Annotated in this window: 59 protein-coding genes (2 of these 59 running past the window's edge); 22 read left to right on the top strand and 37 right to left on the bottom strand. The window is 61.7% G+C overall.

Annotated elements, in window-relative coordinates; all coding sequences use genetic code 11:
* Both L4X63_RS00480 and L4X63_RS00485 read right to left on the bottom strand, forming a co-directional pair.
* Positions 1-1,483 carry the 5' portion of a hybrid sensor histidine kinase/response regulator gene (locus L4X63_RS00480; RefSeq protein WP_250676627.1) on the bottom strand. It extends 869 nt beyond the left edge of the window, so only the first 1,483 of its 2,352 coding nucleotides appear in the window; the start codon lies at positions 1,481-1,483; the stop codon falls past the left edge of the window.
* A 234-nt stretch (positions 1,484-1,717) separates the two neighbouring features.
* On the bottom strand, positions 1,718-3,130 hold the full coding sequence (locus L4X63_RS00485) for a sigma-54-dependent transcriptional regulator (RefSeq protein WP_250676628.1): 1,413 nt from the start codon (positions 3,128-3,130) through the stop codon (positions 1,718-1,720).
* 545 nt (positions 3,131-3,675) lie between these two features.
* Here L4X63_RS00485 and L4X63_RS00490 point away from each other — a divergent pair.
* From L4X63_RS00490 to L4X63_RS00530, 9 genes are all read left to right on the top strand, one after another.
* Positions 3,676-3,906, top strand: coding sequence for a hypothetical protein (locus tag L4X63_RS00490; RefSeq protein WP_250676629.1), 231 nt, complete (start codon positions 3,676-3,678; stop codon positions 3,904-3,906).
* 58 nt (positions 3,907-3,964) lie between these two features.
* On the top strand, positions 3,965-4,351 hold the full coding sequence (locus L4X63_RS00495; protein ID WP_250676630.1) for a response regulator: 387 nt from the start codon (positions 3,965-3,967) through the stop codon (positions 4,349-4,351).
* A 75-nt stretch (positions 4,352-4,426) separates the two neighbouring features.
* Positions 4,427-4,675 (top strand): hypothetical protein, encoded by a 249-nt coding sequence (locus L4X63_RS00500; RefSeq protein WP_250676631.1) that lies wholly within the window; start codon positions 4,427-4,429, stop codon positions 4,673-4,675.
* Positions 4,676-4,711: 36 nt separating this feature from the next.
* A complete protein-coding gene (locus L4X63_RS00505; protein ID WP_250676632.1) occupies positions 4,712-4,885 on the top strand; it encodes a hypothetical protein in 174 nt (57 codons plus the stop codon).
* 83 nt (positions 4,886-4,968) lie between these two features.
* Positions 4,969-5,487 (top strand): cytochrome c3 family protein, encoded by a 519-nt coding sequence (locus L4X63_RS00510; RefSeq protein WP_250676633.1) that lies wholly within the window; start codon positions 4,969-4,971, stop codon positions 5,485-5,487.
* Positions 5,488-5,535: 48 nt separating this feature from the next.
* Positions 5,536-6,444, top strand: a complete 909-nt coding sequence (locus L4X63_RS00515; RefSeq protein ID WP_250676634.1) for a 4Fe-4S dicluster domain-containing protein — start codon at positions 5,536-5,538, stop codon at positions 6,442-6,444.
* Between the two features lie 3 nt (positions 6,445-6,447).
* Complete coding sequence (locus L4X63_RS00520; protein ID WP_250676635.1) at positions 6,448-7,806, top strand: polysulfide reductase NrfD family protein; 1,359 nt, start codon at positions 6,448-6,450, stop codon at positions 7,804-7,806.
* A gap of 161 nt (positions 7,807-7,967) precedes the next feature.
* On the top strand, positions 7,968-8,774 hold the full coding sequence (locus L4X63_RS00525) for a cytochrome C (protein WP_250676636.1): 807 nt from the start codon (positions 7,968-7,970) through the stop codon (positions 8,772-8,774).
* A 61-nt stretch (positions 8,775-8,835) separates the two neighbouring features.
* Positions 8,836-9,402 (top strand): menaquinol oxidoreductase, encoded by a 567-nt coding sequence (locus L4X63_RS00530; RefSeq protein WP_250676637.1) that lies wholly within the window; start codon positions 8,836-8,838, stop codon positions 9,400-9,402.
* Positions 9,403-9,405: 3 nt separating this feature from the next.
* On the opposite strand, the gene L4X63_RS00535 is transcribed toward L4X63_RS00530, so the two are convergent.
* Positions 9,406-9,645, bottom strand: coding sequence for a hypothetical protein (locus L4X63_RS00535; RefSeq protein WP_250676638.1), 240 nt, complete (start codon positions 9,643-9,645; stop codon positions 9,406-9,408).
* Between the two features lie 343 nt (positions 9,646-9,988).
* Between L4X63_RS00535 and L4X63_RS00540 the strand changes: the two genes are divergently transcribed.
* Positions 9,989-10,183, top strand: coding sequence for a hypothetical protein (locus L4X63_RS00540; RefSeq protein WP_250676639.1), 195 nt, complete (start codon positions 9,989-9,991; stop codon positions 10,181-10,183).
* Between the two features lie 82 nt (positions 10,184-10,265).
* On the opposite strand, the gene nuoG is transcribed toward L4X63_RS00540, so the two are convergent.
* Positions 10,266-12,722, bottom strand: a complete 2,457-nt coding sequence (gene nuoG, locus L4X63_RS00545; RefSeq protein ID WP_250676640.1) for an NADH-quinone oxidoreductase subunit NuoG — start codon at positions 12,720-12,722, stop codon at positions 10,266-10,268.
* 58 nt (positions 12,723-12,780) lie between these two features.
* Entirely contained in the window at positions 12,781-14,793 is a 2,013-nt protein-coding gene (locus L4X63_RS00550; protein ID WP_250676641.1) for an FAD-dependent oxidoreductase, read from the bottom strand.
* A 366-nt stretch (positions 14,794-15,159) separates the two neighbouring features.
* Between L4X63_RS00550 and coaE the strand changes: the two genes are divergently transcribed.
* The gene (gene coaE, locus L4X63_RS00555; protein ID WP_250676642.1) at positions 15,160-15,783 is read left to right on the top strand and encodes a dephospho-CoA kinase; all 624 of its coding nucleotides are present in this window, start codon (positions 15,160-15,162) and stop codon (positions 15,781-15,783) included.
* Positions 15,784-15,839: 56 nt separating this feature from the next.
* On the opposite strand, the gene L4X63_RS00560 is transcribed toward coaE, so the two are convergent.
* Positions 15,840-16,622, bottom strand: coding sequence for an IclR family transcriptional regulator (locus L4X63_RS00560; protein WP_250676643.1), 783 nt, complete (start codon positions 16,620-16,622; stop codon positions 15,840-15,842).
* Between the two features lie 306 nt (positions 16,623-16,928).
* On the opposite strand from L4X63_RS00560, the gene L4X63_RS00565 reads away from it, so the two are divergent.
* The 6 genes from L4X63_RS00565 (at position 16,929) to L4X63_RS00590 (ending at position 22,187) form a co-directional block, all read left to right on the top strand.
* Positions 16,929-18,557, top strand: a complete 1,629-nt coding sequence (locus tag L4X63_RS00565; RefSeq protein WP_250676644.1) for a sensor histidine kinase — start codon at positions 16,929-16,931, stop codon at positions 18,555-18,557.
* A 176-nt stretch (positions 18,558-18,733) separates the two neighbouring features.
* Positions 18,734-18,961, top strand: coding sequence for a sulfur carrier protein ThiS (thiS, locus tag L4X63_RS00570; RefSeq protein ID WP_250676645.1), 228 nt, complete (start codon positions 18,734-18,736; stop codon positions 18,959-18,961).
* A 120-nt stretch (positions 18,962-19,081) separates the two neighbouring features.
* The gene (locus tag L4X63_RS00575) at positions 19,082-19,864 is read left to right on the top strand and encodes a thiazole synthase (protein ID WP_250676646.1); all 783 of its coding nucleotides are present in this window, start codon (positions 19,082-19,084) and stop codon (positions 19,862-19,864) included.
* Complete coding sequence (thiE, locus tag L4X63_RS00580) at positions 19,861-20,517, top strand: thiamine phosphate synthase (RefSeq protein ID WP_250676647.1); 657 nt, start codon at positions 19,861-19,863, stop codon at positions 20,515-20,517. Before L4X63_RS00575 ends, thiE begins: the two co-directional genes overlap by 4 nt.
* Before the next feature lie 12 nt (positions 20,518-20,529).
* Complete coding sequence (gene mnmL / locus L4X63_RS00585) at positions 20,530-21,492, top strand: tRNA modification radical SAM protein MnmL/YtqA (protein WP_250676648.1); 963 nt, start codon at positions 20,530-20,532, stop codon at positions 21,490-21,492.
* Between the two features lie 38 nt (positions 21,493-21,530).
* Entirely contained in the window at positions 21,531-22,187 is a 657-nt protein-coding gene (locus L4X63_RS00590) for a fumarylacetoacetate hydrolase family protein (protein ID WP_250676649.1), read from the top strand.
* A gap of 246 nt (positions 22,188-22,433) precedes the next feature.
* Here L4X63_RS00590 and L4X63_RS00595 read toward each other — a convergent pair whose 3' ends face one another.
* The 6 genes from L4X63_RS00595 to glyQ form a co-directional block, all read right to left on the bottom strand.
* Entirely contained in the window at positions 22,434-23,027 is a 594-nt protein-coding gene (locus L4X63_RS00595) for a hypothetical protein (RefSeq protein WP_250676650.1), read from the bottom strand.
* 422 nt (positions 23,028-23,449) lie between these two features.
* A complete protein-coding gene (locus tag L4X63_RS00600) occupies positions 23,450-23,899 on the bottom strand; it encodes a YaaR family protein (protein ID WP_250676651.1) in 450 nt (149 codons plus the stop codon).
* A 60-nt stretch (positions 23,900-23,959) separates the two neighbouring features.
* Positions 23,960-24,160, bottom strand: coding sequence for a cold-shock protein (locus L4X63_RS00605; protein WP_250676652.1), 201 nt, complete (start codon positions 24,158-24,160; stop codon positions 23,960-23,962).
* Positions 24,161-24,383: 223 nt separating this feature from the next.
* Positions 24,384-27,047 (bottom strand): pyruvate, phosphate dikinase, encoded by a 2,664-nt coding sequence (gene ppdK, locus L4X63_RS00610; protein WP_250676653.1) that lies wholly within the window; start codon positions 27,045-27,047, stop codon positions 24,384-24,386.
* A 218-nt stretch (positions 27,048-27,265) separates the two neighbouring features.
* Positions 27,266-29,329: a glycine--tRNA ligase subunit beta gene (gene glyS, locus L4X63_RS00615; RefSeq protein WP_250676654.1), complete on the bottom strand. Its 2,064-nt coding sequence runs from the start codon at positions 29,327-29,329 to the stop codon at positions 27,266-27,268.
* On the bottom strand, positions 29,329-30,207 hold the full coding sequence (gene glyQ / locus L4X63_RS00620) for a glycine--tRNA ligase subunit alpha (RefSeq protein ID WP_250676655.1): 879 nt from the start codon (positions 30,205-30,207) through the stop codon (positions 29,329-29,331). The genes glyS and glyQ overlap by 1 nt, the downstream gene beginning before the upstream one ends.
* A gap of 203 nt (positions 30,208-30,410) precedes the next feature.
* On the opposite strand from glyQ, the gene merA reads away from it, so the two are divergent.
* The 3 genes from merA (at position 30,411) to L4X63_RS00635 (ending at position 33,944) form a co-directional block, all read left to right on the top strand.
* Positions 30,411-31,814 (top strand): mercury(II) reductase, encoded by a 1,404-nt coding sequence (merA, locus tag L4X63_RS00625; RefSeq protein WP_250676656.1) that lies wholly within the window; start codon positions 30,411-30,413, stop codon positions 31,812-31,814.
* Between the two features lie 135 nt (positions 31,815-31,949).
* Complete coding sequence (locus tag L4X63_RS00630; protein WP_250676657.1) at positions 31,950-32,801, top strand: hypothetical protein; 852 nt, start codon at positions 31,950-31,952, stop codon at positions 32,799-32,801.
* A 96-nt stretch (positions 32,802-32,897) separates the two neighbouring features.
* Positions 32,898-33,944, top strand: coding sequence for an HD domain-containing phosphohydrolase (locus tag L4X63_RS00635; protein ID WP_284694432.1), 1,047 nt, complete (start codon positions 32,898-32,900; stop codon positions 33,942-33,944).
* On the opposite strand, the gene L4X63_RS00640 is transcribed toward L4X63_RS00635, so the two are convergent.
* From L4X63_RS00640 to L4X63_RS00680, 9 genes are all read right to left on the bottom strand, one after another.
* Positions 33,934-34,812 carry a C40 family peptidase gene (locus L4X63_RS00640; RefSeq protein ID WP_250676658.1) on the bottom strand — a complete coding sequence of 293 codons (879 nt, stop codon included), beginning with the start codon at positions 34,810-34,812 and terminating at the stop codon, positions 33,934-33,936. The genes L4X63_RS00635 and L4X63_RS00640 overlap by 11 nt on opposite strands.
* A gap of 2 nt (positions 34,813-34,814) precedes the next feature.
* The gene (locus L4X63_RS00645; protein WP_250676659.1) at positions 34,815-35,756 is read right to left on the bottom strand and encodes a polysaccharide deacetylase family protein; all 942 of its coding nucleotides are present in this window, start codon (positions 35,754-35,756) and stop codon (positions 34,815-34,817) included.
* Positions 35,757-35,758: 2 nt separating this feature from the next.
* On the bottom strand, positions 35,759-36,472 hold the full coding sequence (locus tag L4X63_RS00650; protein ID WP_250677860.1) for a DUF116 domain-containing protein: 714 nt from the start codon (positions 36,470-36,472) through the stop codon (positions 35,759-35,761).
* 62 nt (positions 36,473-36,534) lie between these two features.
* The gene (gene fmt / locus L4X63_RS00655; RefSeq protein ID WP_250676660.1) at positions 36,535-37,476 is read right to left on the bottom strand and encodes a methionyl-tRNA formyltransferase; all 942 of its coding nucleotides are present in this window, start codon (positions 37,474-37,476) and stop codon (positions 36,535-36,537) included.
* On the bottom strand, positions 37,473-37,988 hold the full coding sequence (gene def / locus L4X63_RS00660; RefSeq protein ID WP_250676661.1) for a peptide deformylase: 516 nt from the start codon (positions 37,986-37,988) through the stop codon (positions 37,473-37,475). The genes fmt and def overlap by 4 nt, the downstream gene beginning before the upstream one ends.
* Positions 37,989-38,317: 329 nt before the next feature.
* A complete protein-coding gene (locus tag L4X63_RS00665) occupies positions 38,318-38,560 on the bottom strand; it encodes a type II toxin-antitoxin system ParD family antitoxin (protein WP_250676662.1) in 243 nt (80 codons plus the stop codon).
* A gap of 260 nt (positions 38,561-38,820) precedes the next feature.
* Positions 38,821-39,021: a hypothetical protein gene (locus L4X63_RS00670; RefSeq protein WP_250676663.1), complete on the bottom strand. Its 201-nt coding sequence runs from the start codon at positions 39,019-39,021 to the stop codon at positions 38,821-38,823.
* Positions 39,022-39,454: 433 nt separating this feature from the next.
* Positions 39,455-40,273: a nitroreductase family protein gene (locus L4X63_RS00675; protein WP_250676664.1), complete on the bottom strand. Its 819-nt coding sequence runs from the start codon at positions 40,271-40,273 to the stop codon at positions 39,455-39,457.
* A 314-nt stretch (positions 40,274-40,587) separates the two neighbouring features.
* Complete coding sequence (locus tag L4X63_RS00680; RefSeq protein WP_250676665.1) at positions 40,588-41,661, bottom strand: branched-chain amino acid aminotransferase; 1,074 nt, start codon at positions 41,659-41,661, stop codon at positions 40,588-40,590.
* 234 nt (positions 41,662-41,895) lie between these two features.
* Here L4X63_RS00680 and rpoH point away from each other — a divergent pair, with 234 nt between their 5' ends.
* Entirely contained in the window at positions 41,896-42,750 is an 855-nt protein-coding gene (gene rpoH / locus L4X63_RS00685; RefSeq protein WP_250676666.1) for an RNA polymerase sigma factor RpoH, read from the top strand.
* Positions 42,751-42,845: 95 nt separating this feature from the next.
* Here rpoH and L4X63_RS00690 read toward each other — a convergent pair whose 3' ends face one another.
* From L4X63_RS00690 to L4X63_RS00735, 10 genes are all read right to left on the bottom strand, one after another.
* A complete protein-coding gene (locus L4X63_RS00690) occupies positions 42,846-43,211 on the bottom strand; it encodes a hypothetical protein (RefSeq protein WP_250676667.1) in 366 nt (121 codons plus the stop codon).
* 28 nt (positions 43,212-43,239) lie between these two features.
* A complete protein-coding gene (locus L4X63_RS00695; protein ID WP_250676668.1) occupies positions 43,240-43,839 on the bottom strand; it encodes a transglutaminase-like domain-containing protein in 600 nt (199 codons plus the stop codon).
* Between the two features lie 44 nt (positions 43,840-43,883).
* Positions 43,884-44,960, bottom strand: a complete 1,077-nt coding sequence (gene rsgA, locus L4X63_RS00700) for a ribosome small subunit-dependent GTPase A (RefSeq protein WP_250676669.1) — start codon at positions 44,958-44,960, stop codon at positions 43,884-43,886.
* A 94-nt stretch (positions 44,961-45,054) separates the two neighbouring features.
* Positions 45,055-45,654: a flavodoxin family protein gene (locus L4X63_RS00705; protein WP_250676670.1), complete on the bottom strand. Its 600-nt coding sequence runs from the start codon at positions 45,652-45,654 to the stop codon at positions 45,055-45,057.
* Positions 45,655-45,709: 55 nt separating this feature from the next.
* A complete protein-coding gene (locus L4X63_RS00710) occupies positions 45,710-46,348 on the bottom strand; it encodes a hypothetical protein (protein ID WP_250676671.1) in 639 nt (212 codons plus the stop codon).
* A 527-nt stretch (positions 46,349-46,875) separates the two neighbouring features.
* Entirely contained in the window at positions 46,876-47,457 is a 582-nt protein-coding gene (gene plsY / locus L4X63_RS00715) for a glycerol-3-phosphate 1-O-acyltransferase PlsY (protein WP_250676672.1), read from the bottom strand.
* 79 nt (positions 47,458-47,536) lie between these two features.
* Positions 47,537-47,995 carry a MauE/DoxX family redox-associated membrane protein gene (locus tag L4X63_RS00720; RefSeq protein ID WP_250676673.1) on the bottom strand — a complete coding sequence of 153 codons (459 nt, stop codon included), beginning with the start codon at positions 47,993-47,995 and terminating at the stop codon, positions 47,537-47,539.
* Positions 47,992-48,507, bottom strand: a complete 516-nt coding sequence (locus L4X63_RS00725) for a rhodanese-like domain-containing protein (RefSeq protein WP_250676674.1) — start codon at positions 48,505-48,507, stop codon at positions 47,992-47,994. Before L4X63_RS00725 ends, L4X63_RS00720 begins: the two co-directional genes overlap by 4 nt.
* A 231-nt stretch (positions 48,508-48,738) precedes the next feature.
* Positions 48,739-49,815 (bottom strand): AI-2E family transporter, encoded by a 1,077-nt coding sequence (locus L4X63_RS00730; protein ID WP_250676675.1) that lies wholly within the window; start codon positions 49,813-49,815, stop codon positions 48,739-48,741.
* 147 nt (positions 49,816-49,962) lie between these two features.
* Entirely contained in the window at positions 49,963-50,391 is a 429-nt protein-coding gene (locus L4X63_RS00735; RefSeq protein ID WP_250676676.1) for a UPF0158 family protein, read from the bottom strand.
* 120 nt (positions 50,392-50,511) lie between these two features.
* Between L4X63_RS00735 and L4X63_RS00740 the strand changes: the two genes are divergently transcribed.
* Positions 50,512-51,231 carry a UDP-2,3-diacylglucosamine diphosphatase gene (locus tag L4X63_RS00740; RefSeq protein WP_250676677.1) on the top strand — a complete coding sequence of 240 codons (720 nt, stop codon included), beginning with the start codon at positions 50,512-50,514 and terminating at the stop codon, positions 51,229-51,231.
* Between the two features lie 29 nt (positions 51,232-51,260).
* Here L4X63_RS00740 and L4X63_RS00745 read toward each other — a convergent pair whose 3' ends face one another.
* The 6 genes from L4X63_RS00745 to L4X63_RS00770 all read right to left on the bottom strand — a co-directional run.
* Positions 51,261-51,494, bottom strand: a complete 234-nt coding sequence (locus L4X63_RS00745) for a YkgJ family cysteine cluster protein (protein ID WP_250676678.1) — start codon at positions 51,492-51,494, stop codon at positions 51,261-51,263.
* 8 nt (positions 51,495-51,502) lie between these two features.
* A complete protein-coding gene (locus tag L4X63_RS00750) occupies positions 51,503-52,840 on the bottom strand; it encodes a penicillin-binding transpeptidase domain-containing protein (RefSeq protein WP_250676679.1) in 1,338 nt (445 codons plus the stop codon).
* Positions 52,841-52,872: 32 nt separating this feature from the next.
* Entirely contained in the window at positions 52,873-54,183 is a 1,311-nt protein-coding gene (locus L4X63_RS00755; RefSeq protein WP_250676680.1) for a YhjD/YihY/BrkB family envelope integrity protein, read from the bottom strand.
* A gap of 105 nt (positions 54,184-54,288) precedes the next feature.
* Complete coding sequence (locus L4X63_RS00760; RefSeq protein ID WP_250676681.1) at positions 54,289-54,603, bottom strand: YtxH domain-containing protein; 315 nt, start codon at positions 54,601-54,603, stop codon at positions 54,289-54,291.
* A 12-nt stretch (positions 54,604-54,615) separates the two neighbouring features.
* On the bottom strand, positions 54,616-55,002 hold the full coding sequence (locus tag L4X63_RS00765; RefSeq protein ID WP_250676682.1) for a DUF948 domain-containing protein: 387 nt from the start codon (positions 55,000-55,002) through the stop codon (positions 54,616-54,618).
* Positions 55,003-55,078: 76 nt separating this feature from the next.
* Positions 55,079-55,419: the 3' portion of a cytochrome C gene (locus L4X63_RS00770; protein ID WP_250676683.1), read on the bottom strand. The gene runs 550 nt beyond the window's last position; only the last 341 of its 891 coding nucleotides appear in the window; its start codon lies beyond the right edge, outside the window — the gene reads right to left on this strand; it ends in the stop codon at positions 55,079-55,081.

Genomic DNA, 55,419 nt, shown 5'->3' on the forward strand with positions numbered 1-55,419 from the left:
GGTCGGCGATCTTGGTGCGGACCGAGATGGAGCTGGAAAACGATCCTCTCAGGAGGTTCAGGCACTCGTTGAGGATGGGGGCAACCTCCACCGGCTGGCGCTCCTGCTCGCCTTGGCAGCAGAAGGTGAGTATCTGCCGGACGAGCTTTCTCCCCCGGTGGCTCGACTTCAGCACCACCTCCATAAGTTCCTTAAGCGAGCTCTCCTCCGGAATATCGTCCAGGGCGAGCTCGGTGCAGGTGATGATCGAGGCCAGGTGATTGTTGAAGTCGTGGGCGATCCCGCCGGCCAGGGTGGCGATGGCTTCCATCCGCTGGGCCTGCCGGAGTTGGCGCTCCAGGTGTACCTCGTGGGTGACGTCCCGGATCAGCACGGCATGGTTCGACACCGCGCCGCTGGCGTCCAGGATGGACCAGAGCCGGGCGTCGATCTCGTAGAGGTCCCCACCCTCACCCTTCTGGATGAAGTTTCCGGTCCGCTGGTAGCCGTTGCAGAGTGCCGTCCAGATGGCGCTGAAAAACGCCCCCGTCTGCCGCTCCTCTCCGAGAGTATTGATCTTCTTTCCCACCATCTCGTCCGGGATAGGCCCGGTGATGCTCCGGATGGCGGGGTTCACGTACTTGATGGTGCCGTCCGGGTCGAGCAGGATGATCCCTTCCATCGACTGCTCGACCACCGAGGCGAGCATCTTTTTCTCCTTCTCCACGACGCGCCGCTCGGCGTTCATCCTGAGGGTGGAGATCCCGAAGGAGAGATCCTGGGCCAGTTCCTCCAGGAGCTTGACCTCCTCCTTGCCGAAGGCCCGTTTCTCGGCGGCGAAGATCACCAGTGCGCCCAGCGGGTGGCCGTCGCTGGTCAGCGGAAGCGAGATAGAAGAGGCGAAGCCGTGCTTGATCCCCTCCTCGCGCCACAGTGCCCAGGAAGGGTCGTAGAGGATGTTCTGGACGATGCGGGTGGTGCCGGTCCGGATGGCGGTCCCGGTCGGGCCCCGCCCCCGGTCGATATCGGCCCAGCTCATGTCGAGGCTCGTGAGGTAGGCATCCTGATCCCCCCACTGGGCCACCGGCCGGACCTTCTTCCAGCTGTCGTGCTCCGCCATCCCCACCCAGGCGACCTTGTAACCGCCGATCTCGACGATGGTTCTGCAGATCTCCTTCATAAGCTGCAGCTCGTCGGTGGCGCGCACCATGGCCTGGTTGCAGCCGCTGAAGGTCTTCAGGGCCCGGTTGACCCGCGAGAGCGATTCCCTGCCGCGGGAGGTCTCGCTATCCGAGCGCCTGATGAGGAAAAAGAGGAGAGCGGCGGTGGCGAAGATGAACAGGGTATGGCTGGCGGTCTCGGCAGTTACCTTGGCGAGATCGCCGGGATTGGCGATGGCGACCGGGAAGAGACAGAAGACCGCCCCCCAGGCGACCCCGATCACCGCATAGATGATGCTGATATTGAGAGGGGTGAGCCTTCTGTTCAACTGCCTGGCATTCATGATTCCCTCCTCTCGCCACGGCATGGCAACCGGCTGACAACGAAGAGAAAAGCTCTGACAGCCCCGCCGGGTACGGGACGCACAGGCACCCTTGGAACGCTCCCTGGGGGGGCTCCTTCGCTGGCAGGTGCCTCCCCCCTCGCCTTACGGAGATGCCTCTTCGCGCCGGAGATGAAGCCGCCGCGGAGAGAAGGGGTGAAGCATACCCGTGAGGGGCTAGATCGGATGAGGAGGTCAGTTGACCCCTTTCTCGAAGTAATCCTTCACCGAGATCCCGAGCCGTTTGAGCATGGTTTGGAAATTGGGACGGAGCATACCGGTCTCCTCGGCGGCCCGGGAGATGTTCCAGTTGCTTCGTTTGAGCGCGTTCATGACGAAGGCCTTCTCCACGCTTTCGACCGAGCGGTCGCGTATCTGGCGTTTCATCTCCTTCAAGTCCTCGGCGGTGGTGGGGACATAACCGTCGAAACCGGGGGCGCCTTCCGCCGCCTCGGCCAGCTCCAGGTTCTCTTTCTGGACAACGCTCCCTTCGGCGAGCACCACGGCCCGCTCGATGGTGTTGACCAGCTCCCGCACGTTGCCGGGGTAGGCGTAATTCTCGAGGAACTCCATGGCGTCGGGGGCGAACCCTTTGAGGTCTTTGCCGACCTCCTGGACGAACTTGTTGAAGAAATGGCGGATGAGAAGCGGGAGATCACCCTTGCGCTCGCGCAGGGGGGGAAGGTCGAGGGGGATGATGTTGAGGCGGAAGTAGAGGTCCTCGCGGAATTTGCCGTCCGCGATCATCGGCTTGAGATTTTTGTTGGTGGCGGCGACCAGGCGGATGTTGAACGCCACCGGCTGGGTCCCGCCGATCGGGGTCACCTGGCGCTCCTGGAGTACCCGCAGGAGCTTCGCCTGGGTGGAGAGGCTGATGTTGGACACCTCGTCCAGGAAGAGGGTGCCGCCGTCGGCGACCATGAGAAGTCCCATCTTGGTCTGTACGGCGCCGGTGAAGGAGCCCTTCACGTGTCCAAAGAGCTCGCTCTCCAGGAGGTTCTCGGCCAGGGCGGTGCAATCCACCGCCACAAACGGCTGATCGCGGCGGGAGCTGTTCTTGTGGATGGCACGGGCGGCGAGCTCCTTGCCGGTCCCGCTCTCCCCGGTGATCAAGACCGTGCTGTCAGTGGCCGCGACCTGGATGATGCGATGGTAGACCTTCTGCATCTCGCGGCTTTCTCCCACGAACTGGTCGAAGCCGTGGTGGCAGTCGATCTCCTTGCGTATGTAGATGTCGTCGGGGGAGTTCTTCTTCTGTTCCAGGGCCCGGTGCACCTTCTCCAGGATCTGGTCGGGGGCGAACGGTTTCACGATGTAGTCGACGGCGCCGTTTTTCATGGCGTCGACCGCGGTCTCCACGGTGGCGAAGCCGGTGATCATGATGACCGGTTTGTCCGGCTGCAGGATCTTGACCGCATTCAGTACCTCGAATCCGCTCATACCCGGCATCTTCAAGTCAGTGATGATAAGGTCGAACTCTCTTTGCTGCAAAATCTCTATGGCGGTGTGCCCGTTCTTGGCCACTTCGACGGCAAAGGAATCGCCTTCCAGGATGCGTGTGAGTCCCTCCCTAATAACAGCTTCATCATCGACTACAAGGATGTTCATAGCCCGACCCTCTTAGCGCATTGAAAGATGCCAGTGAGATCCATTGCAGTGCCACCTTTTGTCTCATGCCTCCCGGGATGAGACAGCGGGTCAGCCGTAGGGCGCAATTATGCTGCTTCACTATGTCTCACAACGACACCATTGTCAACCAAAAGTCATGAAAATGGCTTCACAGCAAATTCACCAATAAGTAATACCCCAAAACCCTGCCTGAACAAAGACCCAACTTCAGCTGCTTACCGGGTTCACCGTCACAATAAACGGGTGTATGTCCTCCCCATACACTCGGCACAGACAGTGTCTGCTTTGCAATATCTTGCTTTTACTGATTATTTTCCCCCTTCCACGAACAGGCAGGACCGGCAGACTGTATAGCGGCGGTATACAGGGCGGGGGGTGCCGGCGGTTTCACCAAGGCATTAAACTCCTTTATTTTCAACATGTTACCAATAACAGCGCCCGATGGCACGCTCGATGCTATTAAAGGTTACAAACGATATATCTGCCATCAGATGACGCTAATGCTGCCGAAAAAGGAGAACACCATGAAAACCTTATCTGCAACGGCACTATCGCTGGTCATCACCGCCACCCAGGCCCTCGCCTCCGGAGGGGAGAATCACGAAGGGATGGGGCTCCTCACTACGTTTTTCATCGCGTTCGCGGTGCTCATCATTCTGTTCCAAATGGTACCCGGCCTCTCCCTCTTCGTCGGGATGCTGAAAGGGATCTTCTCCTCCGAAAGACGGGAGAAGGAGGTCGTCGGAGGCAAGTAGGGATAAGCGCCCCGGCCAACGCCAAGGCGACGGGTACCACCAGCATGAGGGCAAAGCTATGCAAGGACTACTCATCGTGGATGAAGACATGGACTGCCGCAAACAGATGGCCTCCATGTTCATAGAGTTTGGCTACAACGTGATCGTAACGAACTCGGTGGAAAGCGCTCTCTCCGGGATCCTCAAGAAGACCGCCCAGGTGGTGCTTCTGGGAACCAAGTTCGACGAACTGACCGCCGCCGAGTTGATCCCGCTCCTGAAGCAGTGCAACCGCAAACTGACCATCATCCTGGTCGCAGCCGACACTTCGCTGCCGCTCATCAGGAAGCTGAGAACCGAGGGGATCTTCTACCACGCCCTCAAGCCGGTAGACGCCGAGGACCGGGAGGAGATCAGACAGGCGGTGCAGTGCGCCTTCGAGAGCGTACGGCTGCAGCCGACCTGACCACCAGACCGACGACAGCAATGAGCTGAACAATAGGCGAGAAACAACACCAAAAGGACACCAAGGAGGAACACCATGAAAACGACATCGAGGCTCCCAGTGGCAGTGAACGCGGCTCTCATCACCCTCATGTGGACCATCAACGCCCACGCCGCCTCCACCAACAAGGTCTTCATCAGCAAGATCGGCATCTTCATCTTCCTGGGCTTCTGCGCCCTCGTGCTGGTGGTCCAGCTGATCCCGGCCATGATGACCCTCTACGGGATGCTCAAAGGGGTCACCAAGGAACAGGAGAAGGCAGCCAGCCGGGTAAGGGGACACTGATTAGCCAACCCACTCTCAGGATAAAGGAGTAAGGCCATGCTCGACCAAATCGGACAATTCAAGGAAGTCTTCACCCTGGTTGACTTCTACCAGTACATAAAAGGTGTCGAATACCTGATCTGCGTCGCCTTCTTCATCGGGTTCCCGGTGTTCTACCGCTACCTCCACAAGCGCGAGCAGGACGAGAAGACTGCCCCGTCGCAGCACTGACGGTCATCTGAACACCTCTTTCATGCGACCCATTACCAAGGGCTGGGGGGCGCCGACCGCCCCCCGCACCTCAGGAGAACGACATGCCCTCTTTCAGAACCTTCATACTCGCCGCCCTCGCGCTGTCCCTGATGGCGACCCAGGCATGGTCCACGTCGTTGCCGGACAGCGTCACCCTCAACCAGAACGGCAAGCTCTACAAGCCATTCAGCTTCGATCACGCGAAGCACATCTCGCTCATCAAGGAGTGCTCCGACTGCCACCACCACACCACCGGCACCCTGGTGACCGATCCCAACTGCGTGAGATGCCACGCGAACTCCAGCCCGACCGCGGTGGTCTCCTGCAAGGGATGCCACTCCTCCACCCCGTTCAGCCCCGCCACCCTGGCCGAAAAGCGCGAGGCCAAGGGGCGCTACCACCTCGACAAGATCGGGCTCAAGGGGGCCATGCATGAAAACTGCATCGGGTGTCACAGCAAGCGCTCCCAGGGGCCGGTCGGCTGCCAGGAGTGCCATCCGCGCACCAAGGATGGTGACGCCTTTTACAACGCCGACAAGCAGGCCCGCGGCCCGGCCGCCAAACATGCCAAGAGCGAATAACCCTTAGGCTAGCCCGCAAGTCCATCATCTATTCCGGAGGAAACCGCGATGAAACGTAGAAATTTCCTGAAAGCGTGCGTCATAGGCGGAGCAACCATCACGCTGGGCAAGACCAACAAGGGGTGGGCGAGCGGCTCGTTCGAGGGATATCCCGAGGCGATGGGAGTCCTGGTCGATACCACCCGCTGCATCGGCTGCCGCAGCTGCGAAGCCGCCTGCAACAAGGAGCAGAACCTTCCCGAGCCGGAGACCTCCTTCACCGACAAATCGGTCTTCGAAGAGAACCGGCGCCCGACCTCCACCGCCTACACCGTCGTAAACGAGTACGAGAAGAAGGCGTCGGAAGGTCCGGTCTACCGCAAGATCCAGTGCAACCACTGCAACGAGCCGGCCTGCCTCACCTCCTGCTTCGTCAACGCCTACACGAAGACCAAGGAAGGGGCGGTCATCTACAACCCGAAGATCTGCGTGGGATGCCGAAACTGCATGATCGCCTGCCCGTTCAACGTCCCGGGCTACAGCTACGAAAGCGCGACCAACCCGGTGGTGAAGAAATGCATCCTCTGCTACGACACCCGCCTCAAAAACGGCAGGCCCCCCGCCTGCGTCGAAATCTGCCCGCAGGAGGCCCTGACCTTCGGCCACCGCGCCGACCTCGTCAAGCTGGCCCACGAGCGGATCAGGGAGAACCCCGAGCGCTACTACGACCACGTCTACGGGGAAAAAGAGGTCGGCGGGACCAGCTGGATGTACCTCTCCCGGGTACCGTTCGACAAGATCGGCTTCGACACCACCCTCTCCAACGATCCGATCATCTCCAACGTGAAGGACTTCCTCGGGATGGTGCCGATGGTGCTCTCCATCTGGCCGGCGCTCTTCTCGGGGATCCACCTCCTCTCCAAGAAGGAGGGGCACGATGACCACGGCCACCATAACGAACCCGGGCAGGAGGGATAACCAATGAAAAGATACGTGAAGCGAGGTTTCTCACCGGTAACCTCCCCGTTCAACGAGAACGGCGACAAACGGACCGTGATGAACAAGCTCCTCCTCGGGCTCACCCCGGGCGAGTACCTGGTGCAGGCGCTCAGGAACCCCTTCAACTGGGTGCTGGCCGTCATCTTCGCGATCGGGATCCCGGTCCTTATCGGCCGCTTCTACTACGGCCTCGCCTGGGCGACCAGCGGCTCCTACGACTACCCCTGGGGACTCTTTTTGGGCTTCGGCCTCTTCGCCATGGTCCCCCTCTCCTCCTCGGGCTTCCAGCTCGGCACCGCCTGCGAGATCTTCGGCAGGCACGACCTGGAACCGATCGAGCGGCTGGCACTTTTGAACGGTCTGCTGGGCTACTTCTTCGCCGTCATGTACCTGTTGGCCGACCTCGGCCAGCCGTGGCGGCTCCCCTACCCGATGGTGGTCTCCTTCGGCCCGGCCGCCGTTCTCTTCCTGGTCGCCTGGCACGTCGCCACCTATCTCTCGGTGCAGGTCCTGGAGGTCTCCTCCGCCTTCTTCGAGTGGATCGGGCTTCCCGCCGGCAAGGCCGCGGTGAGAAGGATCACCCTGGGGTTAACCGTCGCGGGCATCATCCTTTCGACCCTGCACCAAGGTGCGCTCGGCGCGCTCTTCACCTACGCCCCGGGGAAGGTACACCCGCTTTGGTACTCCTCCTCCTTCCAGTGGCTGCACTTCTTCGTCTCTTCGCTGCCGGGCGGTCTCTGCATGGTGATCACCGTCAGCACCATCGCCAGCAAGATGATGACCTGGCGCGGCGATGTGCGGTTCCACAAGAGCCTCGAGCGTTGCCAGATCTCGCTTGCCAAGGGCGCCTGCATGGGGATCGCCACCTACATCACCATCAAGCTGATCGGGATCGCCCACGACAACAAGTGGAGCTACCTCGACACCGGCTGGGGGCAGTGGTTCATGCTGGAGATCATCGTCGGCTTCATGCTCCCGCTCGTACTGATGACCTACGGCGCCCACACGAAGAAGATCGGCATCGTGCGCTTCGGCGCCCTCTTGACCGTCATCGGCGTGGTCCTCAACCGCGTCAACACCGCGATGATCACCTTCAACTGGAAGCTTACCGAGCGCGAGATCCCGCCGCTGCGCGAGTTCATCATCAGCATCATGCTCTTCGCGACCTACATCGTGGTCTACCGTTTCATCCTCTACCGGCTGCCGATCCTGTACCAGTGGAAGGCCGAAGAAGCGGTGGAGCCGGTGACCGAAACCGAGGCGGCGCTTGAGCCGCTGCCGGTGAGAAGCCGCGACGGGCTTCCGGTTGGCTCCTACAAGTCGACCACCAGGCTGGATTGAGAAACAAGATGGCGGGGCTGCCGGCTGTCGAGGGACGGCCGGCGCCCCCCCCTTACGGTAGAGGTCAGGCAGGTCAGATAGGGCAGACAGGCAAGCGAAGGCAGGGGGAAGCTCCGCGGCCGGCAAAGATGGACCCGCGGGGCACAATCGGGAGAACGGCCATGTTCGACAAAATCGCAGGCAGGGCTCTGGTTCCAGTGGGGGTGGTAGTCACCGGTTTCTTGGCGGTCTGTTTCGTGCTGCTCTATGCCGGCATCAAGGACATCGTCATCCGGGACGCGGCCGGCCAGGCCAACAACCTGGCGGGGATCGTACTCAAGTCGACCCGCTATGCGATGATGAACTCCGACCGTACTCTCAACAACACCATCATCAAGAACATCAGCGAGCAAAAAGGGGTCGAGCACGTCCGGATCTTCAACAAGAAGGGGATCGTCGCCTTCTCCTCCCGGCCGAACGAAGTCAACCGCCAGGTCGACAAGAAGGCCGAAGGATGCGTGATCTGCCACGAGAAAGCCGTCCCGGTCGCCAGCGTGGGGGCCATGCAAAAGGCGAGGACCTTCCGCAACGCCGCCGGCACCGACGTCCTCGCGATCACCGCCCCGATCTACAACGAGCCCGAGTGCTACGAGGCAGCCTGCCACTTCCACTCTGCCTCGCAACAGGTGCTGGGGACCCTGGACATCGGGCTCTCCCGCGAGGCGACTCTCGGGGCACTCAACTCCATCAGGATGCAGATGATCTTCTTCTCGGTCCTGACCCTGATACTCACGGTGGCCGGTGTCATCACCCTCTTAAAGATCATCGTGCTGGTTCCGCTTCAGAAGCTGCAGAGGTTCACTGAGAAAAGCGAACACAACAGCAACGTAACACAGCCGACCGACCTCCCTTATGAGCTTGACAAGATTGCCAAATCCTATTACTTTATCAGGACAAAATTAGGAGAAATTGATAAATCCGCTTTGTAAAGCGCTCTGAAGGGATTGCGCTGCCAGGGAGAAAGTAACGGCGGCAGCCGGAGAGTAACAGATGGAGCAAGCGGGGGCAAATCAGGTGGAGGCGGTTGAGCAGGCGGCGTGCAAGCCGCTCGCCTCGCTGCGCCAGGAACTGCTGGACGAGATGGCTAGTCTCAGGCACTTCTCGAACCGCGGTCTCCTGGCGCTTTCCCTTTTTTTGGTGGTGAGCACCCTGGCCTGGCGAGACTTCTGGTTCCTGCCGCGCCCGGAGAAGATCGTCGCCTCGCTGGGAGCGCCCCCTTCCCCCCAGACCATCAGCATCGTGCTGGTCCTCTACACCTTCTCCGCCATCATCCTGAGCCTCTCCAGGCTGATGGCCGGCCTCAAGCACGCCAGCAGCTTCTGCCACGTCGGCTATACCGGAGTCTTTTACCTCTTCTACTATTTCGCCCAAGGGCTTCAAGACAACTACTGGGCGGTCTTCGGCGCAGGCTTCACCGTCCTCAGCCTCGAGAGCTACCGGATCTGGACATGGTCGCAGCAGCAGCTCGCCAAGAAAGAGCAACAGCTCGCCTACCTCGACCGGACCGGACGGCTGCCGGTCAAGGATGACGAAGACGAGGATGATGATAGCTACTGATTGCTACTGAGAGCTCTGCGGGGTGGCCGGTTGGTAACGCTGGCATGGCTGCCCAGTCTTCATCTTCGGCACATCCATCACCGTGAAGATCGTGCAGCGTCCTTTGATGTTGATCTGGCAATCCGTGTAGGTACAGACCACGAACGCCCTGTCGTTGGGCCCGGTCAGGAGCTGGTCCAGCTTTTCGACTACGTCCTTATCCATGCCGGCCACCATGGCCACCTGTCTCAGTTCGTCGCCCATAGCCCCCTCCTCCCGTTGTCACGGCTGGCACCACATACCATGTTGATACCACATAACCGTGCCCCTCGATAGTCATTAATTTTACGATGACAGTCATGACTTCGGCAATGACTGTCACGGCCACGCCGGAACCTCAGATACGGCTCCGGGTCGAGTGTCCCATTTGTAATGATTGGACGGACAACTCACGTTCCAACTACCGGCCACGCAAGGAAAATATCCTTTGACGCACATGCAGCTCAGTGATAGCATCCGTTCCATGAAGCACCTACCATGTTATGGGGTGGCCTTTGACCCGTCATAGTGCCACCTGCGGCGGATTGACCCGCCAAGGAGGAGACCCGTGTCGGACTTGAAGGAATCCCTCGTCATGATGAGGGAAATGGCCAAATCACGCATTCAGATGCTCCAGGAAGGGGTGACCTTCCACGAAGAGAGCAAGAAGAGTTACTACCTTCGCGAATACGAGGCGAAGCTCAGGGAGTTGGATATCCAGATACGCCGCATGAGCCTCAAGCTGGTCCACTCGGCCAACTGACGCGGCTTACAGCGGCTGCGGTACAAAAAAAAGGCCCCGGGAATCCCGGGGCCTTTTTACGTTTCAAGTTGAGGGGCGAGGCCTAGGCCTTCTCCACCTTCACCTCGACGATGTTGCTGTTTCCCAGCAGGGCGCCGTTGGCGTTGAGGTCACGGAAGTGGACCGGGGCGAAGAGGAGCCCCGGCTGCACCTTGTCGGAGACCTTGGCCGTGCCGGTCACCGAACCGGCGGCGGAGGAGAGTTTCACCTGGCCGCCGTCCTTGATCCCGAGGGAGACGGCGTCGGTGTGGTGGAGCTCGATGTAGCCGGCCGGGGATACCGAGAGGTTGTTCTCGGAACGGGTGGTCGAGGTGCCGTTATGGAAGCCGATGGCACCGACCAGCAGCTGGAGCTTGCCCTGGGCAGAGGCGGCAGCCTTGGCTACCGGGGCGAAGGCGTGGGCGCTCTTCACGGCCGGTGCGGCCTTGCGGTAGGAGCCGTTGGACTCTTTGTAGGGAGTGGCGTCCTCCAGCTCGCAGAAGATGGCCCAGTGCGACCCTTTCTGGGTGGTGCCGGTGTAGGCGGTGTAGAGGTCGGCCAGGATGGCGGCGTCGTCGCGGGCATCGCCCGGGGCGTTGATCGACTTCGCGAGGGGCTGGACCCGGTTGTCGCTGGAGGTGAAGGTCCCGCTCTTCTCGGCGGCCGCCGCGGCCGGGAAGACCACGTCGGCAAACGGGAGCGAGTCGTTGTGGAAGATGTCCTGGACGATCAGAAGCTCGAGCTTGGCGAGCGCCTTCTTCATGCGGGCGCTCTCGGGGAAGCCCGCCAGGTCGCACCCCATGAGGTAAAGGGCCTTGATGCTCCCCTTCTCGATTCCTTCCACGATCCCCCAAAGCCCCTGGGCGCTGGCGGCCGGAGCGACCCCCATGTCGAGGAGGCCTACCGTGTTGTTCTTGGGATCGAGCGGGAAGACGCCGCCGTTTTCGCGGTTAGCGCCGGCGATCACGGCGAGGTCGGCCAGGGCGGCGACCTTGGCGGCGGCCTGCTGGCTGCGGATCACGTCGGAGCCGAAGATGAGCGCCACCCGCTCCTTGCCGGCGATGAGCTTGCCGGCCTGGGCGATCGAGTCGGCGGGGATCCCGCACTGGGCAGCCAGGTCGGTCAGGGTGACCGCGTCGAGATCGGCCTTGAGGGCCTCGGCACCGGCCGGCAGCGGCGCGCCGGACTCGAGGATGGCCTTCATGAGTGCGTAGATGAGGGAGAGCTCGCTCCCCGGGAGGTACTTCAGGTTCTTGTTGGCGAACTTCTTGAGCTTCACGTCCCTCATGTTGGCGAGGATCAGCTTGGCGTCGTTCTTGGTGGCCGCCTTGATGACGCGGTACTCGACGTTGGTCGCCTCGGCGTTCAGGTCGGTGCCGAACACGATGATGGCCTGGGCCTTGTCGATGGTGTCGATGGTGGCGCTGGTCCCGGTGAAGCCGAACTTCTCGGCCATCAGGGCCTGGGCCTGGGCGAAGCCTAAGCCCGCCTCCGAATCGACGTTGCCGGTCCCGACCGCGCCCTTCAGGAATTTCTGGAAGAGGAAGCTCTCCTCGTTGGTGACGCGGGGGGAGCCGAGGCCGGCCACCGCGGCCGCGCCGTCGCGGGAGACGATCTCCTTGAGCTTGCCTGCGGCGGTGGAGATAGCGGTCTTCCAGTCGCAGATGGCGAGCTTGCCGGAGCCATCCTTCACCATCGGGGTGGTAAGACGCTCGGGGGATTCGAGGTAGCTGTAGCCGAAGCGGCCGTTGATGCAGAGGTTGCCGTCGTTGAAGGTGGCGTCGTCGCTGGTCACCCTCATGACGCGCCCTTCCTTGGCGTGATACTCGATCTGGCAGCCGGAGCCGCAGAAGTTGCAGACGCTCTGCACACGGGCGAAGGACCAGGGGCGTCCCTTGAACTTGAAGGACTTGGTAATCAGGGCGCCGGTCGGGCAGACGGCCGCGCAGTTTCCGCAGAACTCGCAGTTGAGGGGCTTGCCGTCCACGGTGTCGATGATGGTCGCCTCGCCGCGGTCCACCACCTCGATGGCGTTGCAGCCGACCACCTCGTGGTCCACCTTCACGCACTTCTCGCAGAGGATGCAGCGGTTGGGGTCGCTCTCCAGGATCGGCCAGTCGTAGCGGATCGGGCGGCGCTCCAGGACGGCCGAGTACTCCTGCCTGGTGGCGCCCAGGCCGTAGCAGGAATCCTGCAGGTCGCACTCGCCGCCGGCGTCGCAGACCGGGCAGTCCAGCGGGTGGTTCACCAGCATGAGCTCCATGATCTTCTTGCGGGCCTCTTTCAGGGCCGGGGTGTCGGTGGTGACCTTGATCCCCTCCTTGACCGGGGTGTTGCAGGCGGTCATGGTGCGGTCGACCCCTTCGACCTCCACCGCGCAGACGCGGCAGGCGCCGGTCGGGGATACCTTCTTGAGCCAGCAGAGCGTCGGGATCTTGATGCCTACGGTTGCCGCGGCCTCCAGTATGGTGGTACCTTTCTCGACCTGGACGCTCTTGCCATCGATGGTTAAACTGACCATGTAAAAAACCTCAGACTTTCAGTTATTGAATTCGTATGGAAAGGTAAGCGGAACGGGCCTAGACGGCCACCATGCCGATGCGGTAGCAGCGCAGGCACCTCTCCGCCTCGCGCACCGCCTGGCTGTTGACGAAGCCCAGCTCGACCTCGCAGTAGTTCTTGTAGCTCGCCCGCTCGGCGCCGTGGATCTCGGACTGGCCTTCACGGGAGGCGCTGTCGAGCCAGGAGACCTTCTCGTTCTTGTCGTACACGCCGAAGTAGCTGAGGATGTCCTCCATCCGCTCGTCGTCGGTGAGCGAGATCCCCTCCCCTTCGAGGTAACGGGCGATCACCTTGGCGGCCCGGTGGCCGCTCCCGATGCAGGCGACCACGGTCAGCGGGCCGATCTCGGCGTCGCCGCCGGCGAAGATGCCGTCGCAGTTGGTGATGAGCGTCCTGGAGAGCGGGTTCCCCATGCTGTCCATCAGGTCCTTGCCGTTTTCCCCCTTGAGCGGAACGTACTTGGTAACGATGGTGCTCCACTTGGTGGTGTCGATCCCAAGTTCGGCCGGGATGAAGGAGAGGTCGGCGTCCTGGCCGATGGCCGGGATGATGGTGTCGCACTCGATGATGAACTCGGAGCCCGGGACCGGTTCCGGACGGCGGCGCCCGGAGGCGTCCGGCTCGCCCAGCGCCATCCTGATCAGCTCGACACCGGTGACTTCGTTCTTCTCGTTGGCGATGACCTTGGTGGGAAGTACCTGGAACTCGAACTTGACCCCCTCGTGGTCCGCCCCGTCGACCTCCCACACGTCGGCCGGCATCTCAGCCCGGGAACGGCGGTAGACCAGGGTCGACTCCTCGGCACCCTCGCGAAGCGCCACCCTGACGCAGTCGATGGCGGTGTTGCCGCCCCCCACCACGAAGACCTTCTTCCCCATCCCGGTCGGAAGGCCGAGGTAGGCGGCCCTCAGGAAGTCGATACCGCCGGTAAGGAAGCCTTGGTACCCTTTATCCTCGCCTTCCACCCCCATCGGCTTGGAGCGGTGGGCGCCGGGAGCCAGGAACACCGCGGCGTGCTTCTTCTTGAGCTCGTCCAGCGAGATGTCCTTGCCGACGCGGCAGTTGTAGTCGATCTCCACGCCGAGCGACTGGATGATGTCGATGTCGCGCTGCAGCAGGTGGCGCGGCTGGCGGTACGGCGGGATCCCCACCGCGACCATCCCTCCGCCGATCGGGAGCGCCTCGTAGATGGTGACCGGGTACCCTTCCAGAGCGAGGTAGTAGGCGGCAGCGAGACCGGCCGGGCCGGCGCCGACCACGCCGATCGATTTCCCCTTCTTCGGCTTGGGCAGCATGGGGGGCTGTCTCTCGTGCATCCACTCGTAGTCGGAGGCGGTACGCTTCAGGACCATGATGTTGATCGACTCGTCCACGTTCTTTCTGCGGCAGGCGGTCTCGCAGGGGTGCGGGCAGACGCGGCCGCAGACCGACGGCAGCGGCATGGAGTTGCGGATGGCCTCCAGGGAGAGATCGTAACGGTAATCCTTGATGGCCTCGATGTAGGCCGGGATGTCGATGTGGGCAGGACACTTGTCCATGCAGGGGGCGGTGTACTTCTCGATGTAGGTGAACTCCTTGGAGAGGCTCTTGGCCCCCCGGATGTAGTTCACGAAGGCATCGCGGAAGTGGGTGACCGCATCGCGCACCGGCACCGCGCAGCTCGGGCAGAGCGTACACTTGGCATGCGAGAGGAGCTCGCAAACCTCCAGGATGGTATCCAGGTCCTCTTCCTTGCCGTTCCCCTGAACGATCCGGGTCAGGGCGTCCATGATGACGCGGGTCCCCTTCTTGCCGGGGGTGCACTTGCCGCAGACGTACTTGGTCTGGGCTCTCTTCATGTACTCGGCAAGCATGACCGGGATGTCGACATCCTTGTTGTACAGGATGATGCCGTCCCAGCCGATGAAGGCGGACAGGGGACGCTCACCGTCGTAGGTGACCGGGAGTTTGAAGCTCGCCGGCTTCACCTCACCACCTTTGCGGTTGTCCACGATGTTTCTGCCCCAGCTGGAAAAAACAACCTCTGCCACTTAGGCCTCCGAAATAGCTGTAAAATTCCGCCAATTTTAGGCTAAATATTTACATTTATTGAGTAAATTAGACGGGTCAGATTGTATACAGTATCCAGTTTTTACCACATCACACCGCTCTAATCAAGGGAAAAATCACTCGCATAATCGCCGTCATAGCCGGTATACAGGAAACCGGCTTTGCGGCCAGAATTAACGGTTGTTTTTAAAAGGCATTGATCCTAAGATCCCGATCGGCGTGCCATCCGGGCGGGCGGCGGCCGGGTCCGGGGAGCCGGAAGTCCGGAGCCGGTTGCCGGGTCAACCACGGTTCCGGGAGCTGGAATCCCGGAGCATTGAAGTACTCTCAAGGAGGTAGGGAAGCTGATGCGATTGATCGGCCTGACCGGGGGGATCGCCTCGGGAAAGAGCAGCGTGGCGAAGATCCTGGAGCGGCTGGGGGCCAAGGTGGTGGACGCCGACCAGTTGGCGCGCGAGGTGGTGGAACCGGGAGAGGAGGCCCTGGCCCGCATCGCGGAGAGCTTCGGCGGCCGGGTGCTGCTGGGCGACGGCACCTTGAACCGGGCCGCCCTCGGGGAGATCGTCTTCGCAGACGAGGCGGCGCGCCGCACCCTCGAAGCGATCACCCACCCCGCCATCAGGAAGCGGGCCGACCAAAGGCTCAAGGAGCTCAGGGAAACGGGTGCCAAGGTGGTATTCTACATGGCACCGCTCATCTACGAGGTGGGGATCGCCTCCCGCTTCCAGGAGATCTGGGTGGTCTACCTCGATCCCCGGCAGCAGCTCCAGCGGCTGATGGTCCGCGACGCCCTCACCAGGGAGGCCGCCATGGCGCGTATAACCTCCCAGATGCCGATGGAACAGAAAAAGCAGCTGGGAAGCGTGGTGATCGACAACAATGGGACGGTCGAGGAACTGGAGGGGGAGGTGACCCGGGCCTGGCGGAGGGAGATCCTCGGGCTCTCCGAGGAGGCGGTCACCGGGAGGTGACGGGATAACGCCGGAGAGACAAAAAAAGGCCCCGCCGAGGCGGGGCCTTTTCTGTTTTATTTGTGGTAGCCGAGTTTGTGGGAGATCTCCTCGCCGGCTTTGACCACCAGCGGGATCAGCTCTTTTTCAAGCCGCTCGTCGGTGAAGCGCATCGAGGGGCCGGAGATGCTCACCGCGCCGATGATGCGGCGGGTGTAGTCGCGGATCGGAGCGCCCACGCACTTCACGCCGACATCCATCTCCTCGTCGTCGATGGCGTACCCCTGATCGGCCACCATCTTGAGGTGCTTCTTCAGGTCGTCCTTGTCGGTGAGGGTGTTCGGAGTGTAGCGCTTCATCTCCTTGACCGGGAGGTAGTTCTCGAGCTCCTCGTCGGTCATGTAGGCGATCTGAATCTTGCCGGCTGCGGTGCAGTAGGCGGGAAGCCGTGCCCCCACCCGGGGAACCACCCGGACGGTGAGGTCGGTCTCCACCACGTCGAGGTACACTATGTGGGCCTCTTTGAGGATCGCCACGTAGGTCGTCTCGTTGCACTCCTTGACCAGCGCCTCTAAAACAGGGCGCGACTGCCGCAAGAGCCCCATCTGCTTGATGAAGGTCTGACCGAGCTCCAGGGTTTTCAGACCGAGACGGTAGTTCTCGGTGACCTTGTTCTGCTCGATGTAGTTTCGCGACTCGAGAGTGGCCAGGAGGCGGAAAACGTTGTTTTTGTGGAGTTTTAACCTCTTGCTGAGTTCCGTCACCCCAAGCTCGTCCACCTCATCGTGAAACTGCTCGAGGAGGTCAAGTGCGTGAGATACGGCCTGGATGATGTATTCCGATTTTTCTTTTTTCGCCATCGGCTGCACCTGTTTTATTAGTAGAAAAATTCCAAACGGTAGTAACTAAGCCATTTGGCACTGACTGTCAAGAAGAAATTAAAACTTGATAAATTGTTTTAATGTTATTAGACTCAAAAAACCGTTGCCCGGCCATTGTCAGAGCGTCGCGTTCTCTGTCATAGCGGCAGTTACGGCTAACCACGCAGAAAAGCGTTAAAACTGGTACATAAGATATAGAATAATGTTCTAAATAAGTCAAGCGGCAAAACCGCGCCCTGCCGGGCTTTTCCCGCCTCCCACCGGCTCGGCGCACCGGGAGCGCCCTTGCGTCTTAATCTCATCACCAAACTGGCGCTGGCCACCTCGACGGTCCTCCTCGGGACCATGGTGCTCTTCGCCTATCTCAACCTCAGAGGGCTTCACGACCTCCTGCTAGGCGAAGCTATCAACGACGCGGACAAGATCAGCGAGAGCATCCTGCGGACTACCCACGACCAGATGCTCCGCGACGACCGCCCCCTGTTCTATAAAACAATAGAGGACATCGGCGCCCAGCGCGAAGTGGAGCGGATCAGGCTGATCAACAAGACCGGCCGGGTGATCTTCTCCACCAAGGAGGCCGAGATCGGCACCGTGCTCGGCAAGAGCTCGGAGATGTGCAGCGTCTGCCACGGCGGGAGCACCCTCTTGATCAGCGCCTCCTCCAAAAACCGCAGCCGGCGCTTCTTCGACGCTACCGGCCGCGAGTACCTCGGTATCACCAACGCCATCTATAACGAGGAGAGCTGCTTCACGGCAAGCTGCCACTTCCACCCGGAGTCCTTCCGGGTGCTCGGGGTTCTCGACGTGGTGGTCTCCCTGGACCAGATGCACGCCCTCCTCGACGCCTACCGAGACCGCAACATCGCGGTCACCGTGCTCCTCATCTCGCTCACCGCCCTCTCCCTCACCCTCTGCACCCAGCATCTGGTCAACCGCCCGGTCCGCGAGCTTTTGGAGCACACGAAGCGCCTCTCCCGCGGGGAGCTGGACGGGCAGGTCCACCCCTTCGCCAACGACGAGCTCGGCGAACTGGCCGACTCCTTCAACGCCATGACCCTCAACCTCAGGAAGGCGCGCGAGGAGCTCGAGGGGTGGGGAAAGACCCTCGAACAGATGGTGCTGGAACGGACCCAGGAGGTCACCCAGATCCAGGCCCAGCTGATCCGCTCGGAGAAGCTCGCCTCGCTCGGGGAGCTGGTCGCCGGTATCGCTCACGAGATCAACAACCCCCTGACCGGGATCCTCATGTTCTCCTCCCTCATCCAGAGCAACCCCAAGCTCGACGAGACCATGAAAAACGATATCGCCACCGTCATGCGGGAGACCAAGCGCTGCGCCGACATCGTCAAGGGGCTCCTCGAGTTCGCCCGGGTCTCCACCCCGCAAAAGGGGCTCTACAGCGTCAACGAGGTCTCCGAGGCCGCGCTGACCCTCATCGAGTACCAGATCCTGTTCCACGACATCAAGGTGATCAGGAACTACGGAGAGGTGCCGCCGGTCCTTCTGGACCCCAACCAGTTCGAGCAGGTGCTGGTCAACATGTTCCTCAACGCAGGCCAGGCCATGATGGGAGAGGGGGTGCTCGAGATCACCACCTGGGCCGACCCGCAGCAGGGGTGGGCGGTGGTGAAGGTCACCGACAACGGCTGCGGCATCCCCCCCGCCATCCTCTCCAAGATCTTCGACCCCTTCTTCTCGACCAAGGAGAACAAGGGGACCGGCCTCGGGCTCTCGGTCTCCTACGGCATCATCGAGAAGCACGGAGGAGGGATCGACGTCCGCAGCGAGGTCGGCACCGGCACCACCTTCACCATCCGGCTTCCCCTCGATCCCCCCTCCGAAACGGCCGGCTCCGCGTGCCAATCCGGCCCCGGCGCAGCCTCCTTTCCGGCCCCCTCCCACCCCGCCTAAACCGGCGTCCGCTGGAAGAAATCATTTGACACAGGTAACACAATATTGCTAGTTTACGGTCGGGCCACCACATGGCTGACGTGCCGCCAAAACGCCGGTTCCAACCTCCTCGGCCACCGCCGCCCCCGTCCCGGAAGGCCTTTAATCCCAATCACCAATCACCATTCGGAGCTGCAGTGAATATCACCGCCAACGGCGAACCCGTTTCTATCGAACCGCTCACCATACAGGATTACCTGGTCTCCCTGGGGATCGATCCCCGCCGGGTGGCCGTGGAGCTCAACCGGGACATCCTCCCCAAGACTCAGTACGCCGATACCATGCTTAAGGAGGGCGACTCCGTGGAGATCGTCCATTTCGTGGGAGGGGGGAGCGTATCCCGTCCCCTCCCCGGCTTCCCCTGACAGCGGCCCTTACCTCGCGGGCGACATCCTTTTCCCGAGCCTCCCACTATCAAGGCAGGCCCCCCCCGCCCGCAACGCCCCCGTCACCGCAAACCTGCTAACTGAACTGGAGAACAACCCATGGTAGAAAAGAACGACAAACTGATCATCGCCGGACGGGAATTCGACTCCCGCCTGATGGTCGGTACCGGTAAATACGCAACCTTCCAGCAGATGGTGGACGCCATCGAGGCTTCCGGCGCCCAGATCATCACCGTGGCGGTGAGAAGGGTCAACATCTCGGACCGCAGCAAGGAATCGCTGCTCGACCACATCGACCTCAAGAAGTACACCCTGCTCCCCAACACCGCCGGCTGCTACACCGCCGACGACGCCATCCGCACCTGCCGGCTGGCCCGCGAGGCCGGGCTCTCCGACTTCGTGAAGCTCGAGGTGCTCGGCGACGAGAAGACCCTCTTCCCGAACAACGAGGAACTTTTGAAGGCCGTCAAGGTGCTGGTCGCCGAAGGCTTCACCGTCCTTCCCTACACGACCGACGATCCCATCGTCTGCAAGAAGCTCGAGGACCTGGGGTGCGCCGCCGTCATGCCGCTGGGCGCACCGATCGGGAGCGGGCTCGGGATCAGGAACCCGTACAACATCCGGATCATCCTCGATACCGTGAAGGTACCGGTCATCGTCGACGCCGGGGTGGGGACCGCCTCCGACGCCGCCATCGCCATGGAACTCGGCTGCCACGGCGTCCTCATGAACACCGGTATCGCCGGCGCCCAGGACCCGGTCGCCATGGCCACCGCCATGAAGTACGCGGTCGCCGCCGGCCGGCTCGCCTACCTGGCCGGCCGCATTCCGATGAAGCTCCACGCCAGCGCATCTTCCCCCCTGACCGGGCTCATCGCGTGAGAGAGCTGGAATCCCCCTGGATAGACTTCAACCTCTACCTGATCACCGGCCGCGACGAGTGCCGCGGCCGGAATCTTGACGAGGTGGTGGAGGAGGCGCTGCGCGGAGGCGTGCGTGCCATCCAGTTGAGGGACAAGAGTGCCAGCACCAAGGAACTTTACGAAACCGCCTACGAGCTCCGCCGTTTGACCACCCGGTACGGCGCGAAACTGATCATCAACGACCGGGTCGACATCGCTTTAGCGGTCGATGCCGACGGGGTCCACATCGGCGTCCAGAGCCTCCCCATCTACAAGGTGAGGAAACTTCTAGGAGAGCGGAAAGTGATCGGCGTCTCCTGCCACAATCAGGTCCAGGCTATCACCGCCCAGGAACTGGGGGCCGACTTCATCACCTTCGGCCCGGTCTTCTATACCGCATCCAAGGCCCCCTACGGTGATCCGGTCGGACTGGAAAGGCTCTGCACGGTCACCGATATCCTCCAGATTCCGGTCTTCGCGCTGGGGGGGATTAACCTGACCAACTGCGACGAGGTGCTCGCCTGCCGCGTGCGGGGGATCGCCCTGATCTCCGCCATCCTGTCGGCCGACGATCCCCGCGAGGCGGCCCGTGCCCTGATCGCCAAGCTCCCTCCGCTGGAGCCTACCCTTTAAGAAAACAAGATAATGACTGACCATCTGATCCATAAGGAACTCCGTTTCAATTCCTACGGCACCTATTTACGCCGGCACTTCGGCTGCCGGGTGAGCAAGGTGAACGTCGACGGCGGCTTCACCTGTCCCAACCGGGACGGCAGCCGCGGCACCGGCGGGTGCATCTACTGCGACAACCGCTCGTTCTCGCCCAAGGAAACCGTCTCCATCGTTCCCATCGAGGAACAGATGGAAGCCGGCATGGCCTACCATCGCCTGCGCCTCAAAAGCGAGAAGTTCCTCGTCTATTTCCAGAAGTTCACCAACACCTACGCCCCGGTCGAGCGCCTCTCCGACCTCTACCGCCGCGCGCTGGCCCACCCCGACGTACTCGGCCTCTCCATAGGCACCCGTCCCGACTCGGTGAGCGACGAGGCGGTCGAGCTGTTGACCGAGCTGGCCCGGGACCGCTACATCTGCGTGGAACTGGGCCTGCAGTCCATGGACGACGGCATCCTGACCAGCATCAACCGCGGGCACACCCTCGACGAATACCTGGCCACCGTGAAGAGGCTCTCCGGGCGCGGGATCGATCTCTGCACCCACCTGATCTACGGCTTCCCCGGCGAGACCAGGGAATCGTTCCTGAAGTCGGCGCGGCTCATCAGCTCGCTCCCCATCAGCTCGGTCAAGATACACCAGCTCCATGCCGTGGACGGCACGCGGCTCGCGGACCACTACCGCGACGGAAGCTACCGTCCGATCTCCCTCGCCGAGTACGTCGGTGCGGTTTGCGACTTCATCGAGGAGCTCCCCCCGCGCGTTTCCATCCAAAGGCTCTACGGCTCCGCTCCGGTCGCCATCCGGGTCGCCCCCAACTGGGACCTCAAGAACAACCAGATGTGGTACCAGATCGTGAACGAGCTGAGAAGGCGCGGCACCTGGCAAGGCTGCCGTCTCCCCGACAGCATCAAAGCCGCCAACGGCGAGTGGTAATGGTAGGTAGAACCTAGAACTGTTTTCAGGAGGTTTACATGCGGAAGGTCAAGGTAACCGGCAGCGGGCAGGAGTTCGTCATCGGGAAGATACTCTGCATCGGCAGGAACTACGTGGACCACATCAAGGAGCTGGGAAACGAGATGCCGGAGCGTCCGGTGATCTTCACCAAACCCGCCACCAGCGTCATCGGCGAGGGAGAGGAGATCGTCATCCCCTCCTACTCGAGCGACTGCCACCACGAGGCGGAACTGGCGCTCCTGGTCGGCACCCGCGGCAAGGACATCCCCGCCTCCGGCGCGCTCAACCATCTGGCCGGCTACGGTGTCGCTATCGACCTGACCCTGCGGGACGTGCAGGCCGATCTCAAGAAGAAGGGGCTTCCCTGGGACATCGCCAAGGGGTTTGACACCGCCTGCCCCCTCTCCGACTTCGTCCCCGCCTCCTCCGTCGCCAATCCGCAGGACGTGAGGATCACCCTGTCGGTGAACGGCGAGCCCCGCCAGGACGGCTCCACCGCACTCATGATGCACCGCATCCCCGAGCTTATCGCCTACCTCTCCGGCATCTTCACCCTGGAGCCCGGCGACCTCATCCTGACCGGCACCCCCGCCGGCGTCGGCCCGATCAAAAGCGGCGATAAAGTCTCCGCCGCCATCGAAGGCGTCGGCAAGCTTTCCGTCACCGTCCGGTAGCTCAGCGATAATACGAAAAAAGGGACTGGCCCCCAAAGGTCAGTCCCGTCTATGAAGATCCCACCATCCGGTTCATACCTGTCAGTCAATCATACCCTGCGCCAGTACACTATTCGGCAGTGGCCGCGTTCCGGGCCTCGCTGCCGCCTTCTTATCATAGGCATCAAGCAGATGTCCTTAAAATCTCATCCTAGCCCCGGCTTTGTGCCCCTGACCTGTTTTGTGGGCCAGGGCGGCGTGTGTGGCTCAGTGGGAGGTGAAGGTGTGGGTGGGGGACCAGGGGCCTTCGCCCTGGGAACAGATCATGCGGAACCTAAGTTTGTAATCCTGGCCGGTGGTGAATCCTTTCAGGTGCATGGTCGGCTTTTGGTAGTACCCGAAGTGGTTCCAGTTTGCCGCGACATTGGGGTCGCCTTGCGTTACATGGGCCTCGTAGCGAAACGCGTACGGAATCGGCAGCGCCTCCGCGATCATCGTTCCTTCCTCCTCGCCCGGCATCAACGAAACTGCCACCTGCGGAAGGGTGGCGGGAATCCTCCACTTCTGTTCCGCGGCTTGGACGACCTCGAACCCGCTGCTCTTCAGGATAGCCACGTCGCCGTCGGCAACAAGCTCGATGTGCCTGACCACGTTCTTTAGCGTGGCAACAAGTACTGCCGCAGCCTGGTTGCGGTAGGCGGTCTTCTGGGTTCCCCCGTAGGCGGCGTCATCGTGGGCTTTCTGAAGCGTCTCAATGTCTTCCCCCAACTTGACCAAAACGGCAGCGAACTCCGGTGATATCTGCATGAAGTAGGGACTGCTCGACGTGGAGGTCTTCACCAGCCGCGCGAACGCAATCAAAGCAGGAATTGACTTTGGAAACGTCGTCTTTAGCCTCGCCATCTCTCTCCTCCCTTTGACCGGAATGGTGTCTCCCTTTAGATTAAGCTGTATTAATTTAATTGCAGCCGGCCATTCTCTTTTTTATTTTCGTTGAGGGGGAGGGGATGTGCCGAAGCACCCGCAATCGGACTGGTCAGACTCGGTGACCGGTTAGCTGTAAGGGCGGTAGGTTTTGTTGGCTGCGTGGGAAGGTTCGTCGCGACTCGCGTCACACCTGTTTTTAAGGTCCGTGAGGTATCCGGAATGACTATTCTTTTGATTCTAATGAACTTTACAGGTTTGTCGTGACTTACGGCAGGCCGGTCGAGAGCCTGGGAAGGGTGCGTTAACAGAGGAGAGGGATCGTTACAAGGGGAGGCGGAGGAGATACGAAGGTTAGGCTAGAGAATGAAGTCCACGACTAACCCTTTGATCTTGATGATCTGGCCGGTGATGCGGATGTGGTCTTTTTGCTCACGCATGACCAGGTGGTAGAGGAGGTCGGCTTCCTTGTCGATAACGGCGATGATCTCGTGGGTACGGCCGGAGAGGCCGCCCGAGAGCATCTCGACCCGGTAGGCCTCGGAGGTGACCTTTCTCGCCATGGTGGCGATCAGCTCGCGGAAGGCCTTGAAGTTGGAGATGGTCGGCTCCTGCTCCAGGACGTCTCCCGCCTTGTCGATCAGCTCCTTCAACTGCTGGAGCTCGCCTGCGTAGTCGGAGTTGCTCCGGGCGATGGCGGTCAGCCGGTTGGCGAATAGGGGGGCGTTGACGCCGGTCACACTTTTGGCCGGGGTCCCCTTCCCTCTCTTCGCGACGGCGCGCGATTTTGCTTTCTCATCGATGCGCATCTGCGCCCCTGAAAATGAAAAGGCCCCGGATCTCTCCGGGGCCGGGTTGCCGTTTGGAGCCTAGCCCCTGACCACGTTGGAGGCCTGGGGCCCCTTGGTGCCTTGGGTGACTTCGAAGGTTACCGCTTCCCCCTCAGCGAGGGTCTTGAACCCATCTCCCTGAATGGAAGAGAAATGAACGAAGACGTCACCGCCGTCCTCAGTCTGGATGAACCCGAAACCCTTCGCGTCGTTGAACCACTTTACCACACCCTTAGCCATTACTCTTTTCCCCCGTTCGTTTTACCGATCCGTCACTGCCTTCCTCTCGGCCTGCCCCCCTCTCCCTCCCGGAGAAGGAATGCTTGCCTTTCTTCGTCACGAATCGCCTTTGTCTAAAGCCTGCTTTAGCGGCTTTTCATTCCTGCCGTATTACACGTTTCGCTTTTACCTGTCAAGAATGTTTCCTCCCCCCGGCGGCTAACCGGGGGGAGGAATCGTCCTATCAGGCGCCCAGGGAAGCATGGGCGGCGGCCAGCCGCGCGATCGGTACCCGGAACGGGGAGCAGGAGACGTAGTCGAGGCCGACCTTGTCGCAGAACATGACGGAGGCCGGATCGCCGCCGTGCTCGCCGCAGATGCCGAGCTTGATGCCTGCCTTGGTCTGGCGCCCCTTCTCGCATCCCATCTTCACCAGGCAGCCGACGCCGTTCTGGTCCAGGGTGACGAACGGGTCGTCGTCGAGGATGCCGTTCTCCACGTAGAAGGGGAGGAACTTGCCGGCGTCGTCGCGGGAAAGACCGAAGGTGGTCTGGGTCAGGTCGTTGGTGCCGAAGGAGAAGAAGTCAGCCTCGGTGGCGATGGAGTCGGCGGTGATGGCGGCGCGCGGCAGCTCGATCATGGTGCCGATCAGGTACTCGATCTTGACGCCGTACTTGGCCATGACCTCTTCGCAGACAGCCACCGCGTTGGCGCGCATGATGCCGAGCTCCTTGGTGACGGCGACCAGCGGGATCATGATCTCGGGGACGATCTGGAAGCCCTCGTCCTTAACGAGCTCGCAGGCGGCCTCCATGATGGCCTGCACCTGCATGTCGTAGATCTCGGGGAAGGTGACGCCGAGGCGGCAGCCGCGGTGGCCGAGCATCGGGTTGAACTCGTGGAGGAACTCCACCTTGTGGCGCAGGGTCTCGGCGGGAACACCCATGGTTTCGGCCAGCGCCTTGATGTCCTTCTCCTCCTGGGGGAGGAACTCGTGCAGCGGCGGGTCAAGAAGACGGATGGTGACCGGCAGCCCCTTCATCTCCCTGAAGAGACCTTTGAAGTCCCCTTTCTGCATCGGGAGAATCTTGAGGAGGGCCTTGCGGCGTCCTTCGATGTCCTCGGAGAGGATCATTTCACGGACGGCGGCGATGCGGTTCGCCTCGAAGAACATGTGCTCGGTACGGCAAAGGCCGATACCCTCGGCGCCGAAGTCGCGGGCGGTCTTGGCGTCGTGCGGGGTGTCGGCGTTGGCGCGGACCTTCATGCGGCGGAACTTGTCGACCCAACCCATGAGGGTGGCGAAGTCGCCGGAGACCTCGGCGGCCACGGTGGGGACTGCACCCAGCATGACCTCGCCGGTGGAGCCGTCGAGGGTGATGACATCACCCTTCTTGACCACCACGCCGTTCTTGGCGACGAGCTTGTGGCCGGCGTAGTCGACCTTGATGTCGCCGCAGCCGGCCACGCAGCACTTGCCCATACCGCGGGCAACGACGGCGGCGTGGGAGGTCATCCCGCCGCGGGCGGTGAGGATACCCTGGGCGGCGTGCATGCCGTGGATGTCCTCGGGGCTCGTCTCTACGCGGACCAGGATCACCTTGTTGCCGAGCTTGGCGGCGGCTTCGGCCTCGTCGGCGGTGAAGACCACCTCGCCGGAGGCGGCACCCGGGGAAGCCGGGAGACCCTTGGCGATGATCTCTTTCTTTGCCTTGGGGTCGAGGGAGGGATGGAGCAGCTGGTCGAGCTGGCTCGGCGCCACGCGGAGTACCGCGGTCTTCTCGTCGATGAGCCCTTCCTTTACCATATCGACGGCGATCTTGATCGCCGCCTTGGCAGTCCGCTTGCCGCTTCTGCACTGCAGCATGTAGAGGACGCCCTTCTCGATGGTGAACTCGATGTCCTGCATGTCCTTGTAGTGGCGCTCGAGGATGTCGCGGATGTTGCAAAGCTGCAGGTAGCACTCGGGGAGCACGTCCTCCATGGCGGGAAGGTCGCCTGCCTTCTGCTTGGCCTTGTTGATCGGCTGCGGGGTGCGGATACCGGCCACCACGTCCTCGCCCTGGGCGTTGACCAGGTACTCGCCGTAGAAGTAGTTCTCGCCGGTGGAGGGGTCGCGGGTGAAGGCGACGCCGGTGGCGCAGTCGTTACCCATGTTGCCGAACACCATGGACTGGACGTTGACGGCGGTGCCCCATTCGGCCGGGATGCTGTTGAGCTTGCGGTAGGTGATGGCGCGCTGGTTCATCCAGGAACCGAACACGGCGCCGATGGCGCCCCAGAGCTGCTCCTCCGGATCCTCCGGGAAATCGGCCCCGAGGGTCTCCTTGACCTTGGCCTTGAAGGCTACCACCAGCTCCTTCCAGTCGGCGGCGGTGAGGTCGGTGTCGAGGTGGACGCCGCGGGCCTCTTTCTTCCGCTCCAGGAGGTGCTCAAGGGCTTCCTTGTCCATCCCCATGACGACGTCGGAGTACATCTGGACGAAGCGGCGGTAGGCGTCGTAGGCGAAACGCTCGTCGCCGCTCTGGGCGATGATCCCCTTGACGGTGGTATCGTTGAGGCCGAGGTTCAAGATGGTGTCCATCATGCCCGGCATGGAGGCACGGGCGCCGGAGCGGACCGAGACCAGCAGCGGGTTGGAAGGATCACCGAACTTTTTGCCCATCAGCTTCTCGACCGCGGCCAGGTTGGTCTTCACTTCGGCGTCGAGGGCCGCCGGGTACTTTCTGCCGTTCTTGTAGTACTCGGTGCAGACCTCGGTGGTGATGGTGAAGCCGGCCGGCACCGGCAGCCCGATGCTGGTCATTTCCGCCAGGTTGGCTCCCTTACCCCCCAGGAGTTCCTTCATCTTGGCGTTTCCGTCGGCCTTGCCGGCGCCGAAGAAATAGACGTACTTCTGTGCTCCCATTGTTGCCCTCCTTGATGTTGTGTAACCAACTGTGTAGTTTGGTAGCCGTAGTATGAGAAAGACTTAATAGATAACATCAAATCTGCAAAAACGCAAACAGCCGTTTGCTTTTTATAGCAAACGGCTGTTTACGTGAGCGTCGTTTTTAAGCGAGGTGAGGCAGCCCGCTTTTGCGGTTAGGATCGTAATGTCCCGCTGCCTCCCACAACACCGTTTCGTCACGGCGATAGCCTCGAGAAATCGGCCAGTCGTGCGAACAGGCGCGCGATGCCGGTGAGAAGTGCCAGGCGGTTCTCGCGGACCTTCTCGTCCTCGGCCATGACCATGACCTTGTCGAAGAAGGTGTCGACCGCCTCCTTCAAGGTGGCAATCTCGGTGAGCGCCGTGAGGTACTCGCCGGAGGCGATGGCCGCCTCGACCTTACCGGTCACCCCTTTCAGCGACTGGTAGAGTGCCGGCTCGGCGGGCTCCTGGAAGAGAGCCTCGGAAACCGGAGTCTCCACGCCCCCCTTCACGATGTTGCCGACCCGCTTGAAGGCCACCGCCAGCTGGGCGAAGTCCTCGCGGTTTCTGAACTCGGCCAGTGCCGCGATCTTGGCGGCCGCCTCGGCGAGGTCGTCGAAGGAGACCGAGATCACGCCGTCCACGGCGTCGGAGGGATAGCGGTCGGCCATCAGGTTCACGAAGCGGCCGCGGAAGAAGTCGACGACGTCCTTCTGGACCTCTTCGCGGGGCCGGGTGCTCTTGGCGGCAAGGAGATCGAGCGAGGCGGAGATGAAGCCCTGGATCGGCTCGCGGTACCCCTTGGAGAGGATGATGTTGATGATGCCGATCGCGCAGCGGCGAAGGGCGTACGGGTCGGCGGAGCCAGTCGGGATGAGGCCGACGCTGAAGCAGCCGCAGATGGTGTCCATCTTGTCGGCCAGGGAGACGAAGGCGCCGACGTCGGAGGCAGGAAGCTCGCCACCGGCCTGGGTCGGGAGGTAGTGCTCGGCGATGGCGCTGGCCACGGCCGGCTCCTCGCCGTCATGCAGGGCATATTCGCGCCCCATGATCCCCTGGACCTCGGGGAATTCGCCGACCATTCCGGTGACGAGGTCGGCCTTGCACAGCGTCGCGGCACGGAGGACCTGGGCCTCGACGGCCGGGTTGTGCTTCCCGGCCAGCTGGCGGGCCAGCTCCCGGAAGCGCTCCATCTTCTCGTAGGAGGTGCCGAGCTTCGCCTGGTAGACCACCGACTTCAGCGCGTCGACGCGGCTCTCCAGGGTGTGCTTCCTATCCTCGTCGAAGAAGAAGCGGGCGTCGGAGAGGCGGGCGCGCAGTACGCGCTCGTTCCCTTTGACGACCACCTCGGGATCCTCGGTCAACGTGTTGTTGATGGTGATGAAGCCGGGGAGGAGTTTCCCCTCGCCGTCCACCAGCGAGAAGTAACGCTGGTGCTCGCGCATCGAGGTGATGAGCACCTCGCGGGGGACCACCAGGAAGTCCGGGGAGAAGGTGCCGCGCACCGCGCTCGGGTACTCGACCAGGAAGCTCACCTGCTCGAGGAGCGCCTCGTCGGGGAGCACCTTGGCCTGGGCCTTGGCGGCGACCGCCTCGATCTCGCGGCGGATGATCGCCTTTCTCTTCTCCGGATCCGGGATCACGAAGTGGCGCTCGCACTCCTCGAGGTAGTGGGCGAAGTCGCGTACCGGGAAGGTGGTGTTGGCCATGAAGCGATGCCCGCGGGAAACCGAGCCGCTCTCGATGGGGCCGAAGGAAAAGGGAACCACCACGCCGTCGAAGAGCGCCACGATCCAGTGGATGGGGCGGGCGAAGCGGACGTCGAGGTCGGCCCAGCGCATGGATTTCTTGAAGGGGATGGAGGTGACCAGCCGCGGGAGGATCTCGGTCAAAAGCTCGGCGGTGGCGCGCCCGATCTCACTCTTCTTGGCGGCGATGTACTCGCCCTTCTCGGTGGCAACGATGGTGAGCTGGGAGACGTCGACTCCCTGGCCGCGGGCGAAGCCCTGGGCGGCCTTGGTCGGATTCCCGTCGGCGTCGAAGGCGACCTGCTTGGAGGGGCCCATCGCCACCAGTTCGGCGTCCGGCTGCTGCTCCGCGACCCCTTTGACTGCCAGCGCCAGGCGGCGCGGGGTACCGAGCGTCACGATCTCGCCGAACTCGATGCGGGCGCTCTCGAATTCGCGCCGGATGATCTGCTCCATGTCGGCCATCGCCTTCGGGATGAAGCCGGCCGGGATCTCCTCGCACCCTATCTCAAGGAAAAGGTCCTTAGCCATTAGCGGCCTCCTTTCAGGAGCGGGAAGCCGAGCCGCTCGCGCATCTGCAGGTATCCCTCGGCGCAAAGCCTTGCCACGTTCCTCACCTTCCCGATGTAGGAGGCGCGCTCGGTCACCGAGATGGCGCCGCGGGCATCCAAAAGGTTGAAGGTATGGGAGCACTTCATGACGTAATCGTAGGCGGGAAGGACCAGCCCCTTCTCGACGAGACGGATGCACTCCTTCTCGTACATCTTGAAGAGGGTGAGGAGCATGTCGACGTCGGCTTCCTCGAAGTTGTAGGTGGAGAATTCCACTTCGCTTTCGTGGTGGATGTCGCCGTACTTGACCCCTTTGACCCACTCGAGGTCGTAGACGTTGTCGACCCCCTGCAGGTACATGGCGATCCGCTCGCAGCCGTAGGTGATCTCGGAGGAGACCGGTTTGAGGTCGATGCCGCCCGCCTGCTGGAAGTAGGTGAACTGGGTGATCTCCATCCCGTCCAGCCAGACTTCCCAGCCAAGCCCCCAGGCACCCAGGGTCGGCGACTCCCAGTCGTCCTCGACGAAGCGGATGTCGTGCTTGTTGGGATCGATGCCGAAGGCGCGCAGCGAATCGAGGTACAGGTCGAGGATGTTGGCCGGGGACGGCTTCATGATGACCTGGAACTGGTAGTAGTGCTGGAGCCGGTTCGGGTTCTCACCGTAGCGGCCGTCGGTCGGGCGGCGGGAAGGCTCCACGTAGGCGACGTTCCACGGCTCGGGGCCGAGCACGCGCAGGAAGGTGGCCGGGTTGAAGGTACCCGCCCCCTTCTCGGTATCATAGGGTTGCTGGATGACGCATCCCTGCCCTGCCCAATACCCCTGCAGGGAGAGAATCAGCTCCTGGAATGTTAACACGCTCTCCTCCGGTAACTTGCTGTTTTATCTGGCGCTCACACCGGCTAAAAGGTATGCAGTACACACTAAATCAGGCTCGCCAGAATACAATCCCGCACCGGCCTGTGTCAAGGATTATCCGGCGCCGGACGCGGGCATTAGCCGGATTCTCCTGTTTACCACTCCGCTAAATCTGCGTTAGAATTTAAGCGGGGGTGAGATTAATGAATAAGGGAGCCGAGATCGTCATCCTTGGTTCGGGCTCTACCGCCTTCGCCGCCGCCTTACGGGCGCAGGCCAAGGGAGCGCATCCGGTGATGATCGAGAAGAGTGTCCTGGGCGGCACCTGCATCAACTGGGGGTGCATCCCGAGCAAGACCCTGATCCATACCGCCCTCTACCGGCACCAGGCGCGGCTGGGAGAGCGCCTGGGCTTAGGGACCCGCGCCGGGGAACTCGACTTCGGGCTCCTGGACCGGCACAAGGACGAGGTGGTCGACGAGCTGCGGCAGACCAAGTACCTCGACGTCCTCGAAAGAGTCCCCGATCTCACCCTCATCAAGGGAAACGCCGTCTTCCTCGACCACCGCACCGTGCAGGCGGGCGAGCGCACCATCGAAAGCGACCGCATCCTGATCGCCACCGGCGGCTTCCCCCGGGTCCCGGCCATTCCGGGGCTCGACACGGTCCCCTTCCTCACCAGTAAGAGTGCGCTCTTGATGAAGCACCTCCCCGACTCCCTCACCATCATCGGGGGCGGGGTGATCGCGCTGGAGCTCGGCCAGATGTTCATGCGGCTGGGGGTGCGGGTGACCGTCCTCGAGCACGGCCAGAGGCTCTTACCGGGGGTGGAGGCCGAACCCGCGCTGGCGCTCCAGGAGGCGCTGATCGCCGAGGGGATGGAGGTGGTGCCGGGCGCCACGGTCTGCTCGGTGGGACCGCACGAAGGGATGATCCGGGTGGAGGCGCTGGTGGGGGGAGAACCGCGGCGCTTCCATTCCAGCCACCTGCTGCTCGCGGTGGGAACCGCGCCGGCCTCCAAGGGGATCGGCCTGGAGGCTGCCGGGGTGGAAACGGACGAGCGGGGCTTCATCAAGGTGGACCGCGAGCTGAGAACTACCGCCCCCGGCATCTGGGCGGCCGGGGACGTCACCGGGGGGGCGCAGATCGCCACCAAGGGGGCGCGCGAGGGGATCGCGGCGGTCGACAACATGCTGGACGAATGCCGCTGCGCCGTCGACTACCTCAGCATCCCGATGGCCATCTTCACCGATCCGGAAGTGGGGACGGTGGGATACGGCGAGGAGGCGGCCCGCCGGGCCGGTTTCCAGGTCATGACCCACACCATTCCCGCCTCCAGCATCCCGAAGGCCCATGTGACCGGGGAGCTCAAGGGGGCGATCAAGATGGTGGCCGACGAGGCGACCGGCAGGATCCTCGGCATCCACCTGGCCCTGCACCGCGGCGCCGACCTGATCAACGAGGCGGCGGTCGCAATCCGGATGGGAATGACGGTGGGACAGCTGGCCGAAACCCTCCACGTCTACCCCTCCATCGGAGAGGGGCTCCGCCTCTGCGCGCAGGCGTTCAGGCGGGATATCGAACGGCTCTCCTGCTGTGCCGAGTAATCATCATCCCCTCCCCCCTTGAGGGAGGACCAAGGTGGGGGGGAGGCCGGTTTCGGCACTGCGTGGAAACTCCCCCCACCCCCTCGCCCCCTCCCTCAAGGGGAGGGGGAATTTCTGTTATCGAAAGGAACACCGATGCCTGAAGAGATTACGAGCGGATCCTTCGCTGGCGATGAGCGCCCCACGGCTCCCGCGGAGAAGCAGGGGAGACTCGACGCCCCCAAGGCGGCCCGCCTCTACCAGGCCCTCACCGCCGGGCACGACGAACTCTTCGCTCTCCTCGACGACACCGATCCGGAGGTCACCGCCAACATCCTCAAAAACCCGGGTCTCTCCGAGGACCACCTGCTGGCCCTCTTGAAGAGGAGAGACCTGCCGGAATCCCTGGTGAAGGCGCTCGCCCGGCATCCGCTGGTCACCGGGAGCCGCCGCCTCACCATCGCGGTCGCCGCCAATCCCAGCACCCCGGCCCACGTGCTCTCCTCCATCCTTCCCCAGCTTTTCCTCTTCGAACTGGTGGCCCTGCTCCATATCCCCGGCGCCCCCGCCGACATGAAGTACGCCGTGGAGCGGGTCGTGCTGGCCAAGATCCCGGAAACGGAGCTGGGGAACAAGATCACCCTGGCCCGCCGGGGAACCGCCGCCATCCTCGACGCCCTCATCAAGGGGGGAGACCCGCGCCTGGTGGAAGCGGTGCTCGACAACCCGAAGCTTAAGGAGGCCACCCTCTACACGTTCCTCGGCTCCGGCGCCGCCACCGCCGAAACCATCTCCGCCATCGCCCGCCACCCCCGCTGGAAGAGCCGGCCAAACCTGCGCTCCGCCCTGCTCAAGAATCGCAAGACGCCGCTCGTCTGGTTCCACATGCTCCTTTCCGGCCTTCCGGCCCCGGAGCTCCAGGCACTCTCCCTCGCCAGGCACCTCACTCCGCAGCAGCAGGCGGCGATCCGGGAGGAGTGCAACAAGCGGGGCGTGCGAAAACTCTAATTGACAACACCTTCATGAGAGCTTAATATCAATCCCCGATTGCCGTCCCTATTGGATAAGGAGCGGTATCGAACGGCTGGCTTCATGAGGTGGGTGATGGCTGAGATCCTCTTCGTCGACGACGACAACCTTATTCTTCGTTTCTCCAGAGACCTTTTCCTCTCCAAAGGGGTGAGCATACTCACCGCCGCCAACGCCGAGGAGGCGCTGGAATTCTTCAGCGACCACGAGATTGCCGTCGTCGTCTCCGACAACCAGATGCCGGGGATGACCGGCCTGGAGTTCCTCTCCCACGTCAAATCGATCTCCCCCGACACCGTCAAGGTGCTCATCTCCGCCTTCGTCGACCTTCCCACCGCACTGGCCGCCATCAACAGCTCGGAAGTCTTCCGCTATCTGATTAAACCGTGGAAAAACGAGGAGATCCTGGAGGTGGTCAAGGAGGGGCTGAGGCGCTACCGGATGGTGCATACCATGCGGCGCGAGGACGAGGCGGTGCTCCGCTCGCTGGCCCAGACCATCGAACTGAAGGATCCGCGGACCAAGGGTCACTGCGACCGGGTGGCGGTGTATGCGCTGATGATTGCGGAGGCGATGCGGATACCGAAGGAAGTCCAGCGCCAGATCAAGTACGGGAGCTGGTTGCACGACTGCGGAAAGATCGGGGTATCGGAGTCGATCCTCAACGGGACCGAGGGGCTGACCGAGCTGGAGTTCGAAACGATGAAGATGCACACCCACTGGGGGGCGGACGTGGCCGAGAAGGCGGGGCTTTCCGACGTGGCACGCAACATCATCCAGTACCACCACGAGCGGTTCGACGGCTCCGGTTACCCGGCCGGGCTCGCCGGAGAGGATATCCCGGTCGAAACCCGCATCGTGTCGGTGGCCGACGTCTACGATGCCCTCATCATGGACCGCCCCTACCGCAAGAGCTTTCCGACCCGCCAGGCGCGCGAGATGGTGAGATCGCTCTCCGGGACCGCGCTCGATCCCAACATCGTCTCCATCTTCCTCGACATCATTCCGGAAGGCCCCATCCCCACCACCGAGGATCTCCTTCCCCGGCACGACCTCTTCGCCGCCGAGAAGGAAGCGACCATCTCCGCGGAGACGCCGCTTTTGCGCCGCTTCAGCGTCTGAACCACCTTCTGATCACGAAGCTTTTCCCTTTGCCGCTCCCCTCCAGGGTGTCGGCCGGCTTTCTCACCTTCACAAGCCGCCGGATGGTCTCCCTGCGGCCGGAGATATGCACGCCCCCTACCCCACGGCACCCCATGGTGCTCTGAATCACCGAATCGCCGTCCAGCACCACCATCACGTGTCCCTTCCAGACAATCAGGTCGAGCGGCTCCAGCCGGTCCGCGATCTCGTCCACGGTCAGCCCCGCCACCGGGACCCCCTTGCCGAACGAGGTCAGCGCCGAGGTGTTCCTCGGGGTGAAGCCGCCGGTAGCCTGGTAGAGAAGACCGGAGCAGTCCACCCCGGCCAGCGGATCGCCCTTGGGGTAGAGCTCCTTGAGAAGCGGGATGCCATCCCTGACGTTCCCTCCCCAGACGTACGGCTTGCCGAGGGCGGCCATCAGCCGTTTCTGCACCTCGGCCAGCGGCGGGAGCGCGCGGGGGCGCTCCACCGGGGTCCCTTCCGGCTCGGCTACGAAGCGGGCATCGACGAAGTAGCCGGATTTGGCCGGATACGGATAGTCGTTGGTGGTGACACGGTAGACTACCACGCCCCCCACCCGCTGTACCCCCTCGACCCGGAAGAGGGTTCCCGGGAGCGCCACGAACTCGATGGGGCGCACCCCCTGGCAGGGGTCGAGCTTGTTTGAGCCCCCGAAGACCTTGGGGAAATCCGGGGTCTTCAGCACCGGTGCCGGCGAAATGGCCACCACGTAGCGGGGAGGCTCGCCGGCGAAGAGGGTGGCGGCAAAAAGGAGTAGCAGCGAAAAGAGAAGGAGGGCGAGGGGACGGAACAGGCGACGGCGTTGTGTGTTTGGCAGGTGGAACACGGTCATTTCTTCTCGGTGAAGGCCTCGGGGAGCGGTAGCAGCTTGAGGTGGCCGCTCTTCAGAATCGGCAGCAGCAGTTTGACCCCCTTGGGCTCGTTGCCGTTGCCATGGACCAGGATGAAGCTTCCCCGGGTCGGCGACTCACCCTTGGCGAGCCACGCATCGCTTCCCACCGGGACCAGGGAAAGCTCCCGCAGGGTCTTCATGGTGGCGGCATCGGACACCAGCCCGGGATAGCGGAAAAACGGCGACGGCACCAGCCCGGCCGCCAGGAGCCGCTGCTCCAGATCGATCACCTCGTGGAGGAAATCGGTCCCCGGCGTGAGCACGAAGTTCTCGGCCAGGGGAGCCTTGGGCTCGTAGGTGTGGTGGTACGAGTGGTTGACCCAGGTGACGGCCAAGCGGCGGGCGGTTATTTCACGCTTGAGATAGGCGATCTCGTCGGGATGCTTCTCCAGCCAAAGCCCGCTGATCATCAGCGCCACGGGGGCCGGCCTCCCCTTGGAGAGGGCCTCGGCAGCGTCGAAGATATCCTTTTCGAACGGGCGGTGCGAAGGGCAGAGGTCGACGGTGAGATAGGCACCGTCGCTCGGACGGTCGGCGCGGCGGGCTCCGTCGTTTTGGAGGCGATGGGGACCGGAGGTATAGCGCTCCAGGGCCCGGAGATAGGGGGTGGAGCCGAGGGCACCCTCGAGCGATGCGGTGGAGGCGCGCAGCGAGGAGGCGGGGAGATCGTAACTCGCGAGGGTGGCCGGATCGACCACCAGGAGATGGGGAACGCCGCTGGAGGTGAAGCTCCTGATGGCCAGGTAGCTCTTGCCGGCGGCGTCGGCGACCGGGCGTTTGATGACCCGGTAGTCGCCGATCTCGGCGCCCGCCGCCAGCAGCGGGACGAGCAGCAGCAGGCAAATCAGGCAGGGGACCAGGCCCCGCAAAGGTTTCATCTTCAGGCCAGCACGGAGAGGAGGGCTTCCTCGATCTTGGTGACGTCGACCAGGGTGTTATAGCAGGGGCCGTAGGGGCGGTCGTTGAGGACGCCGATGACCGGCAGGGGGTAGCAGTCCTTGATCCCGGAGGTGAGGTCGCGCTCGCACGCCACCGCAAGCACCAGCTTGGGGCGCTTCTCGATGATCACCTTGCGGGCCAGGGTTCCCCCGGTGGCCACCGAGATATCGATGTGGTACTTCCTCCCGATCTCGGCGAGCCCCATGATGGTGCAGCGGCCGCACCCCACGCACTTGTTGATGTCGCCGGTCACCTTGATCTCGCAGTCGGAGAGCTGGAGGCAGTGCGGCAAGAGGATCAGGATGCGGTCCGGCTTGATCTTCAGGCGCTGGGAGATGACCAGGCTGTTGTTCATCGCCACAAAGGACTGGCGGATGGTGTCCTTGGAGATCCCGCACAGCCGCCCGATCTGCTCGATGAGGGGAAGGAGAAACTTGATGACGACCCCCCTCATGAACTTGGTGAACAGGATGTCCTTGCCGAGGGCGGTGGTCAGCACCAAAAGCAGCGTCCCGAACAGGGCGATGCCGGAGAGGATGCCGAAGATCATGCCGGCCCAGCGGGGGAGATCGGGATGGATGTTGGCGAGCCCCTTGGTCGGGATGTACCAGCCGAGGTAGATGAGCCCTACCACCAGGATGCAGGTGACCCCCATCAGGGCCACGAAGAGGCGCTTCTGGGGAGGTTTTTGATTATCGGTGTTACGAGACAAGCGTGTTACCCCTTCTTACCGAGGATCTGCCCCGGTTCAAGCCGGCAGCCGGCCAGGAAATCGGCGGCGGGAAGCCGCTTTTTCCCTTCCAGCTGCAGCTCGGAAATCACTATGCTGCCGCTGCCACAGGCGATCTCGATGCCGGCGCGATTGGCGCTCAGCACCTCGCCCGGCTTCCCGCTCCCGGCGGCGGTCTGCACGCGGTAGACCTTGAGAAGCTTACCGTCGACAAAGGTGAAGGCGCCCGGCCAGGGAGTCATTCCCCGCACCAGGTTCTTGATGGAGGCGGCATCCTTCTCCCAGTCGATCTGGCCGTCCTCCTTCTTGAGCATCGGAGCATAGCAGGTGAGCGAGTCGTCCTGCTTTTCCGCCACCAGGCGTCCGGCCGCCAGCTCGTCGATGGTGGTGGCGAGAAGGCCGGCACCGAGCTTGGAGAGCCGGTCGTGGAGACTCAGGGTATCCTCGTCGGGATCGATGGGGGTGACCGCCTTGAGGAGCATGTCGCCGGTATCGAGCCCCACGTCCATCATCATGGTGGTGACGCCGGTCTCGGCCTCGCCGTTGATGATGCACCAGTTGAGGGGAGCGGCGCCGCGGTAGCGCGGCAAAAGCGAGGCGTGGACGTTGATGCAGCCGTGCTTCGGGATGTCCAAAAGGGCCTTGGGGAGGATCTGCCCGAAGGCGACCACCACGATCAGGTCCGGGTTAAGGGCCTTGATCTCCTCGATGGACTCGGGGAGGCGCACCTTGACCGGCTGCAGGACCGGGATGTTGTGGCTTTCCGCCAACACCTTGACCGGCGGCGGCAGGGTCTGCTGCCCGCGCCCCTTCGGGCGGTCCGGCTGGGTTACTACGGCAACCACCTGCTCACCCCGATCGACGAGCGTTGCCAGCGTGGGGCAGGCAAAGTCGGGGGTCCCCATGAAGACAATGCGCATACCGGTCATTTGCTAAACTCCTTCTGCTCCTCGACGGTCCGCAGGTAGCGCTTGCGGAAGATACCCTTCTTGAGCGGGGAAAGATGGTCGATGAAAAGGGTGCCGTCCAGGTGGTCGATCTCGTGCTGGAAGGCGATGGCCAGGAGGCCGTCGGCGCGGTAGGTTATCTCTTCGCCATCGAGGTTGAGGGCCTTGACGACCACGCGGGCATGCCTGCGGACGTTGGCGGAGAACTTGGGGACCGAGAGGCACCCCTCCTCGTCGAAAACCTCTCCCTCGGCGTGAATGATCTCCGGGTTGATGGCGACGATCAGTTCGGGGTTTTCATCCCCCGACACGTCGATGACGATCACCCTCTGGTGTACCCCTACCTGGGGCGCGGCCAGGCCGACGCCGGGGGCATGGTACATGGTTTCCGCCATGTCCCTGACCAGTTCGCGGGTCTTGTCGGTAATGACCGTGACCGGGTTGGAGCGCTTTTTCAGCTCCGGGTTCGGGTAGGTCAGAATGGTGAGTAGCATACGTTTTTCCTTTTAATGGAGCCAAACTATCACGCCACTATATAAATTCGGCGCTAAAAAATCAACGGATTACTCATGAACCATGCCGCGGCAAGGGGTTAAGACGCTACAGGATTCCGAGCCGATGGGCAAAAAGGACGGCGCTCCTGGTGGCCAACCCGTGCCGCGCGAACCGGAGCAGGGTGGGCATCCCGTGCCCGCGAGGGTCCAACAGGGAAGGAGCGACAAGGTGGGGAATGGCGGGCAGGGGAGCCCACCTACGGATCGGGACCGGCGCCAGTGCACAGGGGACCGGGGAGAGGATGGGGTTGGGAGCGCAACGGGGCGAGCTACGGGCGTGAACTCTCCTTGGGTTCCGCCATCATCCCACGGATGACGGAATCGACGGCGGCAGGGTCGAGCCCTTCGCGGAGCGCACGGCGGACGAGGGAGATGCGCTGCTCGCGTTCCTCCAAAAGCGACAGGGCGGCCTCAATGGCCTCGTTGGTCGAAGTGAAACGCCCCTCGGCAATCTGCTGCGAGATGAATTTTTCGAAGTGTAAGCCTAGAGAAATGGTGGTCTCTTTTGGCATGGCACATCTCCCGGGAGTCAAGTTGCCTAAAACTTTAGTACACGCGCTTTCAATGTCAAAGAAGGTATACGCTACCTGCGGTATACGTTTCGGCCGTTTGCGCGGCGCACTCTGTCCGGGGAATGGATGAGGGTGGTTGGGAGGGCCCTACCGTATGGAACGCCTGAAGGGGAAAGGCCGCAGAAGTTACCGGAAGAGAACAGCGGAAGGGAGAGCCTCAATCGAGGACGATCGCGGCGGGGTTACAACCGGGGAGCCGGCTACTGGTGACTGGAGTTGCCGTGTTCGCCCCATATCCTCTCGGCGGCGATCAGCAGGGCGTTGTTCCATTCGTAGGCGACTTTGCCAAACGAAGTCTCGGGAGCGGGGATCGTCTCGCTCTCCGCCCCGGCTGTCTCGACCTCCTCGACAATGGAGTCGTCTTCTCTTTTCTTCAGGTAGGTGTAGGTATGGGGTTTCATGACAGCCTCCTACGTGCTCACTGGCGCATCTTTTTCCATCCCGGCTGACTCGGTTTGAGCGGCGTTGTTGTCAGCGTCATCTGCCTCATTTCAGAGCATACGTCGTGCCATCTTTTAAAAGCTCAATGGTTCCGGCCAATAGCGACAGACCACGGCGTGGCAAGGCTGCAAAAGACGGCATATCTGACTATTTCTTCGGCGAAAAAGCTGGGGCGATAAGCCGGAAATGAGGTTGGGGGGAACCTATTTGAGGAAGGGCGGAAACCGGAGAATAGCCCCTGCCCCCCTCCCCCTGAGGGAGGGGGGCAGGGGGTGGGGAGGAGGCGGCCTCAAGTGAGTCGTGGGAGGCGGGCCCCTCCCCCCCCTGTCCCCGTTCGCAAAGGGGGGAACGTGGGGGGAGACGGTGCCTCAGCACATGAGCCCGGCGGAGGTGTTAGTAGCGGTTTATCTGCGCCGGGGGATGCTGCGCCGTGCGGGCGTAGTGGACGGCGGGGCGGCCGAAGGCCATGGCGTAGCCGACGACGTGATCCTCCGGGATCCCGAGCCGGGTGCGGAATTCCGGCAGCAGGTCGCAGATGGCGAGCTTGGCCAGCCCGTCCCAAACGGTACCCACTCCGTTGGCCTGGGCGAAGAGCTCGAAGTAAGAGAGGGCGATCATGGAGTCCTGGATAGGCGACACTATCTGCGGACCGGAGACGATCAAAAGGTGAGGCGCCCCGCGGAAAAGAAAGTCCACCCGGTAATCCTCCCACAGTTTCAGGAAGCTCCCCACGAATTCGAGACCGGCTGGGAAGCCGCCGTTATCCCTCATCCGGATCAGGCCGGCGATCAGCTCGTCGCGCAGGCCGGCAAGCTTTTCGCGGTCGTCCACCACGGTGAAGAGCACCTGGCGGGTGTTCATCCCGGAGGGGGCGTCGGCGGCGACCTGCAGGAGCTTGTCGAGCAAGGCCGGCTCCAGGTTCTCCTGGCGGTAGTTCCTGACCGAGCGGCGCCCCTTGATGAGGGTCTCCATCTGGAGCGGCGAAGGGAGGTGCCCCGGCACCGGGAGGCTGTTTTCCGGGCGCAGGCCGAAGATGGAGAGAGCGCCAGTGGGACAGACGGCGAAGCAGTGCTGGCAGCGGTAGCAGGTGGCCTCCTTATCGGCGGCGATGGCCGGGAAGGAGTCGACGAGATCGATGATGCGGGCAGGACAATCGGCCACGCACTGGCCGCAGGAGGTACAGGTATCCCTGTTGATAGCGAAGTCGAGCATACGATTCCCCTTATAGTAGGCAGTGGTAATGAGGATGTTCAGCTTGCGGCGATGCAGTACGGCGGGTTTATTCCAGTGGAAGATCCGGCTGCTTCCATTCTACTCGTTTGATCTTTGGGCCCTGATAGTATCGCGGGCAGGCGGCAATGAGGGCGTTGACCGTCTGCTTGCAGCTGCGGCGACAGGAGAGACAGAGGGAATTCGTTTCGGAAGGAGGTTTCTTCATGGTGCCAATCTTGGCCGGGGATGACAGCGCCACCCCCGGCCATTTCTTCGTAGGGCCGCAAGCGGAATGCTTGACGGCGGTTGTTGCCTTACTTGACCTTCCTGATCCACCCGAACTTGTCCGCGATCTTGCCGGTCTGGATACCGGTAAGGGTGTCGTAGAGGGTCTGGGTGATCTTGCCGACCCCGCCGCCGTTCACTTCCAGGCACTCGTTGGCGTAGCAGAGGGCGCCGACCGGGGTGACCACGGCGGCAGTGCCGCTGCCGAAGGCCTCGGTGATCTTGCCGCTGCGGATGTCGTTCATCAGGTCATTCACGTCGATCTTGCGCTCCTCGACCTTCATGTTGAGGGAGCGGGCCAGGGTGAGCACCGAGTCGCGGGTGACGCCGTGGAGGATGGTCCCTTCCAGCGGAGCGGTCACGATGGTGTCGCCGTAGGCGAAGAACATGTTCATGGCGCCCACTTCCTCGATGTAGCGGCGGTGCACGCCGTCCAGCCAGAGGACCTGGTCGAAGCCCTTCTTCTTTGCCTCGAGGCCGGCCTTGAGGGAGGAGGCATAGTTGCCGCCGGTCTTGGCCTCGCCGGTGCCGCCGGGGGTGGCACGGACGTATTTGTCTTCCACCATGATGCGGACGGGCTTGAACCCCTGGGAGTAGTAGGCACCGACCGGGGAAAGGATCACGTAGAAGTAGTAGTGATCGGACGGCTTGATGCCGACCAGCGGCTCGACGGCGATCATGGTCGGGCGGATGTAGAGGGAAGTTCCTTCGGCGGTCGGGATCCAGTCACGCTCGACGGAGACCAGCTTCTCGATCCCCTCCAGGAAAAGCTCCTCCGGGACCTCCGGCATGCAGAGACGCTCGGCCGAGTGGTTGAAACGGCGGGCGTTCATCTCGGGGCGGAAGAGGGCGATGGTGCCGTCGGCCCACTTGTACGCCTTGAGCCCTTCGAAGATCTCCTGCGCGTAATGGAATACCAGCGCGGCCGGGTCGAGTACGAACGGCTCGTACTTCTTGATGCGGGCATCTACCCACCCCTGGCCGATCTTCCATTCGACCAGCAGCATGCGGTCGGTGAAGATCTTGCCGAAACCAAGCTGGGATTCGTCGGTGAACTTGGGCTTCTTCTCGGCTTCACTTAACGGTAGTACGCTTATCTCCATCTGCTCAACCTCCGGTTTTCTCGGCGCCAGGCGTCGCTAATTGACCTTTTCGTTTATCACATTAGATCCCCACCGGCAAGCAATTTAACCTTTACGGCAAGCGGATTTGGGAGCTGAAAAGTTACCCGGCCACCCCTTGATTTTTCGGATGGCCATTGCTATATTATTAGCACTCAGAGAAAGTGAGTGCCAACTGGCACCCGAAAAACTCACGAGGTCAAGGAGATACACGCCGTGACACACACGATGCCGGTACCGATAGACAACCTTACGCTCTACCTTGCGGAGATCAACCGCTTCCCGCTTTTGAGCGCCGAGGAGGAGACCGACCTGGCCTACCGGTTCCGTAACGATGGAGATCTCGAGGCGGCCCACCGCCTGATCACCGCCAATCTGCGCTTCGTAGTGAAAGTCGCCGGGGAGTACCGTTCCTACGGAATGAAGATGCTGGACCTGATCCAGGAAGGAAACATCGGCCTCATGATGGCGGTCAGAAAATTCGACCCGTCCAAGGGGGTCCGCCTCATCTCCTACGCGGTCTGGTGGATCCGCGCCTACATCCAGAACCACATCATCTCGGCCTGGAGCCTTTTGAAGATCGGGACCACCCAGGCCCAGCGGAAACTTTTCTTTAAGCTCAACCAGGCCAAGCAGGCCATCATGAACATGACCGGCGAAAGCGACCTGCACTCCACCGCCCTTGCCCTCCATGTGAAGGATTCCGAGGCCCAGGAAATGGAGCAGCGCCTGAGGGGGGAACTCTCCCTGGACGTCGAGATGATGGGAGGAGAAAGCGGAACCTTCCTGGAGACCCTGCCGGACTCGCGGCAGAACCAGGAGGAGATGCTGGCCGAGCGGCAGGAGACCGTGATCCTGGAACGGGGAGTGGCGAGCGCGCTTCAGACCCTCAACGAGAAAGAGCGCTTCGTGATCGAAAACCGGGTAACCGCCGACACACCGATGACGCTGCAGGAGATTGCCGACCATTTCTCCATCTCCCGCGAAAGGGTCCGCCAGATCGAGGAGGGCGCACTGAAAAAGATGAAGCGCTTCCTCACCCCGCTGGTGCTCTCGCCCGAAGCAGCGTAAGAGAAAGCAGCAGACGATAAAAGACAAGGGGCGCCTTCCAAACGGAAGGCGCCCCTTTTTATATTGTGGCAGCTAACCGGTCCCGTCTCCTCTGCTTAAACTCCCGACAGACGCTCGCAGAGATCCTTGAACGCCTCGCTGTCGACCTTGAGCTCCACGGGGTTGCCATTATTCTGGTAGCCGATCGTGACCAGGCCGCCCACGATCTCGTGTTCCATTTCGGCGAAGAGGACCGCCCGCGGATTGATGAGGAGATTGCCGGAGCGGATGAAGCCCCTGCTCTCGAGTTCCTGGGCCATCGCCTCCTGCTCGCTCTTTTTAACCTTCTTGAAAAGCTGCTTTCGCACCGAGCTCCCGTCGAACCAGACGTCGGTGAGACGGGTGTCGTCCCCGACCAGGGGATTTTCGGCCGGAGTGGTGAGTTGTGCGGCAAGGATCTTGTCGGTGTTGATGTAGCGCATGGGAAACCTCCTTGGGGTAGCAAAGAATTTAAAACGGTCTGGGCAGATCCCGCCAAAGCTCCGTTCTTGTGTCGTATTTCCTCAGCCTTTCGACCACGCTCGTCGCCGGTGCGGCGAAGATGGTCTCGTAAATGAATTCCCCCGCCGAGGGATCCATGGCAAAGGCAAGCTGCTCGCGGTCGGCATCAAACAGGGCATCGATGCCGCCAGTGTTTCCGCGCGGGTCCACCCGGATCCACTTGCCAAGTCCGGCGAGATAGACACCGTTGAAACCGTGCAGGACCAACTCGTTGTTGACCGGCGGGTCGAGCCGCAGGGCCTGATAGCAGAAACCGGCGGGAATCCCGACCGCCCGCAAAAATGCCGCCAGCAGATGGCTTTTCGGAAAACAGATTCCCGTCCCGTAGCGGAGGACCTCGCTAGCGGTGCAGGTCAAGATATCCAATCCGGCGTCGTTTGAATGAGGGATGACGTCCCTCACCCATTCGTAAAGTAAACGAGCTTTCTCCACATCATCGGAAAGCGGCCGCGTGAGGTCCAGCGCCTTCTGCCGCACCTCAGGAGTCTTCCAGTCAATTATCGAGTCGGAAACTAGGTAGTCCTGCAAGTTCTGCGATTCCAGCTTCATTTTTTCTGCTCCTTCCTGCCGGTGCGACCGCCATGCCTCAATCTTTAATCATCCCGCATGTCTTTCTTGGCAACCTTGAGGAACTTGCCAAAGGCTCGGTCTTTTTTTCTCTTCTCGGCGTACGACATCTCGTTAAATTCCAATTCTCCTTTGAGCTTCCGGTAGTTTTCGTAGTGAGCTTGATCGATTTCACCTGCGCTTAAAGCTTGGAGCACGGCACATCCCGGCTCGCGGGTATGGGTGCAATCCCCGTAGCGGCATCGGGTTCCCAGTGAGTTTATGTCGACGAAGCCTGCGGCAATTCCACGTTCCCCGCCAATGATGCCGAACTCGCGCATTCCGGGGTTATCGATTACCATCGCTCCATTTTCGAGGAGGATGAGTTGACGGCGCACGGTGGTATGTTTACCCTCGCCGGTGCCGCTGACGCTTTGAGTCTCGAGTTGGCTCTGCCCGATCAGTTCGTTGATGATCGTACTCTTGCCGACTCCCGACGAGCCAACAAAGCAGTACGTCTTCCCCGGCAACAACATCCCCTTCAACTCGTCGATTCCATCCCGCGTGACGTTACTTAAGGTGAGGACCGGCGCAACGATACCGGCAGCACGAATCGTGGAAATTTGCTTGGCCAAAGTATCAGGCGCGATCAGGTCGGTCTTGGTAAGAAGCAGACATGGCTTAGCGCCGCCGGCCGTCACCATCACGAGATAACGCTCCAACCGGTTCACGTTGAAATCAAAGTGACAGGACTGGACAATGATCACGTAGTCGAGATTCGCCGCGATCATCTGACTGTCAACCGCCCCTCCTGCCGCCTTGCGGCGAAGGCTTGTTTTCCGGTCGAGCAGAGAATGAACGAGACCGAAGTCATCATTCCCGCCCTTTTCGACGGAGACCCAATCTCCGACGCAGGGCAATTCTTCCGCTCGATGGTGATGGTGGAGATAGCTACCCGAGAGCTTCGCCCGGAAGGCACCCTTGGCATTCAAAAGTAAAAGCTGCTCGCGATCCACCGCAGCCACACGGGCAACCGTTTCCATTGAGTAGTCGTGGAGTGCTGCGTGCCTGTCAAACCACGGTTCCCACCCCAGATTTTCCAGGGTTATCTGTTGATTCGACATCTGATGACCTCCTCAACCCACTCCCTTTATTTCTGCTTAGGCCGCCATCCGTTATTGGCCAGCCATCCCTCGGATGCCCCCTCGCCGGCCGTTTTCAATCCTCTACTGGCATCATCTTCCTGATCGTACGGACCAGCTTCTCGCCCTTTCCAAAAGCTTCTTCGAGGATATCCCGGCTATCCATCGGAGGTTTCCCCAATTGGAAACGGCTGGCCAATAGAGAATCGACGATCTCAAGATTCGCTTCCGGCGACCAGATATCGAAGACCGGAAGGACACATTCCGGATTGGTGCCGCTTCCGCACACCGAAACCACCACTCCCTTTTTCCGCTTTTTTACCGAACTTACATACGCCCGCTCGCCCGTTGGCAGTGCCACCGGCTTTGCAAGGCAGTACGAGCGGTCGATCATCAGCTTCATCTGGCTCGACACCGTGTTGTAATAGACCGGAGTCCCGAGAACGAGACCATCCGCCTTCTCGAAAAGATCGCAGATTTCGGCCATATCGTCTTTAAACACACAGCCGGTCCCATCCTGCACCTTGCATGACTTACAGGGCTGGATGTTCAGGTCGCCCAAGTAGATCTTGGAGACCAAAGCGCCCGCCGCCTGACATCCGTCCAGAACCCTCTGGACGAGGATGTCTGTGTTCATCTGCTTCCTCGGGCTGCCGACTATGCCTACTATCTTCATCTAAGACGTCCTCAGTTTGGCGGCCGTATCGCACTATCGGCTGCCATCACAACGGCTATTTCGCGGCTTCACGCCATAGGTAGCGCATCAGGGTCTTGTTCTTCTCAGCGTGCCTGAAATAGCCGATGGCAGGCCTGGATAGCGGCAGATAGATCCCCAACTGGGTGAAGTTCCCCCTCATCACTTCACAACCATGCGGAAGTCCAATGCGAACCGCCACCGCACCGCCTTTCAGATGATGAAATGCGAATGACCTGTTGAGCCCCTGGAAATCGATTTCGCACCCGCCATCGAGCGCCTCCAGATCGGCAAGACGCTTCGGCGTGACCTTGCCAAGGTGCTTGCCGATTATCCGATCCTTCAGAAGTGCGGTGAGCACCTCCGATTCGTCGAAAATATCGGTAAGAGACAGCTCTTCCTTCCCTCGGTCGAGATTGACGGTCCGGAATCTGGACCCGTAGGAGGGATGTGCCCCGGAATCGGAATACCAGGACTCGCAAACGGAGAGGACCGGACCGACAAGAGATACCACTTCATAGCTGGTGCCGGATTCGAACGCCCGGTTTCCCCCCTCGACGGTCCCCTCCTCTTCTGAGTCTGCAAAGACGGTAAAAGTCCGTTTCGTCATCCGGTTGGTGGCAACGATTTTAGCTCCGGATTTTACGACACCCCAGGAAAACGATGATGCAGACATAGCCAACTTCCCCAGAGATGGGGGAGCTAGCGGCGCGGCAGCTTTTGACTCGACGGCCAACGACAGGATGAGAATGAGTGAAAGAGCCAGACATCTTAATCCTGACACCGCAGAAGTTGACAGTCGCATCGTCGTACGCTCCCTTTGCCGTTCGAAGTCAACACTTGGCCGGCAAGCATCCTCACTACTTGGCGATTAGCGAAGATGTCACAGAGCCGCTCTCCTCGATGGAGGACAGGCCACTCTCGGGAAAAGGACTATATAGAGATTCATTATCGTTGTCAAAGGTGAAGGAACTGGATAATCGGAGGGCGAAATACTGAAAAGAGGGGGAGTGTCTGCGCTTGCGCTGGTCTCAGACTCCCGCTGTCGTTGTCTCTCCCACGAAAGTGGTCATGGTGAGAATCGCCGCTAGATGGCGGCAAGCCACTGGTCCCAAAGCCGAGGAGGCTGACCGTATAACCATCAAGCGGGAGGCCTGAGGACGCTTGCAAAGGAAAGGTTGGTGGCGGCGGAAATGGATAGCGCTAGGCTTTGAACTTGTTTTCGGTCCCGGCGCGGAGACGGGAGATGTTTTCTTTGTGCTTGTAGATGACGAGGGCGGCAATGATGACGGACATGGCGATCATCGCCGGCGTCCGCTCGATGGCAGCAACCAGGGGGGGGATCACCGCCGCTGCGGTGATGGAGGCGAGGGAGACGTAACGCGACTTGTAGACGACGGCGACGAAAACGAAGAGCGCTACCAGCACGGATAGCGGCGAGGCAGCCAGGAAAACGCCGAGTGCGGTGGCGACCCCTTTGCCTCCCTTAAAACCGAGGAAGACAGTGTAGACGTGTCCGAGAAAGGCGGCGAGACCTACGGAGGCGATCCAGATATCGGGGAGGTGGAGAGCCTTGGCGGCCAGGACGGGGATGAGCCCTTTGAGACAATCCCCCAGGAGGGTGAAGATGCCTACTTTACGGCCGAGGGTACGGTAAACGTTGGTGGCACCGATGTTGCCGCTGCCGGTTTCGCGGATGTTGACGCCGAAGGCCTGAGCCAGGAGCAGTCCGGTAGGAACCGAGCCCAGCAGATAGGCGCAGACGAGTAAAGCATATTCTTTCAAAGAGGTCTCCGGAGAGGTTAATGAGTCCGGCGCATCCTACAGCATTTCGGAGCAAACTGCAAGGTGAGACCCGGAAAAGCTATTGCTCCCGGATAGGAAGAGAGACCAGCACGGCTTCCTCTTGGCGGTTGCGGCCTTTGATGACCACGACGGTCATGGCGAGAAAAACGGCATCCCGGGCCATGGCCAGCCAAGGCGAAGTCTTGGCACCGCCCTGTTTGAAGCAGCCGCAATCGATGTCGAGCCCGCGCACGATGGCCGAGGCGAGCGCAGCCATGAAGACCAGATTGAGCACACCGACGATCACCGCAGCGCCCCGCACCCGGTAGTTGCAGATCAGCAGCAGGCCGCAGATCAGCTCGAGAAACGGCAGGATGGCGGCGGCGAGGTAGCTCGCGAAGTAGGGAAGGATCTGGTAGGCGGCGATGCTCCCGGCGAAGGCGACCGGGTCGGAGATTTTCAAAACCGCAGCGTAGACGAAGATCCCACCAAGGGCCACCCTGGCTACGCTCGGGAGATGACCGGTCACGTTCTTCATGCTCCCCCCTTCGCTACCGGATATCCCGAATCGCGCCACTCCGGGAAGCCCCCCTCGTACACATAGACGTTGGCGTAGCCGGCCTGCATCATGAGCTTGCCGAGATCCATGCTGTCGTGGCAGGAAAATCCGTTGCAGTAGGCGATGATGGTGGCGTCCTTGGAGAAGCGGCCTTTGAGGGAGGAGGGATTCTTGCGCGCCTCTTCCAGCGGAAGGCTGACGGCCCCGGCAATATGACCTTGGATGAAGGTCGAGGCGCTCCGGGCATCGATCACGACCGCCTGCTTGCCGTCGTGCATATCTTTGACCTGCGCCAGGGGAATCGGCATCGGGACGAGTTCCTCCCCACCGGCCTGCGCGGTCTGGGCTTGCGGGGAGGCCGGTTGCTGGATGGCCGCTTCTCCCTTCCAGGCGCTTGCGAGCAGGGTGCGGTTCCACCCGATCCCGAGGACGGCGGCGATCAGCACGATGGCTGCGATCTCCAGTGACGTAACCAGCAAGGAATTTTTCACGGTATCCTCTGCATCCCCTTCACCCTTCCCATCCGGGCGCACGCACACAGGCACCAAAGGCGCCGGAAGCCGGTTCAATTCAAGTTCATTACAGAAAGATTCGGGAAGGGGATAAGTGGCGGGGGACGGCTTCTACATCACCGATGGTACGTCATTTTGCCGGAAAAGGTCAACCCATCATTAAACCGCTTCGGGCGGCTTTCTTAATCCGGCAGTCGCGTCTCCCCTTGTTCACCCTTCGGTGCTGGCGGCCTCTTTGCTTTCTTCCGGGTCGCGGAAATCCCCGCGCTGGAAGGCCATGGATACGATCTTGGCGGCGGCTGCTACCGGGATCGCCAGCAAGATCCCCCAGAAGCCGATCAGCTCTCCCAAAGCCATCACCATGATGATGGTGAGCAGCGGGTTGAGGTTCATGGAGCGCTTGAAAACCAGCGGCTTGACGAGGTACCCCTCCAGGAAATAGATCACGGCGAAGGCGATCCCCACCTTCACGAGGGCTATCCAGGTGTGGAACTTGACGTAGGCAAAGAAAAGCGCCGGTATCATGGCGATGATCACGCCGATGAAGGGGAGCACCGACGCCAGCCCGGCGAAGATCCCGTTGAAGAGCGCATAGTCGACGTCGAGAATGAAAAGCGCCCCGGCCGAGAGGATGGCGACGATGAGGGAGACAATGACCTGCCCGCGGATGTAGCCGCCGATGCTGTCGTTCACCTCGTTCCCAATCTCCAGGAGCACCGCTTTCCGCTTGTCGGGAAGCCATCCTGCCACGGTTCTCTTTATCTCCGCCTTGTAGAAAAGCATGAAGAAAACCAGTATCGGAGAGAGGATCAGGTTGAAGATGTTGAAAACCATGCTGGCGGCAGCGGAGTAGACCCCCGCGCCGAGACCGGCCACGACTTTGTTCACCCAATCAACCGCATTGTCGAACAGCCAGCTCCATTCCTCGGCGCCGTAAAAGGGCTCGAAGCGGGTCTGGAACTGGAGCGTTAGGTTTTTGATGTCCTGGATATAGATGGGGAGGTTCGGCAGCAACGCGCGCCAGCGAATGATCGCCAACGGCACGAAGAAAGAAAAGAAAAAGACGGAGAAGATGGAAAGGACGATGTAGATCGCCACGATCCCCTTGGCACGCGACAGCCGTTTCCCCTCGAGATGCACCACGAAAGGATCGAGGAGGTAGGCGATCACGAAGGAGAGGAGAAAACAGGAAACCGTGTGGCGCAGGAGATGGCCGACAGCGAAAAGCATGGCGGCGACGGCCAAGGTCAGCATGGCCCGGTTGGCGGTATTGGGTTTCGACAGCATACGGTCTCCCAAGATGGTGCTCGGCTGTCTTGTCCTCCCTTTAACCCAGGGGGGGACGCTGCGGGTAGGAATGGGATTTTCCGCGGAGTTCTCTACGGCTGCCGGCCGTCACCGGCCTCGCGGTTAGTGCACTCGAATCCCGGCCGGCTAAGCAGGCGGATAGATGTCGTGTTCCTCGAGCCAATGGGCGGCCCGGGTATTCAAGGCGTCTTCGCGGACGGCCTGGTAGCGCTCCAACTCTTCCGGGTAAAAGGAAAGGATCTCTCCCAACCTGCCGTGCGCGTGGGCTCCGACGAAGGCCCTGACCAGCAGGGACTTGAGGGAAGGATTGGCGATTCCCTGGATAAAGGTATGCACCAGTTGACGCTCCTGGCCGTAGTCGTAGTGCGGGATCTCCAGGTAACGCTCCTCCTGGATCTCGACCTCGGTCCAGAAAGCGTCATCGTCGTAATCGGACGGCACCGAAAACACCTCGCCGGTCTCACGGTCGAGGTAAAAAATCATATCCGGATCGGTGTTCTCGAAGGCCTCCATCAGGTCCTCCCACACGATCTCAAGATTGCGCATCGCTTGCATGTCGTTCCTTCTACAGCGTTAACTATAACTTTCCACGGGCGGGACGCACAACGAGTTCATGGAACTGAGGTTACGCCATTTCTCATTGGCCTTCGAGACATTTTTGTATATATTGCGCCAATGCGCAAGATCTTCATCGCCGACGCCCACCTGAGAAACCCCGGTGACGCCAATTACCGGAAACTGCTGGCCTTCCTGCGTGAACTCCCCGCCGGCACCGACACCCTCTACATACTGGGCGATCTCTTCGAATTCTGGATCGGCGATCCTGAGCCGGTCTACCCTCACTACCGCGAGATCGTCGACTGCCTGAAGGAGGTGCGGGGGCGCGGGGTAAGGATCGTCTACTTCGAAGGGAACCACGACTTCCACCTGGCAGGCTTCTTCACCAGAGAGCTGCAGGCCGAGGTGTACCGTGAGGGGGAGGTGGTGGATATCGGAGGAAACAGGGTCTACCTCGGTCACGGGGACCTGATCAACCGGGAGGACTACCGGTACCGCATCTTCCGGGGCGTGCTGCACAGCAGGGCCGCCGGGGCGCTGGTCCCCCTGGTCTCCCGCCGGTTAACCTCCAAAACCGCGGAATACCTGTCGCGGCGCAGCAGCGGGAAGCACGAGTACCGGCGCCACCGCTGGGACTATCCGAAGATCATGGCCGGCTTCGCCCGCGAGCGCTTTCGCGAGGGATGCGACTCCGTCATCATCGGCCACTTCCATCGCCCCACGCTTCAGCGGGAAGGGACCCATACCTTCATTGCACTGGGGGACTGGATTACCCAGTTCTCCTATGCGCAGTGGGAGGATGGAATATTCACCCTGGAGCGGTACCAGGAAGGCTGACGCCATCCTCACCCCGCTTGCCCTACACCCTACCGTTCGATCTCGAAGATTTTCAGATAGGTGGCGACCCGTTCGTCGAGAGTCGGAGCGGAAATCTCGCGGCAGATCGCGTCCGGACGGTAGCCGCGGCAGACGGCGGGACGATCCTCGTACATACTGCACTCGAAGCGCTCGTTGAGATGCCGGCAGCGCTCCCCTACCCTTTTCCCCAACGTGCTGATGTCGGGGGCCACGCAGCAGGTCCCGCACCTTGCACATTCCATTTCGACTCCTACCTGAAGAAAGCCTCCAGCGCCTGTTCACCCACGGTGGTGGCCTTGATGCGCCACTTGTTCTCGTTGATCACCAGGGCTGCCAGCGCGATCTGAGGATCCTCCATCGGCGCGTAGGCGGCAAACCAGCTGTAGTGGCCAGCGGGGTCCTTGCCGTCGATGGAGCCGGTCTTGGCGGCGACCTTAACCGAGGCGAGCATCGGACGCCCCCTGCGGTCGTGGAAGGCCCGGCGGGAGGTACCGCTCACTACGGTGGCCGAGAGCATCCGGGCCAGCGAAGCGGCGGTTTCCGGGGCGATCACCGTCCTGAGCGGCTGCGGCTGGTGGGCGTAGACGCTCTTTCCCTTGGCGTCGATGATCTCCTTGGCGAAGGAGGGGGCCATCATTACCCCGCCGTTGGCCACGGTGGCCATGATGGTCGCCGCATGGAACGGAGAGATCTTGACCTCGCGGTTGAGGCCGGCACCCATCAGCATCAACTGGTCGACGGTGCCGGGAGGGGGAGCCTGGCTCGCCAAGACCGGAGAACCGGGGAAGAGCTTCTCGTTGAAGCCGTAGCGCCCGGCATAGAGAAGGAGCGGGTCGCGCCCGACCACCTCTCCGGCCAGGCGGCCGAAGACCGGGTTGACGGACTTGCCCATGGCCATGGTGAGGGTCATCTGCTGGTTACGCCCGCGGGGCCGGACGTGCCAGTATTTCGGGCTCTCGGAGGTCAGCTTCCCGTTGAAGGCGAACATGGTATCCGGGGCCACCTTCTTCTCTTCGAGCGCCGCGGTGGCGGTCACGATCTTGAAGAGGGAGGCCATCGGGTAGAGCCCGTAGCAGGCGTTCTTCTCCCACCCAGGCTGCGCCGAGGAGTGCGCCACGAGGGCCAGCACGCGGCCGGTCTTCGGTTCGATGGCGACGAACATCCCGTAGGGGACGCGGAAGTCGGTGAGGACCTTCTCCACCCGGCGCTGCATCGCCTCGTTGATGGCGTAGACGACCTTCCCTCCCTGCGGGAGCTGGGCGGTGACGCCGCTCTGGTCGGCGCGGGCAGCCGGATAGGCGTCGGCGGCAACCTTGAAGGCGCCCCAGTTGTCCATATTCTTGAGCTCGACGGCGGCGGAGGTCTTGGGGAGGGGGCGGCCGGCACTCCCCTTGGTGGAGCCGAAAAGGGAGATGATGGGGTAGCTGGCCAAAAGCAGAGCGACCAGGGGAAGGATGATCTTCAATCTCCCTTTCTGGACCTTGCTTTCCTTGATCTTGTGGTAGAGGCTGCGGGACTCCTGCTCAGGTCCTTTGAGCCTGTTGTGGCTGGTCTTTTTGCGTTTTTCCAGATCTTTAAAGTCTTGCATAAACCCGCTTTTCTCTTCATGTAATCGCGCCACTATAAGGCAACTGGTCCCCCTTTGTCAACGCCGGGCGGGAACTTTTCCGGGCTCACCAGATCCTTCATCGTCAGTCCCTCGAAGGCCTTCACGACCGCCCGGTCGGCGATCAGCAAAAGCTCGGCCGCCTGCTCCTCACCGGGGATGGGAGCGGATGCTCCATGTCCTCTCAGGCCGAGCACGAGGTCGGCCAGCGGGACCCGGTCGGGCTCCTTGGCCGGGTAGTAGGGGCCGCGGATCCCGCCGGTCTGGACGATGAATCCGGAGTCGACCAGCTGGGAGAGGATGTCGCTCATTACCCGGAGCGGCACCCGCAGTCTCAGCGCCAGTTGCTCGTCGTTCCAGCCGGGTGCGCCGGCCTCGAAGGCCTCGACGATGTGGCGAAGGGCGGCGAGGGCGACCAGTTCGCGCAGCGAGTGGCTGATGGCCTCACCGCGGATGTCGCGGCGGAACGTCCTCCGGTGCTGGTGTGCCGCCACCACCTCCATCCCGAAGAGGACGATGATCCAACTCGTGTAGATCCAGACCATCAGGATGGGGAGCGCGGCCAGGGTGCCGTAGATGGCGTTATAGCGGGCGGCTCCCACCTGGAAATGGATGTAGATCCACTGGGCAAGCTCCCAGAGGGTTCCGGCCAGGACCGCGCCGATCAGGGCCGACATGTAGCGGACGCGGGTGTTGGGGATGAAGAGATAGAGGAGAAAGAAGGCGGCCCAGACCGTCAGGTAGGGAATGAGACTCAAGAGGAAAAGGAAGACGTCTCCCAGGTATGCGTACTCGAAAAACCACCCCATAAGGTGCGGGCTTTGAAGGGTGGTGGCGATACTGGTAGCGGCCAGCAGCAGGATGGGCGCGCTGACCAGCACGCTCAGGTAATCGCTAAACTTCCGGTAGAAAGTGCGGGTCTCCCCTACACCCCAGACCGCGTTGAAGGCGTCCTCGATGCTGGAGAGCATGGAGATCGAGGTGTAGATGAGGGCGGCGACACCGATGGCACCGACCGAGCTCATGTTGGTGTTGCCGATGTAGGTGATGATGCGGGTGACCACCACCTCGGAGCCCGCCGCCATCTGGTTGATGACCCAGGGGGCCAGCTTGTTCTGGGCGCCCAGCCCCTTGAGGACCGAGAAACAGAGGGCGAGCAGCGGCACGAGGGATAATACGGTGGTGAAGGAGAGTGCGGTGGCGCGCAGGAAGGCGTCGTGGCTGAAGAAATTGGTCCCGACGTAGACGAGAAAGTGAAGGAGTTTGATCCCGCGCCCCTTTGCCCCCGGATAGGCTGCTGGGTCGAGCTCCCACAGTCTCTGCATGAACCCCTTGTTAGCGGACGTTCCGTCCATAAATTCCCGATCGAAAAGCTAAGGGCTGGAAAGAAAAAAGCCCACCGGAGTGGGCTTTTCAGGGGACGGGCTCCGTTAGAGCTGCGCCTGCTGTTTTTCCTTTTCCCGGTCCATCGCCTGCTTGCCTGCTTCGATGGCCGAGGTGATGATGCTCTTCTTCTCCAGGACCAGATCCTTGCCGTCCTCGTAGGTGGTACGGATCTTCTCCTGGGCCTCGTTGGCGTACTCCTTGATCTTGTCGACCGCATCGTCGGCCAGATCGCGGATCTTGCCGCGCATCTCCTCGCCGGTCTTGGGCGCGAAGAGCAAAGCGGCTCCGACGCCTACCGCTGCGCCAGCCAGAAACGAAAGAAGCATGGTCCCGGTCCCGATATCCTTATCCTTTGCCATGAAAGTGCCCCCCTATTTTTTTTTAATAAGTCTATCAGCTATGTAGCGGCCCGCAACCTTGGCCCCGGTAATCCAGGCCGAAGAGGTGTTGGTAACCTGGGTGGCGACGCCGATAATCTTGTTGATCATCCGGATGTTGTGGCCGGCGTGCCCCAGCTCTTCCAGCAGAAGGTTCACCCCTTCCGCGTTGGCGGCAGTAGCACTGGTCACCACCTTGACGTCGGAGAGGGTGGAGCGGAGATCGCCGATGAGCGGCTGGAGCTCGGACTGCAGGGTCTCCGATACCGACCGCAAGGTGGCGGCGGTTTTCTTGAGTTCGGCGAGTACGGGGATCAGACAGAGGGCGAGGATCACCAGAGTCAGGGCCGTCACCGCGGAAGTGATCTGGAGCAAAAGCATGCGAGCCTCCCTGGAAGATTCGGAAATGAAAAAACGGGGAGGCCGTCATGCGGCCTCCCCGTCGTTGGCAGGGGTGTTACTTCTTCTTGTGCTTCACGGCCTTGGCAGGAGCCTTCTCAGCCGGGGCAGCCGGAGCAGCCGGGGCAGCGGCGGCCTTCTTCGCCTCGGCGTCCTGGACGAAGTGGTTCAGGTCGTGGGCGATGTTGTGGCAGTCGCCGCACTTGGTGAACTTGGCGTGGATGGCGGCGGCGTGCGGCTTGCCGTGGCACTGGGTGCACTGCGGAACGGTCTTATGCTTGTCCTTGTGGCAGTAAGCGCAGGAGAGCTTGCTGTGCTTGAAGGGGCTGGCGCTCAGCAGGGTGTAGGCGCGCTTGTGGCAGGCGGCGCAGTATTTCGGCGGAATGTCGGACTTGTAGG

Origin of the sequence: Geomonas sp. Red32, from assembly GCF_023652955.1 — a bacterium.
In the GTDB taxonomy this organism is placed as follows: Bacteria; Desulfobacterota; Desulfuromonadia; order Geobacterales; family Geobacteraceae; genus Geomonas.

What these genes read in the sequence shown, in the direction of transcription:
- L4X63_RS00485 (WP_250676628.1), bottom strand. Translation starts at nt 3,130, where the DNA reads ATGAACATCCTTGTAGTCGATGATGAAGCTGTTATTAGGGAGGGACTC.
- L4X63_RS00490 (WP_250676629.1), top strand. Translation starts at nt 3,676, where the DNA reads ATGAAAACCTTATCTGCAACGGCACTATCGCTGGTCATCACCGCCACC.
- L4X63_RS00495 (WP_250676630.1), top strand. Translation starts at nt 3,965, where the DNA reads ATGCAAGGACTACTCATCGTGGATGAAGACATGGACTGCCGCAAACAG.
- L4X63_RS00500 (WP_250676631.1), top strand. Translation starts at nt 4,427, where the DNA reads ATGAAAACGACATCGAGGCTCCCAGTGGCAGTGAACGCGGCTCTCATC.
- L4X63_RS00505 (WP_250676632.1), top strand. Translation starts at nt 4,712, where the DNA reads ATGCTCGACCAAATCGGACAATTCAAGGAAGTCTTCACCCTGGTTGAC.
- L4X63_RS00510 (WP_250676633.1), top strand. Translation starts at nt 4,969, where the DNA reads ATGCCCTCTTTCAGAACCTTCATACTCGCCGCCCTCGCGCTGTCCCTG.
- L4X63_RS00515 (WP_250676634.1), top strand. Translation starts at nt 5,536, where the DNA reads ATGAAACGTAGAAATTTCCTGAAAGCGTGCGTCATAGGCGGAGCAACC.
- L4X63_RS00520 (WP_250676635.1), top strand. Translation starts at nt 6,448, where the DNA reads ATGAAAAGATACGTGAAGCGAGGTTTCTCACCGGTAACCTCCCCGTTC.
- L4X63_RS00525 (WP_250676636.1), top strand. Translation starts at nt 7,968, where the DNA reads ATGTTCGACAAAATCGCAGGCAGGGCTCTGGTTCCAGTGGGGGTGGTA.
- L4X63_RS00530 (WP_250676637.1), top strand. Translation starts at nt 8,836, where the DNA reads ATGGAGCAAGCGGGGGCAAATCAGGTGGAGGCGGTTGAGCAGGCGGCG.
- L4X63_RS00535 (WP_250676638.1), bottom strand. Translation starts at nt 9,645, where the DNA reads ATGGGCGACGAACTGAGACAGGTGGCCATGGTGGCCGGCATGGATAAG.
- nuoG (WP_250676640.1), bottom strand. Translation starts at nt 12,722, where the DNA reads ATGGTCAGTTTAACCATCGATGGCAAGAGCGTCCAGGTCGAGAAAGGT.
- coaE (WP_250676642.1), top strand. Translation starts at nt 15,160, where the DNA reads ATGCGATTGATCGGCCTGACCGGGGGGATCGCCTCGGGAAAGAGCAGC.
- L4X63_RS00560 (WP_250676643.1), bottom strand. Translation starts at nt 16,622, where the DNA reads ATGGCGAAAAAAGAAAAATCGGAATACATCATCCAGGCCGTATCTCAC.
- L4X63_RS00575 (WP_250676646.1), top strand. Translation starts at nt 19,082, where the DNA reads ATGGTAGAAAAGAACGACAAACTGATCATCGCCGGACGGGAATTCGAC.
- mnmL (WP_250676648.1), top strand. Translation starts at nt 20,530, where the DNA reads ATGACTGACCATCTGATCCATAAGGAACTCCGTTTCAATTCCTACGGC.
- L4X63_RS00590 (WP_250676649.1), top strand. Translation starts at nt 21,531, where the DNA reads ATGCGGAAGGTCAAGGTAACCGGCAGCGGGCAGGAGTTCGTCATCGGG.
- L4X63_RS00600 (WP_250676651.1), bottom strand. Translation starts at nt 23,899, where the DNA reads ATGCGCATCGATGAGAAAGCAAAATCGCGCGCCGTCGCGAAGAGAGGG.
- L4X63_RS00605 (WP_250676652.1), bottom strand. Translation starts at nt 24,160, where the DNA reads ATGGCTAAGGGTGTGGTAAAGTGGTTCAACGACGCGAAGGGTTTCGGG.
- ppdK (WP_250676653.1), bottom strand. Translation starts at nt 27,047, where the DNA reads ATGGGAGCACAGAAGTACGTCTATTTCTTCGGCGCCGGCAAGGCCGAC.
- glyS (WP_250676654.1), bottom strand. Translation starts at nt 29,329, where the DNA reads ATGGCTAAGGACCTTTTCCTTGAGATAGGGTGCGAGGAGATCCCGGCC.
- merA (WP_250676656.1), top strand. Translation starts at nt 30,411, where the DNA reads ATGAATAAGGGAGCCGAGATCGTCATCCTTGGTTCGGGCTCTACCGCC.
- L4X63_RS00630 (WP_250676657.1), top strand. Translation starts at nt 31,950, where the DNA reads ATGCCTGAAGAGATTACGAGCGGATCCTTCGCTGGCGATGAGCGCCCC.
- L4X63_RS00635 (WP_284694432.1), top strand. Translation starts at nt 32,898, where the DNA reads ATGGCTGAGATCCTCTTCGTCGACGACGACAACCTTATTCTTCGTTTC.
- L4X63_RS00645 (WP_250676659.1), bottom strand. Translation starts at nt 35,756, where the DNA reads ATGAAACCTTTGCGGGGCCTGGTCCCCTGCCTGATTTGCCTGCTGCTG.
- L4X63_RS00650 (WP_250677860.1), bottom strand. Translation starts at nt 36,472, where the DNA reads ATGGGGGTCACCTGCATCCTGGTGGTAGGGCTCATCTACCTCGGCTGG.
- fmt (WP_250676660.1), bottom strand. Translation starts at nt 37,476, where the DNA reads ATGACCGGTATGCGCATTGTCTTCATGGGGACCCCCGACTTTGCCTGC.
- def (WP_250676661.1), bottom strand. Translation starts at nt 37,988, where the DNA reads ATGCTACTCACCATTCTGACCTACCCGAACCCGGAGCTGAAAAAGCGC.
- L4X63_RS00665 (WP_250676662.1), bottom strand. Translation starts at nt 38,560, where the DNA reads ATGCCAAAAGAGACCACCATTTCTCTAGGCTTACACTTCGAAAAATTC.
- L4X63_RS00670 (WP_250676663.1), bottom strand. Translation starts at nt 39,021, where the DNA reads ATGAAACCCCATACCTACACCTACCTGAAGAAAAGAGAAGACGACTCC.
- L4X63_RS00675 (WP_250676664.1), bottom strand. Translation starts at nt 40,273, where the DNA reads ATGCTCGACTTCGCTATCAACAGGGATACCTGTACCTCCTGCGGCCAG.
- L4X63_RS00680 (WP_250676665.1), bottom strand. Translation starts at nt 41,661, where the DNA reads ATGGAGATAAGCGTACTACCGTTAAGTGAAGCCGAGAAGAAGCCCAAG.
- L4X63_RS00690 (WP_250676667.1), bottom strand. Translation starts at nt 43,211, where the DNA reads ATGCGCTACATCAACACCGACAAGATCCTTGCCGCACAACTCACCACT.
- L4X63_RS00695 (WP_250676668.1), bottom strand. Translation starts at nt 43,839, where the DNA reads ATGAAGCTGGAATCGCAGAACTTGCAGGACTACCTAGTTTCCGACTCG.
- rsgA (WP_250676669.1), bottom strand. Translation starts at nt 44,960, where the DNA reads ATGTCGAATCAACAGATAACCCTGGAAAATCTGGGGTGGGAACCGTGG.
- L4X63_RS00705 (WP_250676670.1), bottom strand. Translation starts at nt 45,654, where the DNA reads ATGAAGATAGTAGGCATAGTCGGCAGCCCGAGGAAGCAGATGAACACA.
- L4X63_RS00710 (WP_250676671.1), bottom strand. Translation starts at nt 46,348, where the DNA reads ATGTCTGCATCATCGTTTTCCTGGGGTGTCGTAAAATCCGGAGCTAAA.
- L4X63_RS00720 (WP_250676673.1), bottom strand. Translation starts at nt 47,995, where the DNA reads ATGAAGAACGTGACCGGTCATCTCCCGAGCGTAGCCAGGGTGGCCCTT.
- L4X63_RS00730 (WP_250676675.1), bottom strand. Translation starts at nt 49,815, where the DNA reads ATGCTGTCGAAACCCAATACCGCCAACCGGGCCATGCTGACCTTGGCC.
- L4X63_RS00735 (WP_250676676.1), bottom strand. Translation starts at nt 50,391, where the DNA reads ATGCAAGCGATGCGCAATCTTGAGATCGTGTGGGAGGACCTGATGGAG.
- L4X63_RS00740 (WP_250676677.1), top strand. Translation starts at nt 50,512, where the DNA reads ATGCGCAAGATCTTCATCGCCGACGCCCACCTGAGAAACCCCGGTGAC.
- L4X63_RS00745 (WP_250676678.1), bottom strand. Translation starts at nt 51,494, where the DNA reads ATGGAATGTGCAAGGTGCGGGACCTGCTGCGTGGCCCCCGACATCAGC.
- L4X63_RS00750 (WP_250676679.1), bottom strand. Translation starts at nt 52,840, where the DNA reads ATGCAAGACTTTAAAGATCTGGAAAAACGCAAAAAGACCAGCCACAAC.
- L4X63_RS00755 (WP_250676680.1), bottom strand. Translation starts at nt 54,183, where the DNA reads ATGCAGAGACTGTGGGAGCTCGACCCAGCAGCCTATCCGGGGGCAAAG.
- L4X63_RS00760 (WP_250676681.1), bottom strand. Translation starts at nt 54,603, where the DNA reads ATGGCAAAGGATAAGGATATCGGGACCGGGACCATGCTTCTTTCGTTT.
- L4X63_RS00765 (WP_250676682.1), bottom strand. Translation starts at nt 55,002, where the DNA reads ATGCTTTTGCTCCAGATCACTTCCGCGGTGACGGCCCTGACTCTGGTG.